Annotated in this window: 54 protein-coding genes (1 of these 54 running past the window's edge); 22 read left to right on the top strand and 32 right to left on the bottom strand. The window is 63.8% G+C overall.

Annotated elements, in window-relative coordinates; genetic code table 11:
- Nucleotides 1–389: the 5' end (the start) of an aldose 1-epimerase gene (locus AC1DVV_RS21585; protein ID WP_477701591.1), read on the bottom strand. 538 nt of this gene lie to the left of the window's left edge; the window shows 389 of its 927 coding nt (coding positions 1–389); the start codon lies at nt 387–389; its stop codon lies beyond the left edge, outside the window.
- Between the two features lie 49 nt (nt 390–438).
- Nucleotides 439–1,329 (bottom strand): SMP-30/gluconolactonase/LRE family protein, encoded by an 891-nt coding sequence (locus tag AC1DVV_RS21580; RefSeq protein ID WP_477690236.1) that lies wholly within the window; start codon nt 1,327–1,329, stop codon nt 439–441.
- A 191-nt stretch (nt 1,330–1,520) separates the two neighbouring features.
- Between AC1DVV_RS21580 and AC1DVV_RS21575 the strand changes: the two genes are divergently transcribed.
- Nucleotides 1,521–2,306, top strand: coding sequence for an SDR family NAD(P)-dependent oxidoreductase (locus AC1DVV_RS21575; RefSeq protein ID WP_477690201.1), 786 nt, complete (start codon nt 1,521–1,523; stop codon nt 2,304–2,306).
- 105 nt (nt 2,307–2,411) lie between these two features.
- On the opposite strand, the gene AC1DVV_RS21570 is transcribed toward AC1DVV_RS21575, so the two are convergent.
- On the bottom strand, nt 2,412–3,371 hold the full coding sequence (locus AC1DVV_RS21570) for a LysR family transcriptional regulator (RefSeq protein WP_457282349.1): 960 nt from the start codon (nt 3,369–3,371) through the stop codon (nt 2,412–2,414).
- Between the two features lie 110 nt (nt 3,372–3,481).
- Here AC1DVV_RS21570 and AC1DVV_RS21565 point away from each other — a divergent pair, with 110 nt between their 5' ends.
- The 10 genes from AC1DVV_RS21565 (at nt 3,482) to AC1DVV_RS21520 (ending at nt 16,338) form a co-directional block, all read left to right on the top strand.
- Complete coding sequence (locus AC1DVV_RS21565; RefSeq protein WP_457282348.1) at nt 3,482–4,933, top strand: aldehyde dehydrogenase family protein; 1,452 nt, start codon at nt 3,482–3,484, stop codon at nt 4,931–4,933.
- A gap of 53 nt (nt 4,934–4,986) precedes the next feature.
- On the top strand, nt 4,987–5,952 hold the full coding sequence (locus AC1DVV_RS21560; protein ID WP_457282347.1) for an ABC transporter substrate-binding protein: 966 nt from the start codon (nt 4,987–4,989) through the stop codon (nt 5,950–5,952).
- Between the two features lie 65 nt (nt 5,953–6,017).
- Nucleotides 6,018–7,088: a multiple monosaccharide ABC transporter substrate-binding protein gene (gene chvE, locus AC1DVV_RS21555; RefSeq protein WP_457282346.1), complete on the top strand. Its 1,071-nt coding sequence runs from the start codon at nt 6,018–6,020 to the stop codon at nt 7,086–7,088.
- Between the two features lie 129 nt (nt 7,089–7,217).
- Nucleotides 7,218–8,723 (top strand): multiple monosaccharide ABC transporter ATP-binding protein, encoded by a 1,506-nt coding sequence (gene mmsA / locus AC1DVV_RS21550; RefSeq protein ID WP_457282452.1) that lies wholly within the window; start codon nt 7,218–7,220, stop codon nt 8,721–8,723.
- A 1-nt stretch (nt 8,724) separates the two neighbouring features.
- Nucleotides 8,725–9,942, top strand: coding sequence for a multiple monosaccharide ABC transporter permease (gene mmsB, locus AC1DVV_RS21545; protein ID WP_457282345.1), 1,218 nt, complete (start codon nt 8,725–8,727; stop codon nt 9,940–9,942).
- Between the two features lie 55 nt (nt 9,943–9,997).
- The gene (locus AC1DVV_RS21540) at nt 9,998–11,524 is read left to right on the top strand and encodes a sugar ABC transporter ATP-binding protein (protein WP_477690200.1); all 1,527 of its coding nucleotides are present in this window, start codon (nt 9,998–10,000) and stop codon (nt 11,522–11,524) included.
- Nucleotides 11,517–12,572, top strand: coding sequence for an ABC transporter permease (locus tag AC1DVV_RS21535; protein ID WP_477707250.1), 1,056 nt, complete (start codon nt 11,517–11,519; stop codon nt 12,570–12,572). Before AC1DVV_RS21540 ends, AC1DVV_RS21535 begins: the two co-directional genes overlap by 8 nt.
- Entirely contained in the window at nt 12,569–13,603 is a 1,035-nt protein-coding gene (yjfF, locus tag AC1DVV_RS21530; RefSeq protein ID WP_457282342.1) for a galactofuranose ABC transporter, permease protein YjfF, read from the top strand. Before AC1DVV_RS21535 ends, yjfF begins: the two co-directional genes overlap by 4 nt.
- A 21-nt stretch (nt 13,604–13,624) precedes the next feature.
- Nucleotides 13,625–15,358 (top strand): IlvD/Edd family dehydratase, encoded by a 1,734-nt coding sequence (locus AC1DVV_RS21525; RefSeq protein WP_477690199.1) that lies wholly within the window; start codon nt 13,625–13,627, stop codon nt 15,356–15,358.
- Nucleotides 15,359–15,408: 50 nt separating this feature from the next.
- A complete protein-coding gene (locus tag AC1DVV_RS21520; RefSeq protein ID WP_457282340.1) occupies nt 15,409–16,338 on the top strand; it encodes a dihydrodipicolinate synthase family protein in 930 nt (309 codons plus the stop codon).
- A 141-nt stretch (nt 16,339–16,479) separates the two neighbouring features.
- Here the strand turns inward: AC1DVV_RS21520 and AC1DVV_RS21515 are convergent, their stop codons facing one another.
- From AC1DVV_RS21515 to atzF, 14 genes are all read right to left on the bottom strand, one after another.
- Nucleotides 16,480–17,211, bottom strand: coding sequence for a GntR family transcriptional regulator (locus AC1DVV_RS21515; RefSeq protein WP_457282339.1), 732 nt, complete (start codon nt 17,209–17,211; stop codon nt 16,480–16,482).
- Between the two features lie 9 nt (nt 17,212–17,220).
- On the bottom strand, nt 17,221–17,898 hold the full coding sequence (locus AC1DVV_RS21510; RefSeq protein ID WP_477666909.1) for a cysteine hydrolase family protein: 678 nt from the start codon (nt 17,896–17,898) through the stop codon (nt 17,221–17,223).
- Nucleotides 17,899–17,998: 100 nt separating this feature from the next.
- On the bottom strand, nt 17,999–19,588 hold the full coding sequence (locus AC1DVV_RS21505; protein WP_457282337.1) for an ABC transporter ATP-binding protein: 1,590 nt from the start codon (nt 19,586–19,588) through the stop codon (nt 17,999–18,001).
- A complete protein-coding gene (gene biuH / locus AC1DVV_RS21500) occupies nt 19,585–20,280 on the bottom strand; it encodes a biuret amidohydrolase (RefSeq protein ID WP_477666973.1) in 696 nt (231 codons plus the stop codon). The genes AC1DVV_RS21505 and biuH overlap by 4 nt, the downstream gene beginning before the upstream one ends.
- Nucleotides 20,281–20,312: 32 nt before the next feature.
- The gene (locus AC1DVV_RS21495) at nt 20,313–21,233 is read right to left on the bottom strand and encodes an ABC transporter permease (RefSeq protein WP_457282336.1); all 921 of its coding nucleotides are present in this window, start codon (nt 21,231–21,233) and stop codon (nt 20,313–20,315) included.
- A complete protein-coding gene (locus AC1DVV_RS21490) occupies nt 21,230–22,321 on the bottom strand; it encodes an ABC transporter permease (RefSeq protein ID WP_457282335.1) in 1,092 nt (363 codons plus the stop codon). The genes AC1DVV_RS21495 and AC1DVV_RS21490 overlap by 4 nt, the downstream gene beginning before the upstream one ends.
- 40 nt (nt 22,322–22,361) lie before the next feature.
- Entirely contained in the window at nt 22,362–23,465 is a 1,104-nt protein-coding gene (locus AC1DVV_RS21485; RefSeq protein WP_477666908.1) for a BMP family ABC transporter substrate-binding protein, read from the bottom strand.
- Nucleotides 23,466–23,505: 40 nt separating this feature from the next.
- Nucleotides 23,506–23,892, bottom strand: coding sequence for an oxalurate catabolism protein HpxZ (hpxZ, locus tag AC1DVV_RS21480; RefSeq protein ID WP_457282333.1), 387 nt, complete (start codon nt 23,890–23,892; stop codon nt 23,506–23,508).
- Nucleotides 23,889–25,286, bottom strand: a complete 1,398-nt coding sequence (locus tag AC1DVV_RS21475) for an AtzE family amidohydrolase (protein ID WP_457282450.1) — start codon at nt 25,284–25,286, stop codon at nt 23,889–23,891. Before AC1DVV_RS21475 ends, hpxZ begins: the two co-directional genes overlap by 4 nt.
- A 5-nt stretch (nt 25,287–25,291) precedes the next feature.
- Complete coding sequence (locus AC1DVV_RS21470; RefSeq protein WP_457282332.1) at nt 25,292–25,516, bottom strand: AtzG-like protein; 225 nt, start codon at nt 25,514–25,516, stop codon at nt 25,292–25,294.
- Between the two features lie 13 nt (nt 25,517–25,529).
- The gene (locus tag AC1DVV_RS21465) at nt 25,530–26,351 is read right to left on the bottom strand and encodes an ABC transporter ATP-binding protein (RefSeq protein ID WP_477666907.1); all 822 of its coding nucleotides are present in this window, start codon (nt 26,349–26,351) and stop codon (nt 25,530–25,532) included.
- 158 nt (nt 26,352–26,509) lie between these two features.
- On the bottom strand, nt 26,510–27,346 hold the full coding sequence (locus AC1DVV_RS21460) for an ABC transporter permease (protein ID WP_457282330.1): 837 nt from the start codon (nt 27,344–27,346) through the stop codon (nt 26,510–26,512).
- 5 nt (nt 27,347–27,351) lie between these two features.
- On the bottom strand, nt 27,352–28,371 hold the full coding sequence (locus tag AC1DVV_RS21455; RefSeq protein ID WP_477701590.1) for an ABC transporter substrate-binding protein: 1,020 nt from the start codon (nt 28,369–28,371) through the stop codon (nt 27,352–27,354).
- Nucleotides 28,372–28,435: 64 nt separating this feature from the next.
- Nucleotides 28,436–30,133: an allophanate hydrolase gene (gene atzF / locus AC1DVV_RS21450; RefSeq protein WP_477701589.1), complete on the bottom strand. Its 1,698-nt coding sequence runs from the start codon at nt 30,131–30,133 to the stop codon at nt 28,436–28,438.
- Between the two features lie 248 nt (nt 30,134–30,381).
- Between atzF and AC1DVV_RS21445 the strand changes: the two genes are divergently transcribed.
- The 6 genes from AC1DVV_RS21445 (at nt 30,382) to AC1DVV_RS21420 (ending at nt 38,245) form a co-directional block, all read left to right on the top strand.
- Nucleotides 30,382–31,089 carry a haloacid dehalogenase type II gene (locus AC1DVV_RS21445; protein WP_457282327.1) on the top strand — a complete coding sequence of 236 codons (708 nt, stop codon included), beginning with the start codon at nt 30,382–30,384 and terminating at the stop codon, nt 31,087–31,089.
- Nucleotides 31,090–31,165: 76 nt separating this feature from the next.
- Nucleotides 31,166–33,394, top strand: a complete 2,229-nt coding sequence (locus AC1DVV_RS21440; RefSeq protein ID WP_477701588.1) for a malate synthase G — start codon at nt 31,166–31,168, stop codon at nt 33,392–33,394.
- 494 nt (nt 33,395–33,888) lie between these two features.
- Nucleotides 33,889–36,432, top strand: a complete 2,544-nt coding sequence (locus AC1DVV_RS21435) for a DUF1631 family protein (RefSeq protein WP_477666904.1) — start codon at nt 33,889–33,891, stop codon at nt 36,430–36,432.
- A gap of 76 nt (nt 36,433–36,508) precedes the next feature.
- Nucleotides 36,509–37,327, top strand: a complete 819-nt coding sequence (locus AC1DVV_RS21430; protein ID WP_457282324.1) for a fused MFS/spermidine synthase — start codon at nt 36,509–36,511, stop codon at nt 37,325–37,327.
- Nucleotides 37,328–37,499: 172 nt separating this feature from the next.
- Nucleotides 37,500–37,937: an OsmC family protein gene (locus AC1DVV_RS21425; protein WP_457282323.1), complete on the top strand. Its 438-nt coding sequence runs from the start codon at nt 37,500–37,502 to the stop codon at nt 37,935–37,937.
- A 29-nt stretch (nt 37,938–37,966) separates the two neighbouring features.
- Nucleotides 37,967–38,245 carry a hypothetical protein gene (locus AC1DVV_RS21420; protein ID WP_457282322.1) on the top strand — a complete coding sequence of 93 codons (279 nt, stop codon included), beginning with the start codon at nt 37,967–37,969 and terminating at the stop codon, nt 38,243–38,245.
- A 21-nt stretch (nt 38,246–38,266) separates the two neighbouring features.
- Here AC1DVV_RS21420 and AC1DVV_RS21415 read toward each other — a convergent pair whose 3' ends face one another.
- Both AC1DVV_RS21415 and AC1DVV_RS21410 read right to left on the bottom strand, forming a co-directional pair.
- A complete protein-coding gene (locus AC1DVV_RS21415; protein ID WP_457282321.1) occupies nt 38,267–38,602 on the bottom strand; it encodes a hypothetical protein in 336 nt (111 codons plus the stop codon).
- Between the two features lie 133 nt (nt 38,603–38,735).
- The gene (locus tag AC1DVV_RS21410) at nt 38,736–40,121 is read right to left on the bottom strand and encodes a zinc-binding metallopeptidase family protein (RefSeq protein WP_477701587.1); all 1,386 of its coding nucleotides are present in this window, start codon (nt 40,119–40,121) and stop codon (nt 38,736–38,738) included.
- A gap of 277 nt (nt 40,122–40,398) precedes the next feature.
- On the opposite strand from AC1DVV_RS21410, the gene AC1DVV_RS21405 reads away from it, so the two are divergent.
- Genes AC1DVV_RS21405 through AC1DVV_RS21395 form a run of 3 tightly spaced genes read left to right on the top strand, consistent with a single transcriptional unit; the run spans nt 40,399 to nt 42,891 of the window.
- Nucleotides 40,399–40,590, top strand: a complete 192-nt coding sequence (locus AC1DVV_RS21405; RefSeq protein ID WP_411881369.1) for a 4-oxalocrotonate tautomerase — start codon at nt 40,399–40,401, stop codon at nt 40,588–40,590.
- 17 nt (nt 40,591–40,607) lie between these two features.
- Nucleotides 40,608–42,095, top strand: coding sequence for an MFS transporter (locus AC1DVV_RS21400; RefSeq protein ID WP_477701586.1), 1,488 nt, complete (start codon nt 40,608–40,610; stop codon nt 42,093–42,095).
- Nucleotide 42,096: 1 nt separating this feature from the next.
- A complete protein-coding gene (locus AC1DVV_RS21395) occupies nt 42,097–42,891 on the top strand; it encodes a class II glutamine amidotransferase (RefSeq protein ID WP_477695827.1) in 795 nt (264 codons plus the stop codon).
- Between the two features lie 30 nt (nt 42,892–42,921).
- Here the strand turns inward: AC1DVV_RS21395 and gshB are convergent, their stop codons facing one another.
- The 9 genes from gshB to AC1DVV_RS21350 form a co-directional block, all read right to left on the bottom strand.
- Entirely contained in the window at nt 42,922–43,887 is a 966-nt protein-coding gene (gene gshB / locus AC1DVV_RS21390; protein WP_477701585.1) for a glutathione synthase, read from the bottom strand.
- On the bottom strand, nt 43,884–45,131 hold the full coding sequence (locus AC1DVV_RS21385; protein ID WP_457282316.1) for a benzoate/H(+) symporter BenE family transporter: 1,248 nt from the start codon (nt 45,129–45,131) through the stop codon (nt 43,884–43,886). The genes gshB and AC1DVV_RS21385 overlap by 4 nt, the downstream gene beginning before the upstream one ends.
- 136 nt (nt 45,132–45,267) lie before the next feature.
- The gene (locus AC1DVV_RS21380) at nt 45,268–45,885 is read right to left on the bottom strand and encodes a DUF2238 domain-containing protein (RefSeq protein ID WP_477666900.1); all 618 of its coding nucleotides are present in this window, start codon (nt 45,883–45,885) and stop codon (nt 45,268–45,270) included.
- A complete protein-coding gene (locus AC1DVV_RS21375) occupies nt 45,882–46,355 on the bottom strand; it encodes an OsmC family protein (protein WP_457282314.1) in 474 nt (157 codons plus the stop codon). The genes AC1DVV_RS21380 and AC1DVV_RS21375 overlap by 4 nt, the downstream gene beginning before the upstream one ends.
- 15 nt (nt 46,356–46,370) lie before the next feature.
- Entirely contained in the window at nt 46,371–47,303 is a 933-nt protein-coding gene (locus AC1DVV_RS21370) for an alpha/beta fold hydrolase (RefSeq protein ID WP_477701584.1), read from the bottom strand.
- Nucleotides 47,304–47,337: 34 nt separating this feature from the next.
- Nucleotides 47,338–47,826, bottom strand: a complete 489-nt coding sequence (locus tag AC1DVV_RS21365) for a nuclear transport factor 2 family protein (protein WP_477701583.1) — start codon at nt 47,824–47,826, stop codon at nt 47,338–47,340.
- Between the two features lie 85 nt (nt 47,827–47,911).
- Nucleotides 47,912–48,427, bottom strand: a complete 516-nt coding sequence (locus AC1DVV_RS21360) for a CinA family protein (protein WP_477701582.1) — start codon at nt 48,425–48,427, stop codon at nt 47,912–47,914.
- The gene (locus AC1DVV_RS21355) at nt 48,424–48,960 is read right to left on the bottom strand and encodes a phosphatidylglycerophosphatase A family protein (RefSeq protein ID WP_477666897.1); all 537 of its coding nucleotides are present in this window, start codon (nt 48,958–48,960) and stop codon (nt 48,424–48,426) included. Before AC1DVV_RS21355 ends, AC1DVV_RS21360 begins: the two co-directional genes overlap by 4 nt.
- 5 nt (nt 48,961–48,965) lie before the next feature.
- Nucleotides 48,966–49,880, bottom strand: coding sequence for a LysR family transcriptional regulator (locus tag AC1DVV_RS21350; RefSeq protein WP_477690186.1), 915 nt, complete (start codon nt 49,878–49,880; stop codon nt 48,966–48,968).
- Nucleotides 49,881–50,027: 147 nt separating this feature from the next.
- Here AC1DVV_RS21350 and AC1DVV_RS21345 point away from each other — a divergent pair, with 147 nt between their 5' ends.
- Together AC1DVV_RS21345 and AC1DVV_RS21340 are read left to right on the top strand one after the other, a co-directional pair.
- Nucleotides 50,028–50,219, top strand: coding sequence for a hypothetical protein (locus tag AC1DVV_RS21345; RefSeq protein ID WP_457282308.1), 192 nt, complete (start codon nt 50,028–50,030; stop codon nt 50,217–50,219).
- 78 nt (nt 50,220–50,297) lie between these two features.
- Nucleotides 50,298–51,695 carry an esterase-like activity of phytase family protein gene (locus AC1DVV_RS21340; protein ID WP_477701580.1) on the top strand — a complete coding sequence of 466 codons (1,398 nt, stop codon included), beginning with the start codon at nt 50,298–50,300 and terminating at the stop codon, nt 51,693–51,695.
- A gap of 28 nt (nt 51,696–51,723) precedes the next feature.
- On the opposite strand, the gene thiL is transcribed toward AC1DVV_RS21340, so the two are convergent.
- From thiL to AC1DVV_RS21320, 4 genes are all read right to left on the bottom strand, one after another.
- On the bottom strand, nt 51,724–52,716 hold the full coding sequence (thiL, locus tag AC1DVV_RS21335; protein WP_477701579.1) for a thiamine-phosphate kinase: 993 nt from the start codon (nt 52,714–52,716) through the stop codon (nt 51,724–51,726).
- Nucleotides 52,717–52,751: 35 nt separating this feature from the next.
- Nucleotides 52,752–53,891, bottom strand: a complete 1,140-nt coding sequence (locus AC1DVV_RS21330; RefSeq protein ID WP_457282305.1) for a YbdK family carboxylate-amine ligase — start codon at nt 53,889–53,891, stop codon at nt 52,752–52,754.
- Entirely contained in the window at nt 53,881–55,140 is a 1,260-nt protein-coding gene (locus AC1DVV_RS21325) for a cation:proton antiporter (RefSeq protein ID WP_457282304.1), read from the bottom strand. The genes AC1DVV_RS21330 and AC1DVV_RS21325 overlap by 11 nt, the downstream gene beginning before the upstream one ends.
- Nucleotides 55,141–55,538: 398 nt before the next feature.
- The coding region (locus AC1DVV_RS21320; RefSeq protein WP_477707249.1) for a hypothetical protein at nt 55,539–55,724 on the bottom strand (186 nt) is incomplete at its 5' end.

The following is a 55,724-nucleotide window of genomic DNA, read 5'->3' as shown; positions in this document are numbered from 1 at the left end:
GCTTCGTAGTCGTACGGGTTGCCGTCGAAGCCGTGCGACACCAGCGTCATCACCAGGGTGTCGTCAGCCGGCTGCGAAACCTGCCACGGCTGCAGCCAGCCGTCGCCATGAATGGGATAGGGTTCGCCCGCGCGATTCGGACGCATGGCGTGGAATTGCCCCTCATGCGTGAAGCCTCCGCCGCTGATACGGTTGGACCACGGCACCATGGCAAATGAAGCGGTCTGGTAGAGATCGTCCGTTTTGCCGTCCCAAGGCCGCCAGAGGTCCAGCGGCCCTTGCGGACGGTCAAGCTGCCAGGCGGCCACACTGCCGCCGAGCGAGGGAACCAGTCCCAGGCGCTGGCCGGAATGGCGCAGCCAGACTACAGGATGTGCGGAATCGGTCATTGAAGGTCTTTCACGGTGAGGGCAGGTAGATGGTGCTTTGTCCGTGGCATCAGCCGGCGAACAAACCGGCAGGCGCACCTGGGCTGTCGATCGCGACTGCGAACAGGCCGCCGGCCAGCGGCTGGTCGGCGAGCTGCCCGGGCGTGAGCCCGGTGCGTGCCGTGCTGATAAAAAGCGTGCGCATGTCCGGCCCGCCAAAGGCGCAGTTGGTCACATGGCTTGTCGGCAGCGGCACGCGGCACAGTTCCTGCGCAGTGACCGGGTCATGGCAGCTGATGCAGGCACCGCCCCAGTGGGCAATCCACAGGCGGCCGTCGGCGTCGGTGGTCATGCCGTCGGGAACGCCGTCGCCGGCCGCAAAGGCCAGCCACAGCCGCTTGCCTGACAAGGTTCCCGCCGCGCTGTCGAAGTCATACGCATGGATGCGGCCATTGACGGTATCGTTGAAATACAGGGTGCGTCCGTCGGCGGACCAAGTGGGGCCGTTGGTCACCGCAAAACCTTCTTCATGGCGCGTGCAGCGGCCATCAGGGTCATAGCGATACAGCGAGCCGGTGGGGGCCACGCAGTCAAAGTCCATCGTCCCCGCCCAAAAGCGGCCTTGCCTGTCGCACTTGCCATCGTTGAAGCGATTGCCCGGCAACGCAGCCTCGGGTTGGTGCAGGTAGCGTGGTTCGCCGCCCAAAGCGGGGTCAAACAGCGCGAAGCCGCGCCGCAGGGTCACGATCAGACCGGGCGCATGCGCCCGCTCGGCCAGCGCGGAAATTTCCTCGTCAAAGGCCCAGCTGCTGCGCGCGCCGGTAGCGGGGTGAAAGCGGTGCAGGCGACAGCCAAGAATGTCCACCCAATACAGGGATTGCTCCCGCGGCGACCACAAGGTACCCTCACCCAGCAGGGCCCCCGCCGGATGGACGCAATGCACCTTGCCAGGGACCGGCATGGCCAGCCGCTGCTGATACACGCCTGCGCGCGTGTCTGGAATCAATGTCACTAATGTCTCCGTATTGCGGGGCTGTGCGGTGGCCTCTTGACGCGGTGGATGATATCAATGCATAGTGATGTTGGAAACTTATTCTTTTTATATTAATTGATACACAACTTGCAATGTCAAACATTTCCAGCTCTGCCCCCATGCGTGCCGCTCCCGCAAGCGAGACCCTCTCCGTCTTTCCCAGCCTGAACAAGCGGTCGGTATTTGTCACCGGCGGAGGCAGCGGCATAGGCGCCGCCATCGTGACAGCCTTTGCGCAGCAGGGCGCGCGCGTTGCCTTCATCGATGTCGCGAAGGAGGCCAGTGAAGCGCTTGCGCAGGAACTGGCGGATGCGGGGCACGCCCGCCCATGGTGGCGCGCCTGCGATGTGCGGGATGTTGCCGCGCTGCAGTCGGCAATCACCGACGCAGCAGGCGCGCTGGGCGACTTCTCGGTGCTGGTCAACAATGTGGCCAGCGATGACCGCCACAGCCTGGAGTCTGTAACGCCCGCCTACTACGATGACCGCATCGCGATCAATGAACGGCCCGCTTTTTTTGCAATCCAGTCGGTGGTGCCGGGCATGCAACGCCTCGGTGCCGGCTCCATCATCAACCTGGGTTCCACCGGCTGGCAAGGCAAGGGCGCAGGCTACCCCTGTTATGCCATCGCCAAATCGTCGGTGAACGGCCTGACGCGTGGACTCGCGAAAACGCTGGGCCGGGACCGCATCCGCATCAACACCGTGTCGCCGGGCTGGGTCATGACCGAGCGGCAGATCAAGCTCTGGCTGGATGCCGAAGGCGAGAAGGAGCTCCAGCGTAACCAGTGCCTGCCCGACAAGCTGCTGCCCCACGACATCGCGCGCATGGTGCTGTTCCTGGCATCCGACGACGCCGCCATGTGCACCGCGCAGGAGTTCACGGTGGATGCCGGCTGGGTGTAGACCTCCCCCCCGAAGCGCCTCCGGCGCCTCCCCCCTCAGGGGGCGACACTGGCGGCCCGGCAAAGCCGGTTCCGCGGTGTCTCTGGCCTAAGTCCGCTGGGGCTCTCAGTCCATCTCGAGTTTCCGCCCGTAGAGTGTGAGACTTGCAGTCTTCAGGGCCTTCATCATGACCTTGGCGGCTGGCGATGGCAGCCGGTCGGTACGGGTGATGATGCCGAAGGCGTCCATGTGGCAGGGCATGTCCAGCGGCAGCACCGAGACGATACCGTGCGCGGCGTAATACCGCGCCACATCGGCGGCGACCACGGCCACCATGTCGCTTTGCTGCAGCATGCGCGTGATGAAAAGCAGGGCTGAAGACTCCACCACGTTGATCGGCGGTGCAAGCCCATCCTCCCGGAACATCAGCTCGAACCGGTGCCGCAGGACACTGCCCGCGGGCGGCACAATCCAGGCGGCCGCCACCACGTCGCGCAGGGTGAGGCCAGACACACCCAGCAGCGGGTGCCCCGGCCTCGCCATGGCGCACACCGGCTCCTCGACCAGGGGCTCATAGCGCAAATTGGTCTTGTCATGTTCGGCAAAGAGGCGTGCCACCAGGATGTCGAGCTTGCCCTGCTCCAGGCGCTCGAGCAGTACCGGGCTGGTTTCGATGTCCAGCGAAATGCGCAGGCTCGGGTGCTCCTGTTTGACCACGGCCACCGCAGACGGCAACAAGGCCAGCCCCGGCGACGTGATGGCGCCGATGCCGACCTGGCCGAAGTGGCCGGTTTTGAGGGCGGTGAGCTCGTCATGCGCCTGGTTCAGGCTGGCCAGTGCCATGCGCGCGTGCCGGATCATGGTTTCGCCATACCAGGTTGGCCGCATGCCGCGGGGCAAGCGCTCAAAAAGCTGTACCTCCAAGACATCTTCCAGATCCTTGAGCAACTTGGACGCCGCCGGCTGGGTCATGCTGAGAACCTGTGCTGCGCGATGAATATTGCCTTCTTCGGCCAGTGCAACCAGCAACAGCAATTGCCGTGTTTTGAGCCGTGCGCGTATGAACCAGTGGTTGTAGGTGCTCATCGGGTTTTCCAGAATGCGTAGAACGATATCTATTTTGTCAAAAAAACGATTGGATTGATATCAAAATTAATTCTAGACTGCAGCGCTATGAAGACGAGGCTCTCACTCTCATGAAATTCGGCGAACTGCAACAAAACGCCCGGCATTACATCAATGGGCGCTGGGAAACCGGCACCACCACCGGCACCAGCACCAACCCCTCGGATACCCGGGAGGTGGTCAGCGAGTACGCACGTGCCGACCGCAACCAGACCGAACTTGCGATCCGGGCCGCGGCCGAGGCATTGCCGCACTGGAGCCACAGTACGCCGCAACGCCGGGCCGATGTGCTTGACCAGATCGGCAGCGAGATCCTGGCGCGCAAGGATGAGCTGGGCATGCTGCTGGCACGGGAAGAAGGAAAAACCTTGCCCGAAGGCGTGGGCGAAGCGGCACGGGCCGGCCAGATATTCAAGTTTTTCGCAGGCGAAGCATTGCGTGTTCAGGGGGAGACCATGGCATCGGTCCGGCCCGGCATCCAGGTCGACGTGACGCGTGAGCCTGTCGGCGTGGTGGGAATCATCGCGCCATGGAATTTCCCGTTGGCGATTCCGGCCTGGAAAATCGCGCCGGCACTGGCCTATGGGAACACGGTGATTTTCAAACCGGCCGAGCTGGTGCCCACCTGTGGTTGGGCTCTGGCCGAAATCATCAGCCGCTGCGGGCTGCCTGCGGGCGTCTTCAACCTTGTCATGGGAAGCGGCCGGGAAGTCGGGCAAACGCTGGTCGACCATCCCCTGGTCAATGCGCTGAGCTTCACGGGCTCGGTGACAACCGGCGAACGCATCCTTCAGTCGGCTTCCGCGCGCCGCGCGAAAGTGCAGCTTGAAATGGGTGGCAAAAATCCGCTGGTGATACTGGCTGATGCCGATCTTGACCAGGCCGTCGAATGCGCCGTGCAAGGCTCGTACTTTTCGACCGGCCAGCGCTGCACCGCGTCAAGCCGGCTCATCGTGGAAGCGCCTGTACACGATGCATTCGTTGCGCGCCTGCGCCACCGCATTGCCGGGCTCAAGGTGGGCCACGCGCTGGAGCGGGGCATCGATATGGGTCCGGTGGTTGACCGCAGCCAGCTCGAACAGAACCAGTCGTATCTGGACATAGGGCGCAACGAGGGCGCCGAGCATGTCTGGGGTGGCGAATTGCTGGAGCGCCCGACACCGGGGCATTACATGAATCCGGCGCTCTTCCTGGCCCGGCCGGAACACCGCATTGCGCGCGAAGAGATTTTTGGACCCATAGCGTGTGTGTTGCAGGCCGATGACTTTGAACACGCGCTGGCCCTGGCCAACGACACCCCCTTCGGCCTCTGTGCAGGCATCTGCACGACGTCCCTCAAGCACGCCATGCACTTCAAGCGTCACGCAGAAGTCGGCATGACCATGGTGAACCTGCCTACTGCGGGTGTCGACTTCCACGTTCCGTTCGGCGGGCGCAAGGGGTCGAGTTACGGCTCACGCGAACAAGGCCGCTACGCTGCCGAGTTCTACACCACCGTCAAGACCGGTTACGTGCTAGCCTGAGCCATTGAAGATCACCAGAGAGCTGTCAGTTCCATTTCAACCAAGGAGACAAAATGAAAATCCATCGCCGCACCCTCGCCGTCGCACTCGCCTGCGCCCCCCTTGCCGGCCTGTTGCCGGTTTCAGCATGGGCACAAAAGCCCATCGTGCTGGGCTTTAGCCAGGTCGGCGCAGAGAGCGAATGGCGCACCGCCAATACCGAATCCATCAAATCGGCCGCCAAGGACGCGGGTATCGAACTCAAATTCTCCGATGCCCAGCAGAAGCAGGAAAACCAGATCAAGGCGATTCGCTCCTTCATTGCCCAAAAGGTGGACGTGATCGCGTTCTCGCCCGTGGTCGAGTCGGGCTGGGAAACCGTTTTGCGTGAAGCCAAGGCCGCCAAAATTCCGGTGGTGCTGACTGACCGCTCCGTGAACGTCAAAGACACCTCTCTGTATGTTTCCTTCATGGGCTCGGACTTTGTGGAGGAAGGCCGCAAGGCAGGCCGCTGGCTTGTCGAAAAAATGAAGGGTACAAGCGGCCAGGTCAACATCGTTGAGTTGCAGGGAACCGTGGGTTCCGCACCGGCGATTGACCGGAAAAAAGGATTTGAAGAAATCATCAAGGCCGACCCGAAGTTCAAAATCATCCGCTCGCAGACGGGTGATTTCACCCGGGCCAAGGGCAAGGAAGTGATGGAAGCCTTTCTCAAGGCCGAAGGCAAGAAGATCAATGTGCTTTTCGCGCACAACGACGACATGGCTATCGGTGCGATCCAGGCGATTGAAGAGGCTGGCATGAAGCCGGCCAAGGACATCACCATCATCTCGATCGATGCCGTCAAGGGCGCTTTCGAAGCCATGATGGCCGGCAAGCTTAACGTCTCCGTGGAGTGCAGCCCCTTGCTGGGCCCGCAACTGATGGCGGCAGTCAAGGATATCAAGGCCGGCAAGTCCGTTCAGAAACGTATCGTTACCGAAGAGGGTATTTTCCCGATGGAAGTAGCCGCCAAGGAATTCCCCAAGCGTAAATACTGATCAGCATCCGGGCCGGCGCCTCGATACTGGGGCGCTCTTTCAAACCTCCAGAAGGAAACTATTTCATGAAGCGTACATTTCTCCAGACTCTGCTCGCCGGCCTCGTGCTGGGAACCCTCGGTATTGCACCGTCAGTCCAGGCGCAGGACAAAGGCAGCATCGGCATTTCGATGCCCACCAAATCCTCTGCCCGCTGGATCGCCGACGGCGACAACATGGTCAAGGTACTCAAGGAGCGCGGCTACAAAACCGACCTGCAATATGCCGATGACGACATCCCGAACCAGCTTGCCCAGATCGAGAACATGATCACCAAGGGCGCGAAGGTGCTGGTGATCGCCTCCATCGACGGCACCACGCTGTCCAAGGCGTTGCAGAACGCGGCCGACAAGGGTGTCAAGGTCATCGCCTACGACCGTCTCATCAAGGGTTCGAAGAACGTGGATTACTACGCCACCTTCGACAACTTCCAGGTTGGCGTGCTGCAGGCTACTTCCATCGTCGACAAGCTGGGCCTGAAGCAGGGCAAGGGCCCTTTCAACATTGAACTCTTCGGCGGCTCCCCGGACGACAACAATGCATTTTTCTTCTACGACGGTGCCATGAGCGTGCTCAAGCCCTACATCGACAGCGGCAAGCTGGTGGTGCGCAGCAAGCAAATGGGCATGAACAAGGTCGGCACGCTGCGCTGGGACGGTGCGGTGGCCCAGGCACGCATGGACAACCTGCTCTCGGCCTACTACGGCAAGGAAAAAGTCCACGCAGTCCTGTCGCCATATGACGGCCTGTCCATCGGCATTCTGTCCTCGCTCAAAGGTGTCGGCTACTGCACGGCGCAGCAGCCTTGCCCGGTGGTCAGCGGGCAGGACGCCGAAATTCCTTCGGTCAAGTCCATCCTGAAAGGCGAGCAGTACTCGACGGTGTTCAAGGACACGCGTGAGCTGGCCAAGGTGACGGCCAACATGGTGGACGCCACCCTCTCTGGCAAGCAGCCCGAGATCAATGACACCAAGACCTACAACAACGGCGTGAAAGTGGTGCCCTCCTACCTGCTCAAACCGGTGGCTGTGGATGCCTCTAACTGGAACCAGGTTCTGATTGGCAGCGGTTACTACAAAGAGTCACAAATCAAGTAACCCCGGCTGAAGGGTGAAAGCACGACGGTCCCGTGCCGGGGAGGCGCGGGACTGTTTACGCCCATCGGTGTCAGTCGCCGTCGGAGCGATTTTTGTACCAAAGGACAGGCATTGGAAACGATTCTCGAGATGCGCGACATCCGCAAAACCTTCCCAGGGGTGGTCGCGCTGAACAAGGTCAACCTGCGCGTGCGCGCGGGTGAGATTCATGCCATCGTCGGTGAAAACGGCGCCGGAAAATCGACCTTGATGAAAGTGCTCTCGGGGGTCTATCCGCACGGCTCCTACAGCGGGGACATCGTCTATGAAGGCCAGGAGCGCCAGTTCCTCGGAATCCACGACAGCGAGCAGCTGGGCGTCATCATCATCCACCAGGAACTGGCGCTGGTGCCGCTGCTATCCATTGCCGAGAACATTTTCCTCGGCAACGAGACTGCACAGCGCGGCGTGATCGACTGGATGGCTGCGCACAGCAAGACGCAGGACCTGCTGAAAAAAGTGGGCCTCAAGGAATCGCCCGCCACGCTGATCACGGACATCGGCGTGGGCAAGCAGCAACTGGTGGAAATTGCCAAGGCCTTGTCCAGGCAGGTCAAGTTGCTGATCCTTGACGAGCCGACGGCGAGCCTCAACGAAAACGACAGCCAGGCCTTGCTGGACCTGTTGCTGGAACTCAAGGGGCAGGGCATTACCTGCATCCTTATTTCACACAAGCTCAACGAAATTTCACGCGTGGCGGACGCCATCACCATCCTGCGCGACGGCAGCACCGTCGAAACACTGGACTGCCGTGCCGAAGCCATCAGCGAAGACCGCGTCATTCGCGGCATGGTGGGCCGCGAGATGGCTGACCGATATCCGCCGCGCCAGCCGAAAATTGGCGAGACCGTGTTTGAAGTGCGCGACTGGAACGTCTACCACCCGCTGCACACGGACAGGAAATTCATCAAAGGCGTCAGCCTGCAGGTGCGGCGCGGTGAAATCGTCGGCATTGCCGGGCTGATGGGGGCGGGGCGCACGGAACTTGCCATGAGCATCTTTGGCCGTTCGTGGGGGCGCCGCATCAGCGGCCAGGTCCTTCTGAACGGCCAGCCTGTTGATGTCGGCACGGTAGAGAAAGCCGTTCGCCATGGTCTGGCCTATGTGACCGAAGACCGCAAGGGCAACGGGCTGATATTGAACGAAGACATCCAGTTCAACGTCTCGCTGGCCAACCTCAAGGGCGTTTCAAGTGCCTCCGTCATCGACAGCGGCCGCGAATACCAGGTCGCGCAGAGCTACCGCGAAAAACTCCGCATCCGGTGCTCAAGCGTCGGCCAGAAAGTCCTCAACCTCTCGGGCGGGAACCAGCAGAAAGTGGTGCTCGGGAAATGGCTGTTCACCAGTCCCGAAGTGCTCATCCTCGACGAGCCCACGCGCGGCATCGACGTGGGCGCCAAGTACGAGATTTACACCCTGATGGCCCAGCTCGCGGCAGAAGGGAAATGCATCATCATGATTTCCTCGGAAATGCCGGAATTGCTGGGCATGACGGACCGGATCTACGTCATGAACGAAGGCCGCTTCATCGCCGAGATGCCGACGGCCGAAGCCTCCCAGGAAAAGATCATGCGCGCGATCATGAAAGCAAGCTGAAATGAACAACGAGTCCTCCAACGCCACCGCGATTGCGGCAAAAACCGCCGCTGCCAGCGGCAAATCGCCGCTCGACTACCTGAAGCACAACTTCCGCGAGTACGGCATGCTGATCACGCTGGTGGCCATCATGGGCTTCTTCCAGTACATGACCGAGGGCACGCTCATGCAGCCCCTCAACCTCACCAACCTGGTCCTGCAGAACAGCTACATCGTCATCATGGCGCTGGGTATGCTGATGGTGATCGTGGCCGGGCATATCGACCTGTCGGTCGGTTCGGTGTGCGGCTTCATCGGCGCGCTGGCGGCCGTGCTGATGGTGGAGTACGGCTGGCATTTCGTGCCGGCCTCGCTGGTGTGCCTGCTCTGCGGCGCGCTGATAGGCGGGGTTCAGGGCTGGTTTGTCGCGTTCTTCCGCATCCCTTCTTTTATCGTCACGCTGGCCGGCATGCTGGTGTTCAAGGGGCTGGCGCTGGCACTGCTGCAAGGCCAGTCGGTCGGCCCCTTCCCCGATTCATTCCAGATGCTCAGCTCGGGTTTCATGCCCGACCTGCTGAGCAGCGAAGGCCTGCGCATGACTTCGCTGCTGCTGGGCGTGGCGCTGGCCGCCGTGCTCGCCGTGGCCGGCATACGCGCGCGGGCCAAGCAGCTCAAGCACGGCATCCAGGCCGAGCCCGCCGCCATTTTCTTCGTCAAAACGGCGATGTTCTCGGCACTGCTGATCTATTTCAGCTACCTGCTAGCTTCCTACAGGGGGCTGCCGAATGTGCTGATCGTGATGGCCGCGCTGATTTTCCTGTTCCACTTCATCACGGGTCGCACCACCATCGGGCGGCGCGTCTATGCGCTGGGCGGCAACGAAAAGGCAGCCAAGCTGTCGGGCATCAAGACCGAGCGCCTGGCCTTCTACACCTTCGTGAACATGGGCGTGCTGGCGGCGCTGGCGGGCCTGGTGTTTGCCGCGCGCCTGAACACTGCTACACCCAAGGCCGGCCTGGGCTTTGAACTCGATGTCATCGCCGCCTGCTTTATCGGCGGGGCCTCGGCTTCGGGCGGTGTCGGCAAGGTCATGGGCGCGGTGATCGGTGCGTTTGTGATGGGCGTGATGAACAACGGCATGTCCATCCTGGGCATCGGCATCGACTACCAGCAAGTCATCAAAGGTGTGGTGCTGCTGGCCGCCGTGTTTGTCGACGTCTACAACAAGAACAAGGCATGAACCTCCTGGCCGTTCTGAAGGCGAATATCGTGGCGCGTGGCGCGAAGGCCGCTCCATGACCGTGGCCGACGCCGCCCCCGTGCTGGAGCTTGCGGGCATCCACAAACAGTTCGCGGGTATTCCGGCCTTGCAGGATGTGCGTTTGCGCCTGTTTCCCGGTGAAATCCATGCCTTGATGGGGCAAAACGGCGCCGGCAAGTCCACGCTCATCAAGGTGTTGACAGGCGTGCTGGAAGCCAGCGGCGGCCAGATGCAACTTGCCGGAAAACCGGTATGGCCGGACTCTCCCCTGGCCGCGCAGCGGCTGGGCATCAGCACGGTCTACCAGGAAGTCAATCTCTGCCCCAACCTGTCGGTGGCGGAAAACATCTTCGCGGGCCGCTATCCGCGGTACGGGTTTGCGCAGGGGTCTCGCATCGACTGGACCACCGTGAACCGCCGTGCGCGCGAACTGGTCGCGCGCATGGGCCTGGACATCGACGTCACGCGCCTGTTGTCCAGCTACCCGGTCGCCGTGCAGCAACTGGTGGCCATCGCGCGCGCCATCGGCATTGAATCCAAAGTGCTGATCCTCGACGAGCCAACCTCCAGCCTCGACGATGACGAGGTGCAAAAACTCTTTGAGGTGCTGCGTCGCTTGCGTGGCGAGGGGCTGGCCATTGTTTTTGTCACTCATTTCCTCAACCAGGTGTATGCGGTGTCGGATCGCATCACCGTTCTGCGCAACGGCAGTTGGGTCGGCGAGTGGCGTGCCAGTGAACTGGGGCCGCAGGCACTGATCGCGGCCATGCTGGGCCGGGAACTGGCCGCGCAATCCGCCACCGCCGCCGTGCCTCCGGAATTTGACGATGCTGCGCCGGCGCTTTTGCAAGCTGAAGGTCTGGGCCAGGCCGGTCAGTTGCAGCCTGTGGACCTGCGCGTGCGTGCCGGCGAGGTCGTGGGCCTGGCCGGGCTGCTGGGCTCGGGCCGCACTGAACTGGCGCGCCTGCTGTTCGGCCTGGAGACGCCGGACCGCGGCATGCTCAGAATCGACGGCGAGGCGGTCACGTTTTCCAATCCCGCCGAGGCGATCCGGCAGGGCCTCGCCCTATGTCCCGAGGAGCGCAAGACCGATGGCATCGTGGCCGAGCTCTCAGTCCGGGAAAACATCGTACTGGCGCTGCAGGCCCGCATGGGCATGCGCCGTTTTTTATCGCGTGCCGAACAAACCGCATTGGCCGAACGCTTTGTCCAGGCGATGGGTATCAAGACCGCGAGTGTGGACACCCCCATAGGCCTGCTGTCGGGCGGCAACCAGCAAAAGGCCATGATCGCGCGCTGGCTCGCGACCGAGCCGCGCCTGCTGATCCTGGACGAACCCACGCGCGGCGTCGACGTGGCCGCGAAGCAGGAAATCATGGAGCAGATCCTGCGCCTGGCTGAGGCTGGCATGGCGGTGATTTTCATCTCTTCTGAAATGAGCGAGGTGGTTCGTGTGGCGCACCGCATCGTGGTGCTGCGTGACCGCCGCAAGGTGGGTGAGTTGCCGGCAGGCAGCAGCGAAGACACCGTCTATGAACTGATTGCGGCTGAACATGCCTGAAGAGAAACGCCACCCCTCGCCTCTGGCCACTGCCATGAGGCACCGCCTGGCCTGGCCGCTCATCACGCTGTTCCTGCTGCTGGCTGTGAACACAGTGTTTAACGCCAGTTTCCTGCACGTCGAGTGGCGTGACGGTCATTTGTACGGCAGCCTGATCGATATTCTCAACCGTGCCGCGCCGCTGGTGCTGGTGTCGCTCGGCATGACGTTGGTGATCGCCACCCGCGGCATCGACATTTCCGTGGGCGCCGTGGTGGCCATTGCTGCCGCAGTGGCCGCCTGGATGATTGGCGGGTCGGTGGCAGGGAGCGTGAGCCGTTTCCCGATGCCGCTGGCAATTCTGGCGGCATTGGCCATCGCGCTGCTGTGCGGACTATGGAACGGGCTGCTGGTCGCCAGGGTAGGCATGCAACCCATCATCGCCACACTGATCCTCATGGTAGCGGGTCGCGGCATCGCGCAGCTGATCACCGGCGGGCAGATCATCACCATCTACTACGCGCCATTTTTCTTCCTGGGCAGCGGTTACCTGCTGGGCCTGCCGTTCTCGCTCTCTATCGTGGCCGTGGTCTTTGCGTTGCTGTACCTGGCGGTGACGCGCACCGCCCTCGGGCTGTTCATACAGGCTGTGGGCATTAATCCAACCGCAGCACGCGTCGCGGGCGTGCAGGCCAGGCGCCTGATGGTTGCCGCCTACGGCTTCTGTGGCTTGTGCGCGGGCATTGCGGGCTTGCTGATCAGCTCCAACGTCAAAAGCGCCGATGGCAACAACGCGGGTCAGTTGCTCGAGCTGGATGCCATCCTGGCCGTGACGCTGGGCGGCACCGCCCTCACCGGTGGGCGTTTCAGCCTCGTGGGCAGCGTGATCGGCGCGCTGATCATCCAGACGCTGACTTATGCCATTTACTCGCTGGGTGTGCCGCCTGAGATCAACCTGGTGGTCAAAGCTGTGGTGGTATTTGTGGTCATGCTGCTGCAATCGGCTGAATTCCGGGCCGAGATCGGTATCTGGATGCGGCGGCCGGCCGCGCGGGGGATGCGGCCATGAACACAACCGTCACCCGGCCCCCCGTAGAGGCCGCCTCCAGCCAACGGGCACCTGCTGCGCCGGCTTCAGGTTTTAATCCCAAATACCTGCCGCTGGCGGCCACCATATCGCTCTTCGTTGCCATGGCGACCATGGGTTCGGTGCTCTACAGCGGGTTCTTTTCGGCTCAGGTGTTCCTCAACCTGCTGATTGACAACGCCTTTCTGGTCATCATCGCCGTGGGCATGACGTTTGTCATCCTGTCGGGCGGCATTGACCTGTCCGTCGGCTCCGTGGTCGCACTCACCACCATGGTGTCTGCCGCGCTGGTGGAGCACCATGGCTGGAGTCCGGCCGCGGTGATTCCGCTGGTGCTCCTCATGGGCACGGCGTTCGGCGCCTTCATGGGTTTTCTGATTGAGCGTTTTCGCCTGCAGCCTTTCATCGTGACGCTGGCCGGCATGTTTCTGGCGCGCGGCCTGTGTTACCTGATCAGCGTCGATTCCATCAGCATCACCAACGAGTTTTATTCAGAGGTTTCGCAGCTGCGCATTCCCTTGTGGGAAGACGCTTCCCTCTCGATCAGTGCCGTGATCGCCATCGCGGTGCTGCTGGCGGCGGTGTTCATTGCACACTGCACTCCCTTTGGCCGCGCGGTGTATGCCGTCGGCGGCAACGAGCAATCGGCACTGCTGATGGGTCTGCCAGTGCGCCGCACGCTGGTGGGGGTTTACACGCTGTCGGGTTTTTGCTCGGCGCTGGCCGGTGTGGTCTTCACCTTCTACATGCTTTCGGGCTACGGCTTGCACGCCACCGGCATGGAGCTTGACGCCATTGCCGCCGTGGTCATTGGCGGCACCTTGCTCAGCGGCGGCGTGGGTTATGTGGCCGGCACCCTGTTCGGGGTGTTGATGCTCGGAATCATCCAGACCCTGATCTCTTTTGACGGCACTTTGAGCTCCTGGTGGACGCGCATTGTCGTCGGCGTGTTGCTGTTTGTTTTTTGCCTCCTGCAACGGCTGCTGGCAAATCGCACACCCAAATCTTCCTGAAACCTTAATGGCCAGACCATCATGACAAGCACCAAACGAAAACTACGTTCCACCGAGTGGTTCGGCACGGCCGACAAAAACGGCTTTATGTACCGCAGCTGGATGAAGAACCAGGGCATTCCCGACCATGAGTTCGACGGCCGCCCCATCATCGGCATCTGCAATACCTGGTCGGAGCTCACGCCTTGCAATGCCCACTTCCGCAAGATTGCCGAGCATGTGAAGCGCGGCATCTCAGAGGCGGGCGGCTTTCCGGTCGAGTTTCCGGTGTTCTCGAACGGCGAGTCGAACCTGCGTCCCACCGCCATGCTCACACGCAACCTTGCCAGCATGGACGTGGAAGAAGCGATTCGCGGAAACCCCATTGATGCCGTGGTGCTGCTCACCGGTTGCGACAAGACCACGCCCGCATTGCTGATGGGTGCTGCGAGCTGCGACATTCCGGCCATCGTGGTGACCGGCGGGCCCATGCTCAACGGCAAGCTTGAAGGCAAAAACATCGGCTCGGGCACGGCGGTGTGGCAATTGCACGAGTCACTGAAGGCCGGCGAAATCCAGCTGCACCAGTTCCTGGCGGCCGAGGGCGGCATGTCGCGTTCGGCCGGCACTTGCAACACCATGGGCACGGCCTCCACCATGGCCTGCATGGCCGAAGCGCTGGGTACTTCGCTGCCGCACAACGCCGCCATTCCCGCGGTGGATGCACGCCGCTATGTGCTGGCGCAGATGTCGGGCGCGCGGGCCGTCGAGATGGCGCGCGAGGGCCTGACGCTGTCGAAAATCCTCACACGCGAAGCCTTCGAAAATGCGATCCGCGTCAATGCCGCCATTGGCGGTTCCACCAATGCAGTGATTCACCTCAAGGCGATCGCGGGCCGCATTGGTGTGCAGCTGGACCTGGAAGACTGGACACGGATTGGCCGCAACACGCCCACCCTCGTTGACCTGCAGCCTTCCGGCCGTTTTCTGATGGAAGAGTTTTACTATGCCGGCGGCCTGCCCGCCGTGTTGCGCCGGCTGGGTGAAAACAGCTTGCTGCCGCATCCCAATGCGCTCACCGTCAATGGCCGGTCGATATGGGACAACGTGCGTGAGGCGCCGCAGTACAACGACGAGGTGATCCGCCCTCTCGACAACCCCTTGATCGCCGACGGCGGTATCTGCATCCTGCGCGGCAACCTGGCGCCGCGCGGCGCCGTGCTCAAGCCCTCCGCGGCCTCGCCCGAACTGCTCAAGCACCGCGGCCGCGCGGTCGTATTCGAGAACCTCGAGCACTACAAGGAACGCATCGTCGACGAGAACCTCGACATCGATGCCAGCTGCGTGATGGTGATGAAGAACTGCGGGCCCAAGGGCTACCCCGGCATGGCCGAAGTCGGCAACATGGGCCTGCCGCCCAAGCTGCTGCGGCGCGGCGTCAAGGACATGGTGCGCATCTCGGACGCACGAATGAGCGGCACCGCTTACGGCACCGTTGTGCTGCATGTGGCGCCAGAAGCAGCGGCCGGCGGGCCGCTGGCCGCGGTACGCGACGGCGACTGGATCGAGCTCGACTGCGATGCGGGCCGCCTGCACCTGGACATCAGCGATGCCGAACTGGCTGAACGCCTCGCCGCCCTGCAGAAGGCCCCTGCAGGCATGCGTGGCGGCTACCAGCGCCTGTATGTCGACCACGTGCTGCAGGCCGACGAGGGCTGTGATTTCGATTTTCTGGTCGGCTGCCGCGGCTCCGAAGTTCCTCGGCACTCCCATTAAACCGCTCAAGCAGTGAACTACTGAACTTTATCCAACCTGATCCAGTCCCCATGAACACGCTCCGCCAGCCGCGTTACCGCGGTATCTTCCCCGTTGCCCCCACCACCTTCACCGAAACCGGCGAGCTTGACCTTGAAAGCCAGAAGCGCTGCGTCGACTTCATGATCGACGCCGGCTCCGACGGCATCTGCATCCTGGCCAACTTCTCCGAGCAATTCGTGCTTTCGGACGAAGAACGTGAAACCCTGACCCGTACCGTCCTCGAACATGTGGCCGGCCGCGTGCCGGTGATCGTGACCACCACCCACTACGGCACGAAGGTTTGCGCCGAACGCAGCCGCCGGGCGCAAGACATGGGCGCCGCCATGCTGATGGTCATGCCGCCGTATCACGGGGCCACCTTTCGCGTGAGCGAGCCGCAGATTTACGAGTTTTATGCGCGGCTGTCGGACGCGGTCAACATTCCCATCATGATCCAGGATGCGCCCGCCAGCGGCACCGTGCTTTCAGCCTGCTTCCTCGCGCGTATGGCCCGTGAGATTGAACACGTCGCCTATTTCAAGATCGAAACCGCCGGTGCAGCATCCAAACTGCGCGAACTGATCCGTTTGGGAGGCGACGCGGTGGAAGGGCCCTGGGACGGCGAAGAGGCCATCACACTGCTGCCCGACCTTGATGCCGGTGCCACCGGCTCCATGACCGGCGGCGGTTACCCCGATGGCATTCGTCCGATCATCGAGGCGCACCGCGCCGGTGATCACGACAAGGCCTATGCCCTTTACCAGCAGTGGCTGCCACTGATCAATTACGAGAATCGCCAGGCAGGGCTGCTGGCCGCCAAGACCTTGATGAAGGAAGGCGGCGTGATCGCCTGCGAGGCGCCGCGTCATCCTTTTCCGGCCATGCACCCGGACACGCGTGCTGGGCTGCTGGCGACCGCCAGGCGGCTTGATCCGCTTGTGCTGCGCTGGGCGCGGTAGACGGCGGGAACAACTTAGGCGGCATGGCGCGCGCCGCACGGCCTCTGCCGCATCGGTATTTGCGCTTTCCGCCTGAGTTTTTGCTTCTTTTTTGATAGCAGCTTGCGCCTATATTTGTTGGGCTGCACGCCTATGAGGCCATTAACGAGGCGTTCCAGACCCGATCTGGCGCGCCAGGTGCATTTGGTGCAGGGTGATCTTGCGCACCTCGGCCTGGCTGGTTTCGATGTGGGCGCGCAGCAGCATGGCGGCCTGGTCGCCACGCTTGGCGCGCACCGCCTTGAGAATCTTGGCGTGCTCTTCATAGGTGGCCTCAATGCGCGGCTGCTTGATGAAGTCAAGCCGGCGAATGATGCGGATGCGGTCGGTCACGTCGCGGTGCACACGCGCCATCTCGGCATTGCCGGCAGCCGCCACCAGCGCGCAATGAAAAGCTTCGTCCCACTGGGCGACCCGAACATGATCGGTGCTGCGCTCGCCCACCGGAACCAGCCAGATGGCCGCCAGTTCATCGAGCAGCGCCGTGTCAATCGTCTGGCTACCGGCGCACAGCCGCTGCACGGCCGTGGTTTCCAGCACCATGCGCAGGTCGTAGAGCTGTTCAAACTTGTCGAAATCAAAGGGCAGGACACGCCAGCCACTGCGAAACAGCACCTCGACGAAACCTTCCTGCTGCAAGCGAAACAGGGCCTGGCGCACGGGCGTGCGCGAGACGCCAAGACGTTCGCTGATTTCGGTTTCGGTGAAGCGGTCGCCCGGCACCAGCTTGAACTCGGAGACGTCGCGCTTGAGTTCGTCGTACACCTCGTTGGCCCGCGAACGGTGGACGAGCGCAGCGGCAAGGCTCGCGGGAGGGTTGGAGGCAGTGTGCATGGTGAAACTCTAGCAGTGTTGGGGCTGTGCCGGCAGTGCCGCCAGCAACTCGCCGCTGGTGGCGGTCCAGCCGACGATGGCGCCCTGGGCGCGGATCATCGCCACGGCCGCCGACTTGAAGACGGGGAAATAACTTTCAGTGCAGTCTTCCAGCAGCAGGCTGTCATAGCCGCGGTCGTTGGCTTCTCGCATGGAGGTCTGCACGCAGACTTCCGTGGTCACGCCCATGAACAGCAGGTGCGTGATACCGGCATGCTGCAGCCGCTCGTGCAGGCCGGTGGCATAGAAGGCGCCTTTGCCGGGCTTGTCGATGGCGATCTCGCCGGGCAGCGGCGCCAGCTCGGGGATGATCTGGTTTCCCGGTTCACCGGCTATCAGGATGCGGCCCATCGCTCCCATGTCGCCGATACGCAGGGTCGGGTTGCCGCGGCTGCGCTTGGCGGGCGGGCAATCGGCCAGGTCGGCCCCGTGCGCCTCGCGGGTGTGCACCACAAGCCCGCCCGCGCGGCGCCAGGCCTCCAGCACGGCCTTGCAGGCCGGCACGATGGCCTGCAACAGCGAGACGTCATTGCCCAGCGTTTCACCGAAGCCGCCGGGCTCGATGAAGTCGCGCTGCATGTCGATGATGACCAGCGCGGTGTGCGCCAGCTCGAACTCGTAGGCGAAAGGAGCCGCTGCGATTTTCATAGGAGTGCTCCTTCGTGGGCCACCGCGGAACCGGCTTTGCCGGGCTGCTGGTGGCGTCCCCTTGAGGGGGGAGCGGCTGCAGGCCGCTTCGGGGGGGAACTCATCGTCCCCCGCCCATGTGCGCACCCAGCACCTGCCGCTGGGCCCCGGAGGCCGCGGTCTCGAAGACGATGCGCCCCTCGCTCATCACCACGATGCGGTCGGCCAGTTCAAGCAGTTCGTCCAGGTCTTCGCTGACCAGCAGCACTGCCGCGCCCTGCTGCGCCACGCCCCGCAGGCGGGTGTGGATTTCCTTCACGGCGGCGAAGTCCAGGCCGAACACCGGGTTGGCGGCGATCAGCACCTTGATCTCGCCATGCAGCTCGCGCGCCAGCACGGCACGTTGCACGTTGCCGCCAGAGAGGCTGCGAATGGGTGCGTTCTCCCCCTGCGTCTTGATGCCGTAGCCCTTGATCCATTCGCGCGCGCGGCTGCGCCAGAGCCCGAATCGCAAGCGTCCCGCGGCGCATAGCGGCGGCCGGTCGAAGTCGCGCAGCGCCATGTTTTCGGCCACGCTGAAGTCACCCACACAGGCATTGCGCAGCGGCTCCTCAGGCAGGCTGCGCACCTTCAGGCGGTGGTTCTCGCCCCGCGTAGCAGCGTAAGGCTCGCCGCCCACCCGCACCATGCCGGCGGCGCGCGCCCGCTGGCCGACCAACGCTTCGACCAGCTCGCGCTGGCCGTTGCCGGATACGCCGGCGACGCCGAGGATCTCGCCCGCGAGCACCGACAGGCTCAGGTCGCGCACCGCTAGCGTGCCGCGGTCGCCCATGACCTGCAGGCCGTGAACATCAAGGGATGCGGTTTGTGCCGCAACATCGACAGCCCGCACGGCGCTGGTGGCAGGCACCTTGGGTTCCGTGGCCTGGTTTTCGGGGTGGGCCGCGGCCGCATCACCCACCATGGCCTGCGCGAGCCGCGCCGGGTCGGTCGCCGGCACCGATGTGACGTGTACCGCCTTGCCGCGGCGCAAGACGGTCACGTCGTCGGCATAGGCCATGACTTCGCGGAACTTGTGGGTGATGATGAGCACCGTGCAGTGGCCGGCACGTGCGAAGTCGCGCACATGGCCCAGCACTTCGTCGGCCTCCTGCGGCGTCAGCACCGAAGTCGGCTCGTCCAGGATCAGCAGGCGCGGCTTGAGATAGAGCTGCTTGAGCAGTTCGAGCTTTTGTTTCTCGCCGGCGGCCATGTCCAGCGGACGCGTGTCCAGGTCCAGCCGGAAGGGCGTGGTTTGCACAAAGGCCTCCAGCTCCGCGCGTTTTTGCGTCCAGTCGATCAGCGCCGGCGTCTTGCCGCCGGCCAGCAGCAGGTTTTCGGCGACCGTCATGCCGGGCGCCAGCGTGAAATGCTGGTAGACCATGCCAATGCCCAGCGCGCGAGCCACCACCGGATTGGCGATCGTCTGCTCACGGTCGTCGATGACGATGCTGCCTTCCGAGGGCCGCTGGAATCCCGCCACGCACTTGACCAGTGTGCTTTTGCCCGCGCCGTTTTCACCGAGAAGCGCATGCACGGTTCCCGGCGCCACCTTCATGTTGACACCGTCGAGCGCCGTGAAGCTGCCGAACCGCATGCTCATGCGGTAGATGTCCAGCGCCAGCGCGCCGGTGGCGGGCGGCAGGCTGCCGATGGTGATGCCTGGACTCATGGCGTGGCCAGTGCGTCCAGCACCGCCGCCGATGAAGCATGCGCGCCGAACACGCCGCCCTGCATGGTGATCATCTTCAGCGCTGCCTCATGGTTGCCGCGGTCGGTGGCGGCGGTGCAGTCCGACAGCAACAGGCATTCGAAGCCGCGGTCGTTGGCGTCGCGCATGGTGGTGTGCACGCAAACGTCGGTGGTGATGCCGGTGAGAATCAGGTTCTCGATGCCGCGCGTTCGCAGCACCATCTCCAGATCGGTGGCGTGGAACGAGCCTTTGCCGGGCTTGTCGATCACCACCTCGCCGGGCAGCGGTGCCAATTCGGGAATGATCTCCCAGCCCGGTTCGCCGCGCACCAGGATGCGCCCGCAAGGGCCGTCGTCGCCGATGCCCGCGCCGTGGGCGCCGATACGGCGCGAGCGCCAGCGCTTGTTGGCCGGCAGGTCCGACAGGTCGGGCCGGTGGCCTTCGCGCGTGTGGATCACGTGGTAGCCCGCGGCACGCATGCCGGCCATCAGGGCGCTGAGCGGTTCAATCGGCGCGCGCGTCAGCGAGATGTCATAGCCCATCTTGTCCACGTAGCCGCCTTCACCGCAGAAGTCGGTCTGCATGTCGATAACGATAAGCGCGGTGTTGCCGGGCCGCAGGTCGCCGTTGTACGGCCATGGGTAGGGGTTGGCGTTGACGAAGCGTTCCATCTGGATGTTTTCCTTGTCAGTGCTTGCAGTCACTAGCGGGTGGCGGAAAGCTCGCCCGGGCTGCCACTCACGGTGCTGCCTGGCCGGCAGGTGATGACCAGGATCAGCAGGGTGAGCACATAGGGAACAATGTTGAAAAGGTGGTATCCCCAGTTGATGCCGACGGACTGCAGGGCCGGGCCGATGGCGCCGGCGCCGCCGAACAGCAGCGAGGCGTACACGCAGCGCAGGGGGCTCCAGCGCGCGAAGATCACCAGCGCCACCGCGATCAGGCCCTGGCCGCTGGAGATGCCTTCGTTCCAGCTGCCGGGATAAAACAGGGTGAGCGAAGCGCCGCCCAGGCCGGCAACCAGGCCGCCGGCGGCGGTCGCGGCAATGCGGATGGCGGACACCGAATAACCGAGCGAGCGAGCGGCGTTGGCCGAATCCCCCGCCATGCGTACCATCAGGCCAGCGCGTGTGTTGGCAAAGGCCCACCACAAGGCCACGGCCAGCGCCAGCCCGATCGGCACCAGCACATTGATCTGCAGCGCCGAGCGGACGGCGGCCGAGCTGCTCCAGCCGCCCAGCGCGATGGCGGGCAGTTGCGGCGCCTGCGGCTGGATCAGCGGCTTGCCCAGGTAGAAGGCCAGGCCCGTGCCCAGCAGCATCAACGCAATGCCGGTGGCAATGTCGTTGACCCGCGGTAGCGAGCAGAGAATGCCATGCAGTGCGGCCAGCAGCGCGCCGGTGGCCGCCGCCGCCAGCACACCGACCCAGGGCGAGCCCGAGAGCCAGGAGGCGCCGAAGGCCGACATGGCCGACAGCACCAGCACGCCCTCCAGCCCCAGGTTAATGCGGCCGGATTTTTCGGTGATGCATTCGCCCAGGCTGACAAAGAGGAAGGGCGCGCCGACGCGCAGCGCGCCGCCGACGATACCGGCGAAAAAGATCAGGAGCTGGTCGGTGGTCATGGCTTTTCCTCCGGCAAAGGAATCGGGCTCGGCTCCGAAGGGCCGAAGCGGCTGATACGCTCAAAAAAAGTTTTCCAGTCCACATCGCGCAGAGCCTCGCTGGCCAGGATCAGCACAAAGGCGATGCCCTGCAGCACCAGCACCGAGGCATCGGGCAGGCCCAGGCGGCGCTGCAGCAGGCTGCCGGCCGCGCCAAAGCCGCCGAACAGGATGGCCACCGGGATGATGGCCACGGGATGCTGGCGTGCGATGAAAGCCACCAGGATGCCGGCGTAGCCGTAGCCCGCGATCAGGGCGGCGTTGGCATTGGTGTGCACGGCCGCGACCTCGATGGCGCCGGCCAGGCCGGCGCAGGCCCCGCCCAGCGCACAGGCCAGCAGGATCAGCCTGGAGGCCGGTAGCCCGACGAGTTGCGCCGCACGCGGGTTGCCGCCGACCACGCGCACCGCGAAGCCCGAGGGCGTCATTCGAAACCACAGGCCCGCCGCCAGGCAGGCCAGCACGCCGATCACCAGCCCCCAGTGCACATCGGAGCCGGCGATGCCGCCGATGCGCAGGCCTTCGGCCAGCGAAAAAGTCGACGGCTTGTTGAGGCTGGACGGATCGCGCAGCGGCCCTTCGACCAGGTGCTTGAACAGGCCGACGGCCACATAGGCCAGCAACAGGCTGCTGATGGTTTCGTTGATGCCGCGGTATTGCCGCAGCCAGCCAGCCAACCCAATCCACAAGGCACCGGCCAGCGCGGCGGCGAGGCAGACCATCACCGTGCCTGCCATGTTCGCGGGCAGGGGCAGGCTTTGCGCGAGGCCGGCGCAGGCCAGTCCGCCCAGCACCACCGCGCCCTCGCCGCCTATGACTGTCAAGCCCGCGCGCGCCGGAATGGCGACACACAGGGCTGTGAGCATCAGCGGCGCGGCGCGCTGCAGCGTGTTCTGCCAGGAATACCAGTCGCCGAACGCGCCCTTGAACAGCAGCAGCCAGACCTCCAGGGGGCTGACACCGGCGAACCAGGCGAAAACCCCGAACACCCCCAGTGCCGCGATGATGGCGCTGCCCGGCAGCAGGAAGTTGGCGAGGGAGTGGCGCATGGATAAGGAAAGTCTCAGGCCCGCAAGGTCAGCCGCCGGCTCACACGGAGCCGATCACGCCTTCGACCAGGTAGTTCATCTTCTCGAGCTCAAGGTCGGTCTGCTTGAAGACCTTGCCGGAAGGCACGATGGTGCCGCCCTTGTTGTCCTTGAGCGGACCCTTGAAGATGTCGAAACTGCCCGCCATCATCTGCGCCTTGACACCGTCGGCCTGCTTTTTCGCCGCCTCGGTCACGGTGGGTCCGTAAGCCGACATCTTCACGTAGCCCTCCTTCAGGCCGCCACGGATGAAGTTGGGGTGCGGCTTGCCGCTGCGTGCCGCCTCGATGAAGGTGGTGTAGGCCGTGAGCCAGTTCCACTCGGCACCGGTCAGGTAGGCCTGCGGAGCCAGCTTGGCCTGGCTGGCGTGGTAGCCGCAGACCATCTTGCCGCGCTTGGCGGCTGTTTCCACGATGACCTTGGGGCCGTCCACGTGCATGGTGAAGACGTCCACACCCTGGTCGGCCAGGCTGTTGGTGGCTTCAGCCTCCTTCACGGGCATGGACCAGTCGCCGGTGAAGATCACGCTGGTGGTGATGCCGGGCTTGACCGAACGCGCGCCCATGGTGAAGGCATTGATGTTGCGCAGCACTTGCGGGATCGGCTTGGCGGCGATGAAACCGATCTTGTTGCTCTTGGTCATGTGGCCGGCGATCACGCCGTTGAGGTATTGGCACTCATCGATGTAACCAAAAAAGCTGGCGGTGTTTTTCGGGTGCTTGCCTTCCGTCCACATGCCGCCGCAATGCGCAAAACGCGCCGCGGGAAACTTGGCCGCCACCGCCAGCATGTGCGGATCGAAGTAGCCGAAGGAGGTGGGAAACACCAGGCTGGCGCCGTCCTGCGCGATCATGCCGGTCATGGTCTTCTGCACGGCCGCGGTTTCGGGAACGTTTTCTTCTTCCACCACCTTGATGCCCGGCATCTTCTTGAGCTCGGCCGCCGCTTGCGCCTGGGCCTGGTTGTAGCCGTAGTCGTCACGCGGGCCGACGTAGATCACGCCCACGGTCAGGGGCTTTTGCGCGAAGGCAAACGGGCCGGTTGCCGCGGCGCCGAGCGCGGCCAGGGTCTTGATCGAATCGCGGCGATTGAGGAAGTTGCTCATGGTCAATGCTCCAGGGGTTATGAGGTCAAGGAAATGAAACTCAGGCAAGAAGACTCACGTGCGCGGCGACCACGCGCCAGCCCTCGGGCGTGCGCATCCAGGTCTGGCTCTGCCGGCCGGTTCTGGCGCTGCCGGCGCGCTGGAATTCAGTATTGGCGGTCGCCATGTCGCGGCCATAGGTTGTGATCACGGTTTTCAGCAACCGCCGCTCCAGGCCCTGCGCCGGCCGTCCTGCCCGGAAGGCCTGGATGTCGGCGTAGCCGTAAAGGTTTTCCGTCGCGCCGTAGCGCAGGGTGTGCGGGCTGTTCCAGAACAGCTCGTCCAGCACGTCCACCTTGTTGTTGACCAGCGCATCCTCATAACGCGCAAACACCGCCGTGACTTCGGCCAGGACGTCGGGGAGGTTGATGGCAAGGCTGGGGTTCATGCTTGTGTCACCAGTGTGGCGGGCCGGATATGGGCGTCGCCGGCGTCGCCGAGCACCTGTGCGACCCGCAAGGCCAGGTCTTCGCGCCAGGGCGCGGCGATGACCTGCACGCCTATCGGCATGCCGCCGGCTGCCGGCCACATGGGCGCGGTGACCACGGGGCAGCCGGAAAAAGAGATGGGCTGGGTGAGCAGGCCCATCGCGGCGCGGCAGGGCTGGCGCACGCCGTTGATGTCCAGCCACTCGGTGCCGATGACCGTGGCGCCGACCGGTGTGGCAGGCGTGAGCAGCACGTCCCAGTCCTGGAACAGGGCGTTGACCTTGTCGCGGTAGCTGCGGCGAAAGCGCTGTGCGCGCACATACCAATCAGCGGGCTGCAGCGCGCCGGCGATGAAACGGTCCACCGACAGCGGTTCGAATTCGTCGGCACGCGTGCGCAGGTCGCCCAGGTGCAGGCTGCCGCCTTCGCTCGCGGTGATGATGAAGGCCGCCGCGCGCGCCAGTGCAGCATCCGGCCACACCACGTCGGCTTGCGCACCCAGGGTGCGGGCGGCCAGCGCCACCACCTCGCGCGCTTCGGGCCCGGCATTGTCGTGAAAGTACCCGCCCAACACACCGATGCGCAGGCCGCTTGCACCCTTGCCCAGGACCGGAGAGACCGGCTGCACACGCAGCGCATGGCAGCCCGGGTCCAGCGGGTCGGGCAACTGCAGCGCATCGTAGGCCAGCACCAGCCCGCCCAGGCTGCTGGCGAGCGGACCCAGGTGGTCGATGCTGTGCACGAAGGGATAACTGCCGCGGCGCGATAGCCGGCCGAAGGTCGGCTTCAGGCCCCAGACACCGCACAGCGACGACGGCACGCGGATGGAACCGTTGGTGTCCGAGCCCAGGGTGAGGGGAACCTGCCCGGCCGCGACCGCCGCGCCGGAGCCGCCCGACGAACCGCCGGCGATGCGCGTCAGGTCGTGCGGGTTGCGGCAGGGGCCGTAGTGTGTGTTTTCCGTGGTGAAGCCGTAGGCGTATTCGTCCATGTTCAGCGCGCCGACGAGCACGGCGCCGGCCGCCTTCATCTGCGCGACGAGGACCGCATCGGCCGAAGCCGCGGGCAGGCCGCGGTTGATTTTTGAGCCGGCCAGTGTGGTCAGCCCTTCGATGTCGAACAGGTTCTTGACCGCGTACGGCACGCCAGCCAGCGGTCCCAGGGGTTCGCCGCGCGCCCGCTGCGCGTCCACCGCGTCGGCCTCAGCGCGGGCCCGGGTGCGGGTTGTTTCGGTGAAGGCATTGACCCGGCCGTCCGTGCTGTCAATGCATGCCAGGCTGGCATCGAGCAGTTCGCGCGCGCTGACCTGCCCCGCCGCAACGGCGGCGGCCATGGCGGACGCATCAAACACCATGCTTTTCATGACTGCTCGCGCCCGCCGTCGCTGGACGGGAAAACCGCCGGGCAGTAAATTTCGGCCGGCTCGTCGTGCGGGGCCAGCGGCGCCGCGTCCAGCAGCGCGGCCATGACGGTGGTGCGCTGCAGGTGGGCGGCCACGCGTGCCGCGCGGTCCGGCGGCAGCGGCAGGCCCAGCACCGCGCCGGCGCTTGCGACATAACTTGCAATGCTTGCTTCGTCCATCATGGCTGCAGCTTTCTCAACGCCTGACTTCGCGCTGGAAGATTTCCAGGCTGAGTTTCTTGGTGCTGATGAAGCTGGCCTCAGACAAGGTCTCCACCGTGCGCGGACGCGCATCGCCGTAGGGCAGGATTTCGGCTACGCGCGTCGGGCGCTTGGTCAGCAGCAGTACCTGGTCGGCGAGGTACACGGCTTCTTCCAGGTCATGCGACACCAGCAGCATGGTCGTGCCGGTCTGCATGAACACCTCCTGCAGTTTTTCGCGGATGAACAGCGTCATCTCGAAGTCCAGCGCCGAGAACGGCTCGTCCAGGAACAGCACCTCGGGATTGGGCGCCAGCGCCCGCATGATGGAGGCTGTCTGTTGCTGCCCGCCCGAGAGTTCATAGGGGTAGCGGTTCAGGTCGAACTTCACGTCGAAGGAGGCCACGAGTTCGGCCATGCGCCTGTCGACTTCCGCCTTGGATCTGCCTTCAAGCTTGAGCGGATAGGCGATGTTGTCGATGGTGCGCATCCACGGGAACATGGCCTCGCGGTAGTTCTGGAAGACGTAGCCGATCTTGGTGTCTTTGAGCGACTTGCCGTCAAACAGGATTTCGCCCGCGTCTATGGGGATCAGGCCCGCGATCATGTTGATCAGCGTGGACTTGCCGCAGCCGTTGGGCCCGAACACCGAGACGATCTTGTGCTTGGGGATGTCCAGGTTGAAGTCTTCGTACAGCGGCCAGCCGGCGAAGTACTTGGTCAGGCCGCGTATGGTGATGTGCGTGCCGGCCGGGCCGGGCTGGAATTCACGCACCGGGACGTCGGCGAATACGGGAGCATTAATTACAGCGGACATGTCGGACTCCGGTGGGATCCATGGGTAAACACAGCGGTGAGTGACCGCAGGCCTCTCACCTTCAAGCAGGGGCCGCGGAACCGGCTTTGCCGGGCCGCAGGCGCAGCGGCCCCCTCGGGGGGAAGCGCATTACACGAAGTGAAAAGCGTGGGGGCCATTTATCTTCCGCTCCAATGCACGATGCGTCGCTCTGCGACGAGAAAAAGGATATTCAGCGCATAACCCAGGGCGCCGGCAGCCAGGATGGACGCGTACATGTCCTTCACGTTCATGACCTGCTGCGAGTTGATGATGCGGTTGCCCAGGCCGGTGTCGGCGCCGATGAACATCTCGGCGACGATCACGATGACGAGTGCCATGGACACCGCTGAACGCAGGCCGACAAAGCTCGGCTGCAGGCTTTCCCAGATCAGCACGTCCTTGAACACTTGCCAGCGCGAGGCGCCCATGACCCTGGCCGCCATGACACGCTGCTTGCGCGCGTTGATCACGCCGTAAGCGCTATTGAACACCACGATCAGCAGCGCGCCGAAGGCGGCAATCGCTACCTTGTTGATGTCCGACACGCCGAAAATCATCAGGAACAGCGGGATCAGCGCCGAAGACGGTGTGGAGCGAAAGAAGTCGATCAGGAATTCGACGCTGCGGTAGGCTTTTTCATTGCTGCCCAGCAGCACGCCCAGCGGCATGCCGACCGCAGCGGCGATCATGAAGGCCTGCACCGTGCGCCATACGGTGACCGCAAAGTCCTTGAGCAGCGGTCCGCCGGCCAGGCCGCTGAGCAGCGCGCCCAGCGCATCGATGGGTGGCGGCAGCAGGATGGCCTTGATGAAGCCCAGGCGCACGGCCAGGTCCCAGATGATGAAGAGCGCCACCGGGCCGATGAAGGGCAGGGCCTTGTCCAGCGCCGGCTTGCGCTGCACGACGGCCGCCGGCGCGGCCGGAGGCGTCCAGGGTTTGGCGGGCGTTGCCGTCACGGGAGAGGTGGTACTCATGGTGTTCAACCCTTGTAGAGCATGGTGTCCACGATGAGGCGCGAGCTGAAGATGCCTTTTTCGGAGAACAGGTCGAAGAATTTCTGGAAGTGCGCCACGTCGGCCGGGGTGAACTCGTTGTACATGGTGTAGGCGGCCAGCGGTACCTCGCCGGTGAGCGGGCCTTCGATGGCGGTGTAGCCCTTGAGGTACTGGCGTGCCTCGACCGATTTGCTGCGCACGTAAGCCACGCCCTTGCCATAGGCAGCGACGAATTTTTTTGCCGCGTCGGGATTCTTCTTGATGAAGTCGGAAGACAGCGAGGCCGAGCCGCCGAACCACGGCGCCATCGGGTCGCCCAGTACATAGCGCGCAATCACGCCGGCTTCAAGCACACGGGTGGTGCCATTCATGCGGCCTATGGTGCCGGTGGGCTCCAGCGTGTAGGCGCCGTCGATCTGGCCGGCGGCAAGCGCGGCCACATGCTGGCCGATGGGCAGCTCGACCACGGTCGCGCCGGTAGCGCCGCCGCGCTCCAGCACGGTCTTGGCCAGTGTCACGTTCTGGATGCCGGGGCCGGAGCCGACGCGCTTGCCTTTGAGGTCGGCCATCACCTTGGCCGGACTGGCCGCCGGCACGATCACCTCGTCGAGCACATTCTTCACGTTGCTGGGGTTGGAGCAGAAGATCTTGAAGGTGCCGGGCTGGGCGATCTCGCCGATGGCGATGTTGGCCGAACCGGTGCCGTTGGCGGTACCGTCGGCGCGGCCCGAGAGCACCGCCTCCATCACCTGCTGCGCACCGGCGAATTTGAGCGACTCCACGTCAAGGCCGGCCTCTTTGAAGTAGCCCAGCTCGATGGCTGAGTAGAACGGCAGGCCGGCGGCGATGGGCCAGTAGCCGATGCGGATTTTCGGCCCGCCCTGCGCATGCAGGAAGGCGGGCGTGCCCAGCAGCCCCAAAGTGGCGCTGGCGGCCGTGGCCTTGAGCAGCGAGCGGCGTGCCGGGCCGTGGGGGGCGGATGACGGTGTGGGAACGGGCTTCATGAAATGCTCCTGCTGGTGATGGGTAAACGGTGGATGAACGGGTTGGTAAAGGGTGATGAAAGCTTCAGGCCGGTGCGCTGGACTTCAGTGATTCGAGGTAGGCGCGCCAGCCACCCAGATGCGTGATGTCCTCGGCGCCTTGCAGCGCGTGCGCCTCGCAAACAAAACCCTGGACGCTGCCGCCGCCCTCCAGCGCCAGCGTGCCTATGCCCAGGGGCGCGGGGATCAGCGCAACGAAAGAGCCGTAGTGCTGCACCGGCATTTCCCAGATTTCCAGCGCGATGCCCGCGCCCTCGTTGGGGGCCACACGCAGCAGCCCCGGCTTGGGCGGCACCGTACCCGGCAGCGCGTAGAAGCGATAGTCAGGCGCGGTGCGTGCGGGGCCCACCAGCGTGGCGCCGCGCGTTGTCAGCTGGCTGTTCAGCGGCATGCCCGAAAGATGTGCGCCCACCACGGCCAGCCTGACCGTGGCCGCCGGCTGGATGCCTGGCAACGCTGCGGGTGCGGGCAGCGCTTCGTTCAATGCTCCCAGCGGCAAACCAGTGGCATGGTGATAGCGCTGTCCCAACTCAGCCAGTTGCCAGTCGCTGCCCGCCAGCCCCACCAGCGTGATGCCGAAAGGCAGGCCGTCAGGACGCAGGCTGCTGGGCACGGAAAGGGCCGCGTAGTCCAGCAGGTTGACGAAGTTGGTGTAGGTGCCCAGGTTGCGGTTCAGCGTGATGGGGTCGCGCTGCATGGCCTGCAGCGTGTAGTGCGTGGGCGCGGTCGGCAGGAGCAGCACGTCAATGTCGCGCCACATTGCGCCCGCCTGCTGGCCCAGCGCGCGCAACTTTGTTTGGGCTGCATACAGGTCGGCGGCGCTGTATTGGCGGCCTGCGCCGATGATGCTGCGGACCGGTTCGATCACTGCGTCTTCATGTGTGTCGAAAAAATCGCGTACGGCGGTGTAGCGTTCAGCCACCAGCGCGCTTTCATAGAGCAGCGCGGCCGCCTCGGCCAGCGGCGCGAAATTGATGGGCACCGGCACGCCGCCCAGGGCCTGCATGCGGGTGACAGCTTCGCCAAAAGCCTGCTCGGCCAGCGCGTCGCCGCAGAAGCCCAGTGTTGAAGGCACACCGAAACGAAAGCCTGCGGGCAAGGCGGTGTCGGCCATCGCCAGCACGCGCGAGTAGGGATCCAGCGGGTCGTAGCCCATGGCCGCTTCGAGCACGCGGGCGGCCGTGGCCACGGTGCGCGCGAAGATGGAGACGCAGTCCACGCTCTGCGCGGCCGGCACCACGCCGCGCGCGCTGACCAGACCCCTGGACGGCTTCAATCCCACGATGTTGTTCAGGCCGGCTGGTACGCGCCCCGAGCCGGCCGTGTCTGTACCCAGTGCAAAGTCGGCTTGCCCGGTCGCTACTACATAGGCGGAGCCGGAGCTCGATCCGCCTGATACATAGTCGGGGTTGATGGCGTTGGGCACCGCGCCATACGGCGAACGCGTGCCGTTCAAGCCGCAGGCGAACTGGTCCAGGTTGGTCTTGCCCAGCAGTTGCGCACCCGCATCGAGCAGCTTTTGCACCACGGCGGCGTGCGCCGTCGGCGTGTAGGCGAAAGCGGGGCAGGCGGCGGTGGTTGGCACGCCCGCTACATCAATATTGTCTTTGGCCGCAAATGAGAGCCCGGCCAGCGCGCCGCCGCGGCCGGTCGCGAAAGACGATGTCCTGGTAATCCAGGCCTCGGGAGCCCAGCCGGCGTCCGTGCCCGCAGATGTCGTCACCTGCTCAGGTGCAGCAAGCGATTGAGGAGAGTTCGGCGATGAAGAGATGTGCACCAATTGAAAGCATCCATACTTGTGTACAAGATGAGATGCAAGAGCTGTGCCAATCCGTAGAGCCGTCCCAGCACTGCCAGTGACGAAAAGGACTTTGATGTCTGCTTGTTATCCGATTAGGCGTATGAATGTCATGGATAAAGCGATTCTTGGGTAATTAATCACGCTCGATGTATCAAATACAGTAGAGGCTTATGGAAAAGTCCCGCTCCAACCCACAGCCCAAGCTTCGTGCTGTGCTGTTTGACGCCTACGGCACGCTGTTTGACGTGTACAGCGTGGGCTTGCTGGCGGAGCAGTTCTTTCCGGGCAAAGGCGAAGTGCTGGGCGTGCTGTGGCGCGACAAGCAGATTGAGTACACGCGCCTGGTGACCATCAGCAACGGCGGCGCGCATTACCGGCCGTTCTGGGACCTCACACGCGCAGGCCTGCGTTATGCGTGCAAACGCCTGGGGCTGGATTTGAATGCCGCCCGTGAGGAGCAGCTCATGAACCAGTACCGCCACCTGTCGGCGTTTCCCGAAAACCGGGAGGTGCTGCAGGCGCTGAAGGCGCGTGGCATCACCACCGGCATCCTGTCCAACGGCGACCCCTCCATGCTGGATGTGGCCGTCAAGTCGGCCGGGCTTGAAGGTCTGCTGGACCACATCATCAGCGTGGACAGCATTCGCAAATACAAGACCGCGCCCGAAGCCTATGCGCTCGGGCTGAAAGCCACCGGGCTGGAGGCGAAACAGATCGCCTTCGTGAGCTGCAACAGCTGGGACGCACTGGCGGCCACCTGGTATGGCTACCAGACGCTGTGGGTTAATCGTTACCAACTGCCGTTTGAAGAGCTGGGCACGCAGCCCCTGTACACCGGCAGCAGCCTGCGTGAAGTGCTCTCGCTGCCGCTGCACTGATTTCGCAGGCTCGTTCTATTTTTTGTCTTTTAGTTTTTTTGATTCTTCTGATGCTTTTGAGAAAAGGGACCGCACCATGAACACAACAACCAACACACGCACCTCCAGCCACCGTCTGCAGGTCGCCACCGGGCTTTACCGTTTCATCGAAGACGAGGTGTTGCCTGGCACCGGTGTGGCCAGCGGCGCTTTCTGGAAGGGCTTTGACGCCATCGTGGCCGATCTGGCGCCCAGGAACCTCTCCCTGCTGGCGGAGCGCGACCGCCTGCAGGCCGAGATGGACGCCTGGCACAAGGCCCACCCCGGCCCCATTGCGGACATGAAGGCTTACCGCGCTTTCCTCGAAAAAACCGGCTACCTCGTGCCTTCGCCGAAGAAGGTCACCATCACCACTGCCAACGTGGACGCCGAACTCGCCAGACAGGCCGGCCCGCAACTTGTGGTGCCCATCCTGAACGCGCGCTATGCGCTTAATGCCGCCAATGCGCGCTGGGGCAGCCTGTATGACGCGCTCTACGGCACCGACGCCCTTTCCGAGGATGACGGCGCCACCAAAGGCAAAGGCTACAACCCCGTGCGCGGCGCCAAGGTGATCGAGTACGCACGTTATGTGCTGGATCGCACCGCGCCGCTGAAAAAGGGCTCGCACATCGATTCGATCGCCTATGCGGTCAAGGGCGGCAAGCTCGTCGTTACCCTGAAAGGCGGCAAGACAACGGCGCTGGAAGACGCCAGCCAGTTCATCGGCTACCAGGGCAAAGCCTCCGCGCCGTCGTCGGTGCTGCTGCAGCATAACGGCCTGCACATCGACATCCGCATTGACCGCGGCACGCCCATCGGCAAGACGGATCCGGCCGGCGTGAGCGACCTGGTGATAGAGGCTGCGCTGTCGACCATCATGGACCTGGAAGACTCTGTGGCCGTGGTGGACGCCGACGACAAGGTGCTGGCCTATCGCAACTGGCTGGGCATCCTGCAGGGCACACTGACCGAAAGCGTGACCAAGGATGGCAAGACCTTCACCCGCGGCCTGAACCCGGACCGTGAATACACCTCGCCGAAAGGACCCAAGGGCAAAGCAGTGGTACTGCACGGCCGTTCGCTGATGTTCGTGCGCAATGTGGGCCACCTGATGACCAACCCGGCCGTGCTGTACACCGCCGCGGATGGCAGCACGAAGGAAATTCCGGAAGGCATCCTGGACGCCGTGATCACGACCACGATCGCCATCCACGACCTCAAGCGCAAGGGCAAGCCCGGCATCAGGAACTCGCGCAAGGGCTCGGTCTACATCGTCAAGCCCAAGATGCACGGCCCCGCTGAAGTGGCATTCGCCGCCGAACTTTTCAGCCGCGTCGAAAAAATGCTCGGCCTGCCGGGCAGCACGGTCAAGCTCGGCATCATGGACGAAGAGCGCCGCACCAGCGTCAACCTCAAGGCCTGCATCGCCGCCGCTTCCAGCCGCGTGGCCTTCATCAACACCGGTTTCCTGGACCGCACCGGCGACGAAATGCACACGGCCATGCAGGCCGGCCCGATGATCCGCAAGGGCAACATGAAGATCAGCCCCTGGCTCAGCGCCTACGAACGCAGCAACGTGCTGGTCGGCCTGGCCTGCGGCCTGCGCGGCCGCGCCCAGATCGGCAAGGGCATGTGGGCCATGCCCGACCTGATGGCCGACATGCTCAAGGCCAAAATCTCGCACCCGCAGGCCGGCGCCAACACCGCCTGGGTCCCCTCGCCCACGGCCGCCACGCTGCACGCGCTGCACTACCACCAGGTCAATGTGGCGGCGGTGCAAAAAGACATCGAGAAGACGGTCGACCTGAAGTCCGAAATCGCCCGCCTGCTGCCCGAGCTGCTGCTGGTGCCGGTCTCGCCCGACGCTCAATGGACGCCTGCCGAGAAGCAGCAGGAGCTGGACAACAACGCCCAGGGCATCCTCGGCTACGTGGTCCGCTGGATCGACCAGGGTGTGGGTTGCTCCAAGGTGCCCGACATCCACAACGTCGGCCTGATGGAAGACCGCGCCACGCTGCGTATTTCCAGTCAGCACATCGCCAACTGGCTGCTGCATGGCGTGGTCACGAAAGCGCAGGTCAAGGAAACCTTTGAACGGATGGCCGCCGTGGTCGACGGCCAGAACGCGGGCGATCCGCTGTACAAAAAGATGGCGGGCAACTTCGAGGCGTCAGCGGCCTACAAGGCAGCGTGCGACCTGGTCTTCAAGGGCCTGGAGCAACCCAGTGGCTACACCGAGCCGCTGCTTCACGCCTGGCGGCTGAAGGTAAAAGCCGGCTTGTGAGCCGTTAAGTCTGCGGCAGGGGTGCGGACGGGGGCTTGCGCCTGCTGCAGCCTGTGCCTGACAGAGCCAGTTTGCTACTGAATTGATAGCTGTTGGCGCAAGCTGTTATTGGTCTGCAGGCCAAATACTCTTGGAAATCTGGGTTCGGCCCGCTGGCGCCGGTGCGCCCCCATGGCGGATGACAGCCGGTCAGGCGTTGATAACCCCTGAGCTTGCGGAGGTGTTGCGCCAAACTGACCTTTACAAAGGGCCGCCGATCTTGCAAAACCGGCCGCTCATCGCCATTCGCGGGATTTAAAGGCCGGTTACGGACCGTTCCGTGACAAAAACCCTGTAATTCATATGTATGCGTTGGAAACCAAGTGAAACACTTTGCAAGTACTTCAATGAAATCGCGGTTGGCCCTTACGCTAGCGTCTCCCCCTTCTCCGGCCACAGATCGGTTGCAAGCCGGCCGGCAAATGTGATTAATACCAATTTTCCCGAACTCCTCGATGGCTTCGCAACCTGACGTCCTTCAATCCTGTCTTCAGGCGGCTGCCAAAGCAGCCCGGCCTGCGCTGGAACGGTGCATTGATGACGCCGTGGCGGGGCTGCAGATTGCCGAGTCACAAAGCCCAAAAGTGGCCGAGCGCGACGAACTCGCGGCGGCCTGGCGGGGACTTCAACAAAACAAGCCCGTCTGGGTCGTGCAATACCCGGCAGACCTGCTGGTGCATTTCAAGGCGAATGTGGCTGTTGCGGTGCAGGCGGTGCGCACCCCGGCAGCATCGCCAGACCAGCTCGCTGCTTCAGCCGCCGCCGCATCCAGCACCTTTGCCGCCCTGTCTTATGCCAGTTTCGCCCTCGTCGACGACGAGGACGTGTCCCAGGCCATTGAATCGTCACGGCTGCTCCAGCTGGTGCTGCCGGCGGTCGACCACGTCCTCGCCGAACTCAACAAGCTGATCAGCACCGTGCAGGGGCTGCCGAATGTGCGCCCGGAGCTCAATCCGCTGCGCCCTGAAGTGTTTGCACAAACCCTGCGCGAAATGATCACCGCAAGCAATGCGGGCCCGGCCGTCGTTTCGCTGTGGCTCAGGTATCTTGCCGAGCCTCTGGGGCGCGAACTCGGGCAGGTCTACGAACGCCTGGTTAACCAGCTGGAACTTGCCAACGTGCAGGGTGCCAGCTACCGCGTATTGCAAACCCCCGCGGGCGCAGCCCCCGGCCGGGCCAGGGGTACCGGCGGCGCAGGTTCCGGGTCGGGTGCCGGTACCGCAGGCGCCGGCGGCGGTGAGGGCGGAAGCGGTGGGGGCTCCGGCGAATCCGGCCGCCCCCAGCCGCCCCCGCAATATGCCGACCTCTCCAACTATGAGATCCGGGACGAGTTGTTCCAGGATTTCCTGTTCCATGGCGGCAGCAACGCCCATCACGGGCTGGCGCCGTCCTATTACGAAACGGTGGAGGAAGAGCTGGTCGCCCTGCAGGAAGCGCCTGACTCTTCCGGCGCGCCGTTGGCTGAGTCGCAAGCCGCGCCCTCGCATGAATACCAAAACCTGCCGGCGGTAGACCGTCCGCAGCGGATGGTCGATGAGCGCAGCCAGCTCAGCCCGCAGGTTTGGGGCTCGTACGCCCGACCCCGCGAGCGCGCCATCGTCCGGACCCAGCTGAAGAAAGAGGCCAAGCAGGTCGGTCAGGTGCTGGGCCTGGAAGTGGTGCGCAAGCTGGTCAAACAGGTCGCGCAAGACCCGCGCCTGCTGGTGCCGGTGCGGGAAGCCATCGTGGCGCTGGAGCCTGCGCTGCTGCGTCTGGCCATGGTGGACCCGCGCTTTTTCAGCGACGAAGGCCACGCCGGGCGCCGTGTCATGGAGCGCGTGGCGCAGCGCAGCTTCAAGTACAACGACGAATTCAGCCCCGAGTTCCTGGCGTTTTTTGAGCCGGTCACGCGCGCTTTCAACGGGCTGAACAGCCTGACGATCGAAGATGCCCAGCCTTTCGCGATGGCACTGGCCGAGCTCGAATACGGCTGGGACGAGCAGGACCAGCTCGAAGCGGAAAACCGCAACAACGTGCTGCAGGCCCTGCGTTTCGCCGAAGAGCGCCAGACGCAAGCGGACCAGATCGCCTTTGAGCTGAGCACACGCTCGGACCTGGACAAGGTGCCGGGCCTGGTGCTGGACTTCCTGTTCGGCCCCTGGGCGCTGGCCATGGCGCACGCCAGACTCTCCGATACACGCAACCAGGTTGATCCGATGGGCTTCGGTTCGGTGGTGCCTGACCTGCTCTGGAGCGTCAAGCGGGAAGTCACCCTGAAACGCCCGGCCAAACTGATCGAGATGATTCCCAGCCTTTTGGGCAAGCTGCATGAGGGGCTGGAGTTGCTGGGGCAGGACCCGCGCGAAAGTGAGCCTTTCTTCGAGGGCCTGATGATGCTGCACCGGCCCGTGCTCAAGCTGCGACGCCTGAAAAGCCGGCGTGACGCCGAAGAATCGGGCGCCGTGCCACTGGAGGCCGAAGAAGATTCGGCCACGCCTGAACAGCGTCTTGCCAAGGCCGCCGCGCACCCCTGGCTTGCGCGCGACGACCTGGACGCCGCAGGGTTTGAAGACACCCTGCCGACTGTGCCCGGAGAACTTGCTCCGATCGAGGAAGACGAACCGCCGCCGATAGAACCCATGCAAGCGGCAAATGAGCCCGACTCCAGCCATCCGGAATACCTTGCCGCGGCGGCAGCCTCCGCAAATGCAGTACCGGCCATGGCTCAAAGTGAAGCCGAGCGCCTGTTGCTCAGCCTGCGTTCCGGCCACTGGGTGGATATGTACTCCAGGCGCCGCTGGCTGCGAGCCCAGCTGATCTGGGCCAGCACCAAGGGCACGCTGTTCATGTTCGTGAGCCACGGCGGCCAGCCCCACTCGATGACCAAGCGTAGCTGCGAACGGCTGATCCGTGAACGCCTGCTCCGGCCGGTCGACAGCCAGGGTGTGGTGGCGCAGGCCCTGGATGCGGTCGCTTCGGAAGTCGCAACCACAGCGCAGCCGGAATCCCAGCCGGTCTGAAGGGGGAGGCCGCACGAGGTGGCAGTTACCTGCCGCCGGATACATGGCGGAACCCACCCGTACAGCTTAAAGCCTCATGACCTCCTGGCCCGACCTCAATCAATTTCCTGCCGCCGCTGTACCTGCTGGCCCTGCTGAATTGCAGCAGCCAGCGCATGCCCAGCCCTTTGTGCATGACGACGGAAGCACCCGGTCGCTTCACTTCACGATGGGTGAACTGCAAAGCCGCATGCTGATGCACAGCCCCTGGCACCTGGAAGTGGACTACACGCTGACGATGATGGGTTTCCTGCTCTTTCGGCCCGTGCCCCTGCACATCGGAATGATCGGCCTCGGAGGCGGCTCCCTGGCCAAGTTCTGCCACCGGCAGCTGCCGTCCAGCCAGATGACTGTGCTGGAGATCAACCCTCAGGTGGTGGCGCTGCGGCGCGAATTCCACGTGCCCGACGATGACGCGCGGTTCCGCGTCATCGCCGCTGACGGGGCCGATTTTCTGCAGGCCGGTACCTCCCGGTTCGACGTGCTGCTGATCGACGGGTTTGACCACCAGGGGCAACCGCCGGCCCTCTGTTCGCAACGCTTTTATGACGACTGTTTTGCCGCGCTGTCGCCGGGCGGCGTACTGGCGGTGAACCTGCACTACGATGACCCGGACTATCCGCTGCTGGCGGGCCGCATTGCGCGCAGTTTCGATGGCAATTCCGCAGAAATTCTTGCCCAGGAAAAAACCAACAGCATCGTGTTTGCCTACCGCGGGAAGCCCGTTTCCGCGCGCAGGCTCTCGGTTGCGCAAGCTCTTTCCGCACTGGCGGACGACGAGGGCCGGGCCCAGCTCAGGGCCGAGTTTGGGCGGATCACCTGGTACATGAAAGACCCGGGCGCAGACGACGCCTGACCGGTGCATCCCGGCTCACACCGGATCCGGCCACGGCGGGAAGGCCTTACCCCGACGTGCGGTGCTGTCCGACGGCCAGCCCCCAAAAAAACAGGCACGCTGGAACGTTCAACATTTCATTTCACTGTCCTGCACGGATATACCCTGCACGCGCACAAACCTGGAGAACCCCATGACCGAAAAAACCGCATCTGTTCACTGGGAAGGCCGAGGCAAAAAGGGCCAGGGCCAGATCAGCACCGACACCGCTGCACTCAAGTCGTATCCCTACGGCTTTGGCAGCCGCTTTGAGGACGACCGCAGCGGCACCAATCCTGAAGAGTTGCTGGGCGCCGCGCATGCAGCCTGTTTCACCATGGCATTTTCTTTTGCCTGCGACAAGGCTGGGTTCGGCACCAGCTCGGTGGACACCCGCGCCAGGGTCCGTCTGGTGCCGCAGGGTGATGGCTTCCTCATCGACCGCATTGCGCTGACCCTGGAGGCCGTGATTCCGGATATCGATGAAGCGAAATTCCAGGAACTCGCCGAAGGCGCCAAAAAGGCCTGCCCGCTCTCCAGGGCCCTGGCCAGCGTTCCCGAAATCACCCTCGCAGCGACATTACGCCGGTAGCTTTTTCCGCACCCAGAAAGAAACCCGATATGAATCCCAGGACGAATTTTTCTTTTGAGGTTCAATATGCCGCACAGTCAGGCGCCGCGCAGGACGAGCGCGACGGCCTGATGGGGTCGCTGGGCCCTTCGCTGCAGAAGCTGTTTGCCGCAGACGACCCTTCGGCCACCGTGACGGTGAGCGACAGCCACAAGGGTGACGGCAACAAGATCATTGAGTTGACGACCACCCTGCAGGATCCCCAGGTCGCCGCAACACTCCAGGCGTTTTCGAAGCAGCACGGCGTGGCCGTGAGTGCACTCGAATAGCCGGCCCTGGTGCGGCCTCGCTCAGGCTTGCCACACACCGTAACCCGCTTCGCGCAGGGCAATACCCAGTTCGACTTCCATGTCGCGCGCCGCGTCGTAGGGCATGGGGTTGTACATCTCGTACAGCTTGGGTAAAAGCCGCACGCCGAAATCACGGGCGAAACGGTTGGATTGAATGCCGGCCTTGTGTTTGTCAAAACGCACATCCGGGTCCAGCCCGGTCATGCCCACATACACAAAAGGCTTGCCCAGCTGGTAGTCCGGATTGGCGCGGCGAAAGCGTGCCACGTTCCACACTTCGGGCCCAAGCTCGATCACATAGACGCTGTAGTGATGGCCTCTGGGTCGGGTGGGCATGAATGGGCGGGCGTGGAGGGTGGGCGTTGTGCCGACTTTAACGCATCGCAATCCATTCAGGCGCTATCAAAAAAATAGCTGCTTGCGCGCGTCCTTATTGGCCTGCAACTTCTTTCTGCCTGAAAATCGCGCGCTAGCCTTGCTGTTGCTGTTGCTGCTGCGATTCCTTCATTTCTCCATTTTCTTCCTCTGTTGGGCTCTGGGTCTGCGTCTGTGCCTGTGTCTCATCCGGGGCCTGCTCCTGCAGCCAGCTGCCCGACGACACCACCAGGTGAATGAAGTGCAGCTTGGCGACCGCCTCCGTTGGCAGGATGAAGGGATAGAAATCGGGCTGGCCCATGCTGCGCGACATCTCGTTGAGCATGGTGGTCAGCCGCGTCCAGTGGTTCAGGAAGGTGAGGAACTGTTCGGCATCCGGGTGATCCGGTTGATACAGCGCATCTATCGTGAACGGCGTGAACTCCAGGTCGAAGTGATCGACGCTCAGGCCGAAACTTAAAGCGGTGTCGATCGCATCGCGCATGTGCAGGTAATGCGCCCAGCACTCGGCCCAGTCCTCCCAGGGGTGAGTACTGGCGTAGGCGCTCACGTAATGCAGCGGCCAGTCCGCGGGCGGGCCCTCGTCGTAGTTGCGCTGCAGGCTGGCCTTGTAGTCCAGGGTTTCGTCGCCGAAGAGTGCGTGAAAGCCGTCCATCCAGGCAGTGCCGGCCAGCAGGCGGTCCCAGTAGTAGTGGCCCACTTCATGGCGGAAATGCCCAAGCAGCGTGCGATAGGGCTCGCGCATGGCCTTGCGCACCGCCTCGCGCTTGGCGTCGTCGGCCTCGTCCACGTTGAGCGTGATGAGGCCGGTGTTGTGGCCCGTCATGATGTGCGGGCCGTTCACCGGCGAACGCAGGAAGTCGAACATCAGGCCGCGCTCGGTGTCTTCGCTCATGCGGGACGCCACCGGCAGCCCGAGCAGGATCAGCGCGGACACCAGGCGGCGCTTGGCCAGCTCGACCAGCCCCCAGAGGTAACCGTTGTCGGGCAGGGCTGGGTCCGTCAGGTCCGGAATGGTCCGGTTGAGGCGGCAGGCCCGGCACATGTCGGCGGGGTCCTCCACCGGCACCAGCCAGTTGCACGATGCGGGGGTTGAGAGATTGAGGCATCGCCTGTAAAGAGGTTCGCCGTTTTCGGCAGGCTGAGCGGGCGGTGCCTGCGTCGCCTCGGCTTCCTCAACGGGTGCGGCAGGCGCAGATTCCTGGCCAGGAATTTCCTCGAGCAAAGGCGGCTGGATGTCGTCGGGCGGCGCGCCGGCCGGTGCGCCGGCGGCCTGCCATTCCTGCCAGGTGCCCTCTTGCGGCCCAGGCATCAACGGCAGCAGCAGGCCGCGCTCACAGTCATAACCCAGCGGCGTGCCGCAGGCCAGGCATTTGCTGTTGCGAAAAAAGACGGGCTGCCCGCAATGGCAACGGTAGTTGCGCCCGGCCAGCAAAGGCAGGGGTTGGTCGGTGGATCTGGATGGCGTGGTGAAAAACAAGTGGCTTGCCCGAATGAATGGTGGGCCCGCAAGGCCGAAAGCGCAAAGCACCTGGCAGGAGAACACCCGGCAGGAGAACCCGAGGGTACAGGATAGCCCCGGCGAAGCCTCCGGGGCCCGGCGCCAACACCTGTCATGCTGTCAGTGGAGGCCGACAAAACAAGGCCGGGCTCTTGCTTTTATCATCGGGTATCAGACATGTTTGCGGGCCAGTTAACCGGACACCCGTAAAACCCTGTGTTCAACCCGCATCAACCACCACACCCCAGAGGACACCATGCCCACTTACCACGTCGAAATGATGGAAGGCCGGACCATCGAGCAGAAGAAAAAGCTCGTCGAGGCCATTACCCGCGTCAGCGTCGAAATTCTCGGCGGCCAGCCTGACTCGGTGGACATCCTGATCACCGACATCAAGCGCGAAAACTGGGCGACCGGCGGCAAACTCTGGTCCGAGCCGAGAGACTGACGACGGACACCCGGGCCATGCCCGCATCCCTTGCCGGCCTGCAGGCGCGCCACGGTCCGCGTTACCGGTGGTTGCTGCTGCTGTCGGTCATGATCGGCACGATGGCTTCCATCATGTCGTCGACCATCGTGAACGTGGCGATTCCCGACATGAGCCATTACTTCACGCTGGGGCAGGAGCGCGCGCAGTGGGTGAGCTCGGGCTTTATGGTGGCCATGACGGTCTCCATGCTGACCACGCCCTGGCTGCTTTCGCGCTACGGCTATCGCCGCACCTATGTGGGCACCATGGTGCTGCTGATGGCCGGCGGCATTGTGGGCGGTCTGGCCAACAGCTTTGGGCTGGTGCTGGGTTCGCGCGTGGCCGAGGGCCTGGCGGCCGGTGTGGTGCAACCGATTCCCGCGATCATCATCATGCGGGCCTTCGGGCCACACGAGCAGGGGCGCGCCAGCGGCCTCTTCGGCATGGGCGTGGTGCTGGCGCCGGCGCTGGGCCCCAGCGTGGGCGGGGTCCTGGTCGACCTGTTTGGCTGGCGCTCGATTTTTTTCATGGTGGTGCCGCTTTGCCTGGTATCTCTGTGGATGGCTTACCGCTACGTGCCCGACACAGCGCCTGGCGGCGTGGAGCCCAACCGCAATGGCGCGATGATCGACTGGCGCGGCCTGTTGCTGGGCGCGGTGGGCACGCTGTGCCTGCTCAACGGCATGGTTGAGCTGCACGGCGCCGGGCGCGCGCATGCCTTTGTATTGCTGGGCGCCGCGCTGGTGGCGCTGGCAGCATTCATCTGGTGGCAACGTCGCCTGGCGGCTTCGGGCGGTGCACCGCTGATGAACCTGGCGCTCTTTGGCTACCGGCCTTTTGCCATGGGCAGCATCGTGGCTTTCATCTACGGCACCGCGCTGTTTGGCTCCACCTACCTGCTGCCGGTGTACCTGCAGCTGGGCTTGAATCTCTCGGCTTCGCACGTCGGCACCATCCTGTTGCCTGCGGGCCTGGTGTTGGCGGCCACGATTGCGGGAGTGGGCCGGCTGGCGGACAAACACCCGACCTGGCTGCTGGTCAGCACGGGGCTGGCTTTGCTGGCAGCCTCGTTTGCATTGATGCTCACGGTGAACCTGGCTTCGGGGCTCTGGATGCTGGTGGCGTGGGCCACGCTGGGGCGTATCGGGCTGGGTTTTATCCTGCCTTCGCTCAACCTCGGGTCACTCCGGCCACTGCATGAGCATCTGTTATCGCAGGGCGCAAGCGCCATCAACTTCCTGCGCATGCTGGGCGGCGCGATCGGCGTGAGCCTGTGCGGCATCGTGCTGGAGTGGCGGCTTGCGGCCCATGGCGATTCGCTGGCCAACGCCACCAGCAGCCCGGCGCGGCTGGCTGCTTTCAATGAAGCCTTCCTGATGCTGGCCGCCCTGTGCGTACTGGCCGTGGTGGCCGCATGGCAGCTTCGCGTGCCGCGCCCCGCCCAACCTGATCACTTACCGAATAACAAGCAGGAAGCGGACTGACATGTGCCAACTTCTCGGCATGAACTGTAATGCCCCAACAGATGTGACCTTCAGTTTCAGGGGCTTCGCGCAGCGGGGCGGTCACACCGACCACCATGCCGACGGTTGGGGCATCGCTTTTTTTGAAGGTGACGACAGCGTGGCCGGTGGCAGCGACCGCGGCCTGCGCCACTTTGTCGACCACCAGCCGGCCTGCAGTTCACCGGTGGCCGAGCTGATCAGCCGCTATCCGATCAAAAGCCGCAACGTCATCTCACATATCCGCAAGGCCACACAGGGCCGTGTCGCGCTGGAGAACTGCCACCCCTTTGTGCGCGAGCTGTGGGGCCGCTACTGGGTGTTCGCCCACAACGGCGACCTGAAAGATTTTTCACCCCGCCTGCACGGCAGCTTCCGGCCCGTCGGCACCACCGACAGCGAACGCGCCTTTTGCTGGATCATGCAAGAGATGGCCAAGTCGCACGCGGGCGTTCCCAGCGTGCAGGAACTGAGCATCACGCTGCGTGAGCTGGCGGCGCACATCGCTCCCCATGGCACTTTCAATTTTTTGCTCAGCAACGGTCAGGCCTTGTGGGCGCACGCGTCCACCAACCTCTATTACGTGGAGCGCAAGCACCCCTTTGCGCATGCCACGCTGAGCGACGAGGACGTGAGCGTGAACTTTGCCGAGCACACCAGGCCGACCGACCGCGTCGCTGTGGTGGTCACGGCGCCGCTCACCACCAACGAAACCTGGACGTCATTTGCGCCCGGGGAACTCAAGGTGTTTGAAGGCGGTGCGCTCATCGCCGCCTGACAGCCGCAGCCCGCCTGTGTGATCGGGCTGTCAGGCGCCGGCTGTCGTGACAGCCTGTTCCAGTGCATCAATGAACATGGCCGCCACGTCAAAGCCTGCCTGGTCGTGGATTTCCTGGAAACAGGTCGGGCTGGTGACGTTGATCTCGGTCACATAGTCGCCGATCACGTCGACACCGGCCAGCAGCAGGCCGCGCGCGGCCAGCACCGGCCCCAGTGCTTCGGCAATTTCAAAATCCCGCTTTGAGAGCGGCTGCGCCACACCCACGCCGCCGGCCGCCAGATTGCCGCGCACTTCGCTGCCTTGGGGAATGCGCGCCAGGCTGAAAGGAACCGGTTTGCCTCCGATGACCAGCACGCGCTTGTCGCCCTTGACGATCTCGGGCAAAAATTTCTGCACCATCACGCTTTCGGCGCCGTTCCTGTTCAGTGTTTCGGTGATGCTACCCAGATTCAGGCCGTCTTCCTTCACGCGGAAGATGCCCATGCCGCCCATGCCGTCCAGCGGCTTGAGGATGATGTCCTTGTGTTCGGCATGAAAGCGCTTGATGTCGGCCGCGCTGCGCGTGACCAGCGTCGGGCCGCTGAATTGCGCAAACTCGAGGATGGCGAGCTTTTCGGGATGGTCGCGCAAGGCGGCGGGCTTGTTGAAAACCCTGGCCCCTTCGCGCTCGGCCTGCTCCAGCAGGTGCGTGCTGTAAAAGTATTCACTGTCAAAAGGCGGGTCCTTGCGCATGACCGCCGCATCAAAACCCGCAATGGCTTCGCGGCCGTCGGGCCGGGCGGCATCGGCCGTGAACCACACATCTGCGCCGCCTGTCAGCGTGATGTGGCGCACCTGGGCCGTGACTTTCGCGCCGGTCTGCCAGCTCATGTCGGCCGGTTCACACGCGCTGATGCGGTGCCCGCGCCGCTGCGCCTCCCGCATCATGGCAAAGGTGGTGTCCTTGTAAATCTTGAATGACTCGAGCGGATCGGCAACAAAAAGAAGGTTCATGGTGTGGAACGTGTCCCTGGGTTTGGCGCCGCCCCGGAGCGGGCTTCGCGGCGCTGTTGGCCATATTGTTGTACAAAGAGTGCAATCGCGCCCGCGACGACACCCCAAAAGGCCGAGCCCACACCGGCTATTGCGACGCCCGACAAGGTGACGAGAAAAGTGATAAGCGCCGCTTCCCGGTGCGATTCCTCCTTCACCGCCGCGGCCAGGCCGTTGCCGATGGTACCCAGCAGCGCCAGTCCGGCAATGGCGACGACCAGCTCCTTCGGAAAAGCTGTCAGCAGGCCGGTGATCGCTGCGCCGAATATGCCGATCACGATATAAATGGCGCCGCAGCAAACGGTCGCGGTGTAGCGCCTGGCGGGGTCCTCATGCGCTTCCCGGCCCATGCAGATGGCCGCCGTGATGGCGCTCAGGTTGAGGGCAAACGCGCCAAAAGGCGCCAGCACCAGCGTGGCCAGGCCGCTCAGCGTGATGATTTTTGACACCGGAATGCCGCCGTCCGGACTGTCGGGCCCATAGCCCGCCGCATGGATGGCCGCCACGCCCGGCAGATTCTGCGAAGCCATGGTCACCACAAACAGCGGAATGGCCAGGCTGACAGTGGCGGCCAGTGTGAACTTCGGCATCACGAACACCGGCATCGCCAACGAAAAAGCGACCTCAGACCACGCCAGTTGCCCGCGCGCAGCGACAAACACAATGGCTCCGACCAGCGTCAGCACTACCGCATAGCGCGGCATCAACCGCTTGCCCAATAAGTAGATCGCCAGCATCAGCAGCACCAAAGGCAAAGCCGTTTGCGCTGCCGCAAAGGCCTGGATGCCGAAGCGCGCAAGCACACCCGCCAGCAACGCGGAGGCGATGGCCACAGGAATACGGTTCATGACTTTTTCAAACCAGCCGGTGATGCCGAACAAGGTGATCAGCGCCGCGCTGACCATAAATGCCGCAACCGCCTCTCCCATCGAGAAACCGCCAGCCAGCCCTGCAGTAGCCAGCACGGCGGCACCCGGTGTGGACCAGGCCACCATCACCGGCTTCTTCAACCACAACGACGGCACAAGAGAGCACAAACCCATGCCGATGCCGAGCGCCCACATCCACGAGGCAATCTCGGCAGGCGTGGCGTTGAAGGCAAGGGCTGCCTGAAAGACGATGGCAACCGAGCTGGTGAAGCCGACCAGTACTGCCACGAAGCCCGCGGTGAAGGCGGCGAGGTTGAGGTCTTTGAAAAATTGCATGGGGGGATTCTGGCAGGGTTGGCACGCAGGGCATGAGGTCGCAAGAGGAAGAACCGCCTTCCAGATGGATTTCATCCGTTTGCTATGAATTCAATAGCGGCTTGCGCCCGACCCAATTGCCCTGTGGCCCAAATGCCTACAAACCCGACAGCTTGCGCATTTGCCGGTCATGCCACCGGCCCAGCAACGTGATGGCCACCGCAGCTCCGATCAAGGCCATGAACATGTCCGACTGCGTGTCCCAGGGGTCCCCCTGGGTTCCCAGAAATTCATCCGCGCCCTGACCCAGCGCCAGGGCCGCCCACCACTCCACCAGCTCATACACCGCGCTGATGGCCATGGCCACGCACACCGACAGAAACCCCGCCATGCGGCGGCTGCCCAGGTAGCCGCGCTGCAGCAATACCTCGCGTGCCACCATCGCAGGCACCAGCCCCTGCATGAAGTGGCCGACCTTGTCGTAAGGGTTGCGGCCCAGGTGAAACAAATCCTGCAGCCAGAAACCCGGCGGCACCCTGGCATAGGTGTAGGCGCCACCCACGATCAGCACCAGCATGTGCAGCGCAATCAGCACGTACAGCAAGGTCGTCAGCGGGTAGCGCCGGCCCGTGGCCAGCAGCACCGGCGCGGCGATGACGGCGGGCGCCACCTCGAGCATCCAGGTGCCCCGGTCATACGGTGCCATACCCGACCACACCAGCGCGGCCAGTACCAGCAGGCCGAGAGCGATCAGCAGCGGCCTGCGGTCAGTCATGCGTCGCCATACACAGGCTCGCAGCGCACATCGGTTTTCACCGAGTTGGCGATGAAGCAGGCGTTGTGGGCCTCGTGGTGAAGCTTGTCGATCTCGGCGCGTGTCGGCATGCGTTCACCGGCAAACGCCACGTCAGGCCGCAAGGTGACGGTGGTCATGGCGATTTTTCCTTCAGCGTTCTTTTCCATCACGCCACTGGCCGCATCAAAGTAGCGTGTCACGGAAAACTTGCGTTTGGCCGCGATCGACAAAAACCACAGCATGTGGCAGCTCGACAGCGAGGCGACGAATGCCTCTTCCGGGTCCATGGCCGATGCGTCCGACATCGGCAAGGGCACCACATGCGGTGAAGAAGAGCCCGGCACTTCGAGGCCGCCGTCGAAGCGGATCAGGTGCCTGCGGCTGTAGCGGTTTCCCGGGAAATCGCCGCCGTTGATTTCCCACAAAACCTCCGCCGTGTAAGTCGACATGGCCGCCCTTTGAAGTCAGCGAAAGAAGTTGTGCAGCGCGGTGGCCGTCGCCACGGGCTGTTCCTCGGGGATGAAGTGGCCCGCCGGCATGGCATGGCCCGAGACCTCGCCGCTGCATTGCGCCTCCCACAGCGCCAGTGGGTCGAACATCCGGTGCACCACACCGCGTTCGCCCCACAGGAGCAGCAAATCGCAGACCACCTTCAGGTGCTGCGCGCGGCTTTCGCGGTCGTGGTCCAGGTCAATCCCGGCGCTTGCCCGGTAGTCTTCGCAGGCCGCATGCAGCGCTTCGGCGTTGCAAAAGCAGCGTTCATATTCGGCCAGGGCCTGAGGTTCGATGTAATTGAGCCCCGCGCTGCCCCAGCCGCCGAGCTTGGCGTGCAGGTAGGCTTTGGCGGTTTCGGGATGGTTGGCGCCCATCATGATTTCGGGCAGCGGCGCCGGCTGCAACATATGGAACCAGTGGTAGTAGGCACGCGCAAACGCCATGTAGGGCTCCGTCATGCTGCGGCCTTCATACATGTCCAGTGTGGGGGCGATGTCGATGATGCAGAGTTTTTGCACGCGTGCCGCATAGTCCAGCGCCAGCCGGTGCGCCACACGCCCGCCGCGGTCGTGGCCGCAGAGGTAAAAGCGGTCCACACCCAGGGTATCCATCACCCCGACCATGTCGTGCGCCATGTTGCGTTTGCTGTAGTTGCTGTGGTCGGGCAGGCCTGCGGTTTTGGAAGAGTCTCCGTAACCCCGCAGGTCGGGCATGACCAGGAAATAGTGTTTTGCCAGGCGCTGCGCCACGCGGTGCCACATCACATGCGACTGCGGAAAACCATGCAGCAGCAACAGGGCCGGGCGCAGCGGATCGCCCGGCACGACCCGGGAAAACCGCGCGTTGATGGACGCGCCGTTGACCTCAAAGCTGCGTGATTCAAAACCGTCAAACCAGGACATGAAAACTCCCGTTCAAATCAACTCTTGCGCGGGCCTAGTGTCGCGTCACCAGGTATTTTTGCAGATTCGCCGCCGCCTGTGCCCGCACCTTGTTGCGCAGGAAAGGCGTCCAGCCCAGCAGCAGGCCGGGCGCGCCCAGCGCCTGCCGCGACCAGGTCCAGAAATCAAAGTGATCACGGTGCCGCGTGATCAGGCCCTGTTCATTGAATTCAAACGCGCCGTCAATGCTGTTGTGCACCATGCGACCGGTGGCGCTGAAGCGGTAATAGGCATCCCAGTGCGACTTTCCCGTGCTTGCACCCGCTTCAAGCCCGCTGTAGGTGAGCTTCCAGACATCCAGGCCCTTGGCTTTTGTGGCGTCGCACAGCATATGCCACATGCCGGTGACCTCGCGGTGCCCCCGCAGTGAAAACGCCTCGTCGTCGAAAGCGGCGTCCGGTGCGTAACAGGTCGCCATGGTGTCGGAATCCAGCCGTGTAAAAGCGCTGTAAAACTTCTCGAGTGTGGCCTGGTTGGGGTGCATGCTGTCTCCTGGGTGGTTGTTTTCGGGTGGCCTGGCGGCTTCGCGACTCTATAGCGCTTCGGTTTGTGCCGGCGTCGCTCACGCGTCAGCCGGCTTCGCGCAGCAATTGCAGCAGCCGCTGCAGCGCATGCTGCACCGTGGCGCTGCGCACCGCGGCGCGGTCGCCGTCAAAGCGCCGGACTTCAGACACCAGCCGGCCGGGCAGCGCAAAACCAAACCATACCGTGCCGACAGGCTTGGCGGCACTGCCGCCTGTCGGACCGGCCACTCCGGTGACGGCCACGGACACCTGCGCGCGCGAGCGGGCCAAGGCTCCGGAGGCCATCGCACGGGCCACTTCTTCGCTGACAGCGCCGTGCACGGCAATCAGCGCAGCATCTACACCCAGCAGTTCGTTTTTCGCTTCGTTGGAATAGGTGACAAAGCCGCGCTCGAACCAGGTGCTGGAGCCCGCCAGGTCGGTGCACACCGCCGAAATCATGCCGCCGGTGCAGCTTTCGGCCGTCGCAAGCATCCAGCCCTTTTTGAGCAATAAATCGGCCACCAAGCCAATAGAATCATGCGCCAGTAGCTCCTCTTTTGATAGCAATTCATTGCTCACCAGAATCTCCAGAAGGCGATCACCAGCAGGGCGCAGAACGCCGCCACGAAGTCGTCAAACAAAATCCCGAAGCCGCCGCGCCAGCCAAAGCCCTTGAAAACCTGGTCCGCCCATGCCACCGGGCCGGGCTTCACGGCGTCAAAAAAGCGGAACAGCAAAAATGCAGCAAGTTGTGCTTCGAAGCCCGCCGGCATGACCAGCCACAACACCAGCCAGAAGGCCACCACTTCGTCCCAGACGATGTTGCCGGGGTCGAGCACGTTCATGGCCTTCGCGGTGACGGTGCAGGCCCACCAGCCAATCAGCGTAGAGGCGGCAATCAGCCAGCCCATGTCGACCGGCGACAGCCATTGCTGCAGCACCAGAAAAGCCAGCCAGGCCCAGAGTGTGCCGGCCGTGCCGGGCGCCACCGGGCTCAGGCCCGAGCCGAAACCGAGGGCGATGAAATGCGCAGGGTGCGACAGCAGGAACCGGGCGTTGGGCCGGAACCGCGGTGGGCTGAGGGTTTCTGATGGGGGAGTGAGTTCGGACATGGGGATCATGAGGCTGGGGCCGCGCTGGTTTTCTCCAGCCACTCGGCCCAATGGTCGATACAGGCCTTGATTTTGGGCAGGCGGTGGCGGTTGGTAAGCGTCACGGCGTAAATCGGGCTGGGCTGGTCGTCGACAAAGTCCGCAAGCACCGGGACGAGCAAACCCTGGCGCACCAGCGGTTCGGCGACCAGTGTGGCGCAGCGTGAAATGCCCAGCCCCTGCAGCGTCAGCGTGGCGGTCATGCCGGTATTGTCGGATCGCCAGGATGCCTTGGGCACGATCACGCTGGGTTTCCCGTCAATCACGAAGGGCCAGTGGTTGAGCATGGGCACGCCGCTGTTGGTGATCAGCCGGTGGCTGTGCAGCTCATCGGGGTGCCGGGGTGTTCCGTAGGCCTGAAGATAGCCCGGCGCGGCATACAGCCGCCGGCCCAACGCACCGATTTGCCGTGCAACGACCGTGTCGGTCACCGGTGTACCGGTGCGAATCGCGATGTCGATGCCATCGCGCGCCATGTCCACCAGGCGGTCTTCCACCTGGAGGTCCACGCACAGCTGCGGATGGCGCTGGTGCAGGCTGTCAAAACTGGGCGCCAGCAGGTACTGGGCGACCACCGTGCTGGCCGCCACACGCACCCAGCCGGTGGCTTGCCGCGACTGGCTGGCAAATTCGCCTTCCAGTTCGTCGAGCGTTCCCACGATGCGGCGGCAGTACTGCAGAAAGGTTTCGCCCTCGGCGGTGGGCGCCAGCCCGTGCGTGGAGCGATGGATAAGGCGCGTACCGCAGGCTTTTTCGATGCGGCTCAGGCTGCGCGAAACCTGGCTGACCGGCACGTCGCGTTCGCGGGCCACAGCCGAGAGGGTGCCCAGCTCGGCCACGCGGGCAAAGAGGAGCATGTCGTCGAAGCCAAGGTTGCGCATGGGTCAATGGTAACCAGTACAGGGCCTGCGGGCGGCTTTGCAGCCAGCGCAAGACCCATTTGCGGACCATGCCGTTTCCGGCGGGCCGTGCTTTTCCTACAGTGCTTTCACCCCCCGCAAACCCCGGGGACAGAAAAGGAAAACATCATGAACCGCACCCTTTCGCTTGACGAGCACAATCGCCTGATCGATCTGGCCGGGCAGCGTGCCAGGCAACTACGCCGCGAGGCCGTGGAGAATTTCGGCAATGGGGCCGCCCCGGCCGCCCTGCGGGCCGCAACCCGGTTTGTACAGAGTCTGGCGCGCCATGCCCGGCTGCGCAAACACACCGAGACCTGAACACGCGGGTGCACCCGCCTGTCACAGCCGCTTCACAGAAAGGCGTCAAAGTCCACCGCTTCAATACGGAGGATGAGCATGTCGGTTTTGACAAAGATGAATGGATTGACCCTGGCGGCGGCTTGCGCGTTGTGCCTGGCTTCAGGTGCCGGGCGCGCGCAGACACAGGCGGCCCCGGCGGTGGAGGCGGTTCTTGCCGGCCATGCAGCCCTGAGTGCCACCACGGCCGTGGCAGCGCCTCGCGATGCAGGTCCTTTTTTCGCCACGGCCGGGAAATTTGCCAATGCAAAACGTCAGCGCAATGAGCGGCTGGGCAGCGAAAGCGCCAACACTTTTGTGGGCGACCCCAAATACCCGCGTGCTTCCGGCGGCACCCTGCCCATGAAGGGGCAGTCGGTGCAGGGGTTTTCGGGTATTGTGTCCCTGGGCAAAGGCGACTTCCTGGCGCTGACCGACAACGGCTTTGGCAACAAGGTCAATTCGCAGGACGCGCTGCTGATGGTGCACCGGTTGTCGGTGGACTGGGCCAAAGGCCAGGTCCGGCGGCGCAGCACCGTCTTCCTGAGCGATCCCGACAAGCGCGTGCCTTTTCACATCCAGAACGAAAACGCGCAGCGCCGTTATCTCACCGGCATCGATTTCGATCCCGAGTCCATCCAGGTGGTGGGCAACGAATGGTGGATCGGCGACGAGTATGGTCCCTACCTCTTGCGCACGGACTTTCAGGGCCGCGTGCTGGGCGTGACCGAGACGGTCATCAACGGCAAGCTGCTGGCATCGCCCGATCACTACATGCAGGGCCGTTTGCCCAACCTGCCGGGCGAGGCCCTGTTTGAGGTGCGCCGTTCCAACGGGTTTGAAGCCATGGCCCGATCGCCCGACGGCAGCAAGCTGTACCCGATGTTTGAAGGCCCGCTGTTCGATACCGCCGCCAAAAGCGTGGAAAAGGCAGGCGACAAAACCTATGTACGCATCAATGAGGTGGATGCAGCCTCGCGCAGTTTCACCGGCAAGCAGTGGAAGTACCTGCTGGAAGAAGTGGGCAACGTCGCCGCCGACTTCCAGTTGCTGGACGCCACGACCGGTCTGGTGATTGAACGCGACGACAGCACCGAAGGCCAGTCGCCGGCGTGCCCAGGCGAAGCGCGCACCGACTGCTTCACCCGGCCCGCGCGTTTCAAGCGTGTCTACAAGATCGACCTGGCGGCAAGCGATGCGGACGGCTTTGTGCGCAAGGTGGCCTATGTCGACCTGACCCGCATCGCCAATCCGCAGCGGCTGGCCAGGCTGGGGCCCAATGAAGCGGTGTTTTCATTGCCGCACCTGGGCCCTGAAGGGCTGGCGATTGTTGACGCCACGCACATCGTGCTGGTCAACGACAACAATTTCCCGTATTCGTCAGGCCGTGAAATCGGCAAGCCGGATGCCAATGAGCTGACCTTGCTGGACATTCGCACCCTGGTGGACGCGAAGTAAAGGCGCAGACGCTTTCTTCCGACGCTTCTTACTTCCGGGCAAAGTGATCAAACGAGGAAAACTGCTGCGAAACAGCTTTTCCCTGTGCGTCGATCAGGCGAAGGCCCGGCTGGGAGTCGATTTGCCCGATGCGGGTGACGGGCGTTGCGGCAAGCCGTGAAGCTGCCCGCACGGCCTCACGCGCGGAGGGCGGCGCGGTGAAGGCGAGCTCATAGTCATCCCCGCCGGCCAGTACGCATTCCAGCTGCTTTTCATGGGGAATTGTGCCTTCAGGCCAATCAGGATGAGCGCAAGCAGCTATCAAATTGATAGTGGCCGAGCTGTCGATGGTGGCACCGGCGCCGGACGCCTTGAGGATGTGCTGCAAGTCACCCAGCAGGCCGTCGCTCACGTCGATGGCGGCAGAAGCAACACCCCGCAGGGCCAGGCCGAGGGCGACGCGCGGCGTGGGTTGTTCGAGCCGCTGGCGGGTCTGTGCAAGGACGCCTGGAGGCAGGGCCAGGGCGCCGCGCAGCGCCTCCAGGGCAAGCCGGGCGTCACCCAGCGTGCCGCTGATATAGATGTCGTCGCCGGGCTTTGCGCCGGAACGCAGCAATGCCTGGCTCTTGCCGCCGACCACAGGCACTTCGCCAAACACCGTGATGCAGATGTTGAGCGGACCCTGGGTGGTGTCGCCGCCCACCAGTTCACAGCCGTGCGCGTCGGCCAGCGCCAGCAGGCCCTGCGAAAACGCGGCCAGCCAGGCCTCGTCGATACGGGGCAAGGCCAGGGCCAGTGTGAATGCCAGGGGCTGGGCGCCGCAGGCGGCCAGGTCGCTAAGGTTGACGGCCAGCGCCTTGTGGCCCAGCGTAAAAGGATCCACATCCGCAAAGAAATGCCGGCCCTCGACCAGCATGTCGCTGGAGATGGCCAGCTGTGTGCCGGGCGCGGGCTGCAGCAATGCGCAGTCGTCACCGACACCCAGGACGGCCCGGCCGGCGGGGCGCGTGAAATAGCGTGCGATCAGGTCAAATTCACCCATATGCCGAGCATACAAGGGTATCCGGCAAAGCCGGATCAGGGATGTTGTTGGTGCGTGACGCCACCGCGGAAACGGTCGGCCGCCTGGCGTATGACTTCGGCCAGCAGGTGTTCCTCGCCTTGCTTTTCGCGCAGCCAGCGGGCGTCATTGTCGGCGCGCTCCACGCTGTTGCGCAGCAGGTGCAGCGACGCACCGGCACCCATGCCGGTGGCATGGCGTTCAATCTGTGCCATGGTCAGCAGGATGTGCTCGCGCAGCGGCATGTGCCCGCCCGTGGCCGGGTCGACATAGACTGCGTCCAGCCCGAAGCGGCAGGCCTGGAAGCGGTTGTAGGTGTAGACCAGGTAATCGTCTTCGACCGGCATGAAGGGCTGTTCGTGCATGAACCAGGAGGCCAGTGACTGCACAAAGCCGGCCAGCGCGGTGGCACGCTCCACGGTCAGCGGGGTGTCGAACACGCGGATCTCGATGGTACCGAACTCCGGCTTGGGCCGGATGTCCCAGTAAAAATCCTTCATGCTCTTGACCACGCCGGTGCGCGTCATCTTGTCGAAGTAGACGGTGAAGTCGTCCCACGTCAACGCGAACGGTGCACGTCCCGACAGCGGAAAGGCAAACACGGAGTTGAGCCGCGCCGAATCAAACGCTGTGTCTTGCCCCTGCACATAAGGCGAAGACGCCGACAGGGCAATGAAGTGCGGGATATAGCGCGACATGCGGTGCAGCGTCAGCAAGGCACTGTCGGCGTCGGGGCAGCCCACGTGCACGTGCTGGCCGAAGATCGTGAACTGTTTGGAAAGGTAGCCGTACAGCTCCGACAGTTCGCGAAAGCGCGGTTTGTCGTAGATGCGGCGCTCGTGCCATTGCTGGAACGGATGCGTGCCGCCGCCCACCACCGCAATGTTGAGCTTGTCGGCGCTCTTGACAAGCGCGTCGCGAATCTGCGAAAGCTGGCCCAGCACCTCCGAGGCGTTATGGCACACGCCGGTCGAGATCTCGATCATGCTGGACGTCATCTCCGGCACCACGGCGCCGGGTAGCGGAATTTTGGCCATCAGGCGCAGCATGTCTTCGGCATACGGCGCGAGGTCGTAGTCGTGGGTATTGACGAGCTGCAGTTCAAGCTCGACACCCAGCGAGAGGGCTGCGGACTTCTGGAAAGGTTCAAGACTCATGAACAGGTCCTGTTGAAGGGCTGCGTGTGAGCGGCGCCCAGGGTTTGGAGCTTTCGCCTGAGCGGTAGATGGCCACGGTGGCGAGCACGGCACCCAGCACTTCCATCAGCAAGATCGCAGGCAGGGCCACGCTGGCAATCTGGCGCCCGGTCGCGCCTGAGGCCGCTGCAAACTGTGAGACCAGCAGCAGCGCCACCGATGACATCGGCGACATCGCGCAGCCGACCCAGAGGGCCTGCTTCCAGCTGGCGCCGCTGCCCACGTTGCCGATGGCGACACCGGCAATCTTGGCAACCATGCGGGCCACGACCATGCCGATGACGAGCCCGGCAACAGGCCCGCTCCAGTCTGCTTGCGCGGCGACGACGGAGACCAGCACAAACATCAGCATGGTCAGCATCGACGAGGCCGTGCCCATCTGCCGCGGCCATGACCAGGGGCGCGGGTTCAGTTGCTTGAGCAGCATGCCGCCCAGCAGGGCCGCCAGCGGCGCCGAGCCGCCGAAGTGGGCTGCAAGCGCCGCACCTGTGGCGATCAGTGCCAGCAGCAGGATGGCGGTGTTTTCGCTGGTGGGGCTCATCACCCGCAAGGCGATGCGCAATGTGAGGGCGAGCACAGCGCCGACCACGACAGACAGGCCCAGCACCACCAGCACTGCATAGAGCGGGCTTGACAGCGCGGCTTCGCCCCGCGGCATCAGGCCGGCGCGGGCGCTGCACAGTGTGAGGGCATACAGGGTGCCCAGCGTTGACAGCACCAGGGCGCGCTCCGTCACCGGCCCGGCGGCGCCTGTGTCGATCGCCACGCGCGAGAGAACGGCCGGTGAAGCGGCCATGGCCAGCAGCGCGAGCGACTCCGCAACGATCTCGCGCACACCCAGCTTGCTCAGGGCCCAGTGGACAAAAACATAGGTGAGGGCAGATTCAGCCAGGCTTTGCACCAGCACCATGGGGTTGTGGCGAAACCAGCGCAGCGGAATGCGCCCGCCCGCTTCAAACAGCACCACGGCAACGCCCAGCTCCAGCAGGAAAAGCCCGGTGCCCTGCAATGGCCACACGGCGCCGGTAAAACCGGCCAGGCCGGCCAGGCCGCCGACGAGTGAATAGCCGATGACCTTGGGCAGGCCGGTGTAGCGGTTGGCGAGGTGGCCGGCGGCGGCGGCTACCGCCAGCAGGATGGACCATTGCACGGTCGGCAAACCTGCCGACGGCTTGATCCACTCAGCCCATATGGCCAGGATTTCGTTCATACGGGGTTGTCTCCACTGTCGTCAGGACTTCTTCTACAAGCATGCCTGTGTCTGCGGCATGTTGCGCGTTGAGTGGCCAGCCTTGGCGGCGTGAAGCCCGATGGTGTTCTTGAAAAGAAACGTTGCATTAATTTACAGGCGCCTCGCGGCGGGGGCTGTAGGACAAGACCTGAATATGAAGCACACCCCTATCGGGCTCACTGCGTGTAGCCCTTTTCCCCTTGCAGGGGACGGCGCCTGCGGCCCGGCAAAGCCGGTTCCGCGGCCCCTGCTTGCTTGAAGAATTCAGTGGGCACTACCAGAGGTGCCGCGGGACTGGCTTTGCCGGGCCGCAGGCGCCGTCCCCTCGAGGGGAGAACAGGCTACACGCAGTGAGCCTGGACAGGGGGAGCCAGCTTTTAGGGCATGAAGAAGCTGCGCGGATGGCTGCGCAGGCGTGCCCAGATGGCGATGCGTATGCGGGCCCGGTCCAGGTTGCTCACGTTGTGCGCCTGCAGGGCCAGGCGAAACGCCAGGTAAAAACTCACGCCGAGGTTGAGCGCGCCTATCAGGGGGGGGAATGGCAAGAATGCAGGACCAGATTT

This window comes from Polaromonas sp. P3_B4, assembly GCF_056402835.1.
The sequence above is the reverse complement of the archived record's forward strand: the minus strand, read 5'-3'. Positions and strand labels throughout refer to the sequence as shown.

Coding starts and splice junctions, on each gene's coding strand:
- AC1DVV_RS21515 (WP_457282339.1), bottom strand. CDS start 17,211: ATGCACACTGCCTCCAACCCTCCCGCGAGCCTTGCCGCTGCGCTCGTC.
- AC1DVV_RS21490 (WP_457282335.1), bottom strand. CDS start 22,321: ATGCGCCACTCCCTCGCCAACTTCCTGCTGCCGGGCAGCGCCATCATC.
- AC1DVV_RS21505 (WP_457282337.1), bottom strand. CDS start 19,588: ATGAGTCCAGGCATCACCATCGGCAGCCTGCCGCCCGCCACCGGCGCG.
- AC1DVV_RS21495 (WP_457282336.1), bottom strand. CDS start 21,233: ATGACCACCGACCAGCTCCTGATCTTTTTCGCCGGTATCGTCGGCGGC.
- thiL (WP_477701579.1), bottom strand. CDS start 52,716: ATGGGTGAATTTGACCTGATCGCACGCTATTTCACGCGCCCCGCCGGC.
- AC1DVV_RS21455 (WP_477701590.1), bottom strand. CDS start 28,371: ATGAAGCCCGTTCCCACACCGTCATCCGCCCCCCACGGCCCGGCACGC.
- mmsB (WP_457282345.1), top strand. CDS start 8,725: ATGAACAACGAGTCCTCCAACGCCACCGCGATTGCGGCAAAAACCGCC.
- AC1DVV_RS21435 (WP_477666904.1), top strand. CDS start 33,889: ATGGCTTCGCAACCTGACGTCCTTCAATCCTGTCTTCAGGCGGCTGCC.
- AC1DVV_RS21535 (WP_477707250.1), top strand. CDS start 11,517: ATGCCTGAAGAGAAACGCCACCCCTCGCCTCTGGCCACTGCCATGAGG.
- AC1DVV_RS21380 (WP_477666900.1), bottom strand. CDS start 45,885: ATGACTGACCGCAGGCCGCTGCTGATCGCTCTCGGCCTGCTGGTACTG.
- hpxZ (WP_457282333.1), bottom strand. CDS start 23,892: ATGAACCCCAGCCTTGCCATCAACCTCCCCGACGTCCTGGCCGAAGTC.
- AC1DVV_RS21570 (WP_457282349.1), bottom strand. CDS start 3,371: ATGAGCACCTACAACCACTGGTTCATACGCGCACGGCTCAAAACACGG.
- gshB (WP_477701585.1), bottom strand. CDS start 43,887: ATGAACCTTCTTTTTGTTGCCGATCCGCTCGAGTCATTCAAGATTTAC.
- AC1DVV_RS21520 (WP_457282340.1), top strand. CDS start 15,409: ATGAACACGCTCCGCCAGCCGCGTTACCGCGGTATCTTCCCCGTTGCC.
- AC1DVV_RS21375 (WP_457282314.1), bottom strand. CDS start 46,355: ATGTCGACTTACACGGCGGAGGTTTTGTGGGAAATCAACGGCGGCGAT.
- AC1DVV_RS21345 (WP_457282308.1), top strand. CDS start 50,028: ATGAACCGCACCCTTTCGCTTGACGAGCACAATCGCCTGATCGATCTG.
- AC1DVV_RS21415 (WP_457282321.1), bottom strand. CDS start 38,602: ATGCCCACCCGACCCAGAGGCCATCACTACAGCGTCTATGTGATCGAG.
- AC1DVV_RS21370 (WP_477701584.1), bottom strand. CDS start 47,303: ATGTCCTGGTTTGACGGTTTTGAATCACGCAGCTTTGAGGTCAACGGC.
- yjfF (WP_457282342.1), top strand. CDS start 12,569: ATGAACACAACCGTCACCCGGCCCCCCGTAGAGGCCGCCTCCAGCCAA.
- AC1DVV_RS21525 (WP_477690199.1), top strand. CDS start 13,625: ATGACAAGCACCAAACGAAAACTACGTTCCACCGAGTGGTTCGGCACG.
- AC1DVV_RS21425 (WP_457282323.1), top strand. CDS start 37,500: ATGACCGAAAAAACCGCATCTGTTCACTGGGAAGGCCGAGGCAAAAAG.
- AC1DVV_RS21460 (WP_457282330.1), bottom strand. CDS start 27,346: ATGAGTACCACCTCTCCCGTGACGGCAACGCCCGCCAAACCCTGGACG.
- AC1DVV_RS21365 (WP_477701583.1), bottom strand. CDS start 47,826: ATGCACCCCAACCAGGCCACACTCGAGAAGTTTTACAGCGCTTTTACA.
- mmsA (WP_457282452.1), top strand. CDS start 7,218: ATGCGCGACATCCGCAAAACCTTCCCAGGGGTGGTCGCGCTGAACAAG.
- AC1DVV_RS21440 (WP_477701588.1), top strand. CDS start 31,166: ATGAACACAACAACCAACACACGCACCTCCAGCCACCGTCTGCAGGTC.
- AC1DVV_RS21395 (WP_477695827.1), top strand. CDS start 42,097: ATGTGCCAACTTCTCGGCATGAACTGTAATGCCCCAACAGATGTGACC.
- AC1DVV_RS21465 (WP_477666907.1), bottom strand. CDS start 26,351: ATGTCCGCTGTAATTAATGCTCCCGTATTCGCCGACGTCCCGGTGCGT.
- AC1DVV_RS21430 (WP_457282324.1), top strand. CDS start 36,509: ATGACCTCCTGGCCCGACCTCAATCAATTTCCTGCCGCCGCTGTACCT.
- AC1DVV_RS21445 (WP_457282327.1), top strand. CDS start 30,382: ATGGAAAAGTCCCGCTCCAACCCACAGCCCAAGCTTCGTGCTGTGCTG.
- AC1DVV_RS21400 (WP_477701586.1), top strand. CDS start 40,608: ATGCCCGCATCCCTTGCCGGCCTGCAGGCGCGCCACGGTCCGCGTTAC.
- AC1DVV_RS21540 (WP_477690200.1), top strand. CDS start 9,998: ATGACCGTGGCCGACGCCGCCCCCGTGCTGGAGCTTGCGGGCATCCAC.
- AC1DVV_RS21350 (WP_477690186.1), bottom strand. CDS start 49,880: ATGCGCAACCTTGGCTTCGACGACATGCTCCTCTTTGCCCGCGTGGCC.
- AC1DVV_RS21475 (WP_457282450.1), bottom strand. CDS start 25,286: ATGGTGTTTGATGCGTCCGCCATGGCCGCCGCCGTTGCGGCGGGGCAG.
- AC1DVV_RS21420 (WP_457282322.1), top strand. CDS start 37,967: ATGAATCCCAGGACGAATTTTTCTTTTGAGGTTCAATATGCCGCACAG.
- AC1DVV_RS21330 (WP_457282305.1), bottom strand. CDS start 53,891: ATGAGTCTTGAACCTTTCCAGAAGTCCGCAGCCCTCTCGCTGGGTGTC.
- AC1DVV_RS21470 (WP_457282332.1), bottom strand. CDS start 25,516: ATGATGGACGAAGCAAGCATTGCAAGTTATGTCGCAAGCGCCGGCGCG.
- biuH (WP_477666973.1), bottom strand. CDS start 20,280: ATGGAACGCTTCGTCAACGCCAACCCCTACCCATGGCCGTACAACGGC.
- AC1DVV_RS21510 (WP_477666909.1), bottom strand. CDS start 17,898: ATGAAAATCGCAGCGGCTCCTTTCGCCTACGAGTTCGAGCTGGCGCAC.
- AC1DVV_RS21405 (WP_411881369.1), top strand. CDS start 40,399: ATGCCCACTTACCACGTCGAAATGATGGAAGGCCGGACCATCGAGCAG.
- AC1DVV_RS21325 (WP_457282304.1), bottom strand. CDS start 55,140: ATGAACGAAATCCTGGCCATATGGGCTGAGTGGATCAAGCCGTCGGCA.
- AC1DVV_RS21565 (WP_457282348.1), top strand. CDS start 3,482: ATGAAATTCGGCGAACTGCAACAAAACGCCCGGCATTACATCAATGGG.
- AC1DVV_RS21575 (WP_477690201.1), top strand. CDS start 1,521: ATGCGTGCCGCTCCCGCAAGCGAGACCCTCTCCGTCTTTCCCAGCCTG.
- AC1DVV_RS21340 (WP_477701580.1), top strand. CDS start 50,298: ATGTCGGTTTTGACAAAGATGAATGGATTGACCCTGGCGGCGGCTTGC.
- AC1DVV_RS21580 (WP_477690236.1), bottom strand. CDS start 1,329: ATGCCGGTCCCTGGCAAGGTGCATTGCGTCCATCCGGCGGGGGCCCTG.
- AC1DVV_RS21560 (WP_457282347.1), top strand. CDS start 4,987: ATGAAAATCCATCGCCGCACCCTCGCCGTCGCACTCGCCTGCGCCCCC.
- AC1DVV_RS21355 (WP_477666897.1), bottom strand. CDS start 48,960: ATGTCCGAACTCACTCCCCCATCAGAAACCCTCAGCCCACCGCGGTTC.
- AC1DVV_RS21485 (WP_477666908.1), bottom strand. CDS start 23,465: ATGAGCAACTTCCTCAATCGCCGCGATTCGATCAAGACCCTGGCCGCG.
- chvE (WP_457282346.1), top strand. CDS start 6,018: ATGAAGCGTACATTTCTCCAGACTCTGCTCGCCGGCCTCGTGCTGGGA.
- AC1DVV_RS21385 (WP_457282316.1), bottom strand. CDS start 45,131: ATGCAATTTTTCAAAGACCTCAACCTCGCCGCCTTCACCGCGGGCTTC.